The 56,040-nt window shown below is 63.6% G+C and carries 55 protein-coding genes (2 of these 55 cut by a window edge); 27 read left to right on the plus strand and 28 right to left on the minus strand.

Features of this window, described 5'->3' with window-relative positions:
• On the plus strand, positions 1–86 hold the end of the coding sequence (gene ychF, locus M2267_RS18155; protein WP_429115991.1) for a redox-regulated ATPase YchF. It extends 1,018 nt beyond the left edge of the window; 86 of the gene's 1,104 nt are visible here — the last part of the coding sequence; its start codon lies off the left edge, out of view; the stop codon is at positions 84–86.
• A 59-nt stretch (positions 87–145) separates the two neighbouring features.
• Here ychF and M2267_RS18160 read toward each other — a convergent pair whose 3' ends face one another.
• Positions 146–1,252 carry a hypothetical protein gene (locus M2267_RS18160; RefSeq protein ID WP_429115993.1) on the minus strand — a complete coding sequence of 369 codons (1,107 nt, stop codon included), beginning with the start codon at positions 1,250–1,252 and terminating at the stop codon, positions 146–148.
• Positions 1,253–1,441: 189 nt separating this feature from the next.
• Between M2267_RS18160 and M2267_RS18165 the strand changes: the two genes are divergently transcribed.
• The 3 genes from M2267_RS18165 to M2267_RS18175 all read left to right on the plus strand — a co-directional run bounded on the left by M2267_RS18165 (position 1,442) and on the right by M2267_RS18175 (position 2,716).
• Positions 1,442–1,894, plus strand: a complete 453-nt coding sequence (locus M2267_RS18165; protein ID WP_429115995.1) for a MaoC family dehydratase — start codon at positions 1,442–1,444, stop codon at positions 1,892–1,894.
• Positions 1,894–2,364, plus strand: a complete 471-nt coding sequence (locus M2267_RS18170; RefSeq protein ID WP_429116308.1) for a MaoC family dehydratase — start codon at positions 1,894–1,896, stop codon at positions 2,362–2,364. Before M2267_RS18165 ends, M2267_RS18170 begins: the two co-directional genes overlap by 1 nt.
• A 139-nt stretch (positions 2,365–2,503) precedes the next feature.
• Positions 2,504–2,716, plus strand: coding sequence for a hypothetical protein (locus tag M2267_RS18175; protein ID WP_043618136.1), 213 nt, complete (start codon positions 2,504–2,506; stop codon positions 2,714–2,716).
• Positions 2,717–2,761: 45 nt separating this feature from the next.
• Here the strand turns inward: M2267_RS18175 and M2267_RS18180 are convergent, their stop codons facing one another.
• Positions 2,762–3,307, minus strand: coding sequence for an adenine phosphoribosyltransferase (locus tag M2267_RS18180; RefSeq protein ID WP_429115997.1), 546 nt, complete (start codon positions 3,305–3,307; stop codon positions 2,762–2,764).
• Between the two features lie 194 nt (positions 3,308–3,501).
• Here M2267_RS18180 and M2267_RS18185 point away from each other — a divergent pair, with 194 nt between their 5' ends.
• Positions 3,502–3,687: a DUF1059 domain-containing protein gene (locus tag M2267_RS18185; protein ID WP_034788815.1), complete on the plus strand. Its 186-nt coding sequence runs from the start codon at positions 3,502–3,504 to the stop codon at positions 3,685–3,687.
• Positions 3,688–3,775: 88 nt separating this feature from the next.
• On the opposite strand, the gene M2267_RS18190 is transcribed toward M2267_RS18185, so the two are convergent.
• From M2267_RS18190 to M2267_RS18200, 3 genes are read right to left on the minus strand one after another with little or no spacing between them, the layout of a single operon-like run.
• On the minus strand, positions 3,776–5,035 hold the full coding sequence (locus tag M2267_RS18190) for a CCA tRNA nucleotidyltransferase (RefSeq protein ID WP_429115999.1): 1,260 nt from the start codon (positions 5,033–5,035) through the stop codon (positions 3,776–3,778).
• Positions 5,032–5,664 (minus strand): CoA pyrophosphatase, encoded by a 633-nt coding sequence (locus tag M2267_RS18195; protein ID WP_043618142.1) that lies wholly within the window; start codon positions 5,662–5,664, stop codon positions 5,032–5,034. Before M2267_RS18195 ends, M2267_RS18190 begins: the two co-directional genes overlap by 4 nt.
• On the minus strand, positions 5,661–6,284 hold the full coding sequence (locus tag M2267_RS18200; RefSeq protein WP_429116000.1) for a DUF1285 domain-containing protein: 624 nt from the start codon (positions 6,282–6,284) through the stop codon (positions 5,661–5,663). Before M2267_RS18200 ends, M2267_RS18195 begins: the two co-directional genes overlap by 4 nt.
• A gap of 273 nt (positions 6,285–6,557) precedes the next feature.
• Between M2267_RS18200 and M2267_RS18205 the strand changes: the two genes are divergently transcribed.
• From M2267_RS18205 to M2267_RS18230, 6 genes are read left to right on the plus strand one after another with little or no spacing between them, the layout of a single operon-like run.
• Positions 6,558–7,571, plus strand: a complete 1,014-nt coding sequence (locus M2267_RS18205) for an AAA family ATPase (protein ID WP_429116002.1) — start codon at positions 6,558–6,560, stop codon at positions 7,569–7,571.
• 3 nt (positions 7,572–7,574) lie between these two features.
• A complete protein-coding gene (locus M2267_RS18210; protein WP_429116004.1) occupies positions 7,575–8,495 on the plus strand; it encodes a DUF58 domain-containing protein in 921 nt (306 codons plus the stop codon).
• Positions 8,492–11,320: a DUF4159 domain-containing protein gene (locus M2267_RS18215; RefSeq protein ID WP_429116006.1), complete on the plus strand. Its 2,829-nt coding sequence runs from the start codon at positions 8,492–8,494 to the stop codon at positions 11,318–11,320. Before M2267_RS18210 ends, M2267_RS18215 begins: the two co-directional genes overlap by 4 nt.
• 10 nt (positions 11,321–11,330) lie before the next feature.
• On the plus strand, positions 11,331–13,400 hold the full coding sequence (locus M2267_RS18220; RefSeq protein WP_429116008.1) for a hypothetical protein: 2,070 nt from the start codon (positions 11,331–11,333) through the stop codon (positions 13,398–13,400).
• Positions 13,397–13,876 carry a GNAT family N-acetyltransferase gene (locus tag M2267_RS18225; protein WP_043621028.1) on the plus strand — a complete coding sequence of 160 codons (480 nt, stop codon included), beginning with the start codon at positions 13,397–13,399 and terminating at the stop codon, positions 13,874–13,876. The genes M2267_RS18220 and M2267_RS18225 overlap by 4 nt, the downstream gene beginning before the upstream one ends.
• Before the next feature lie 6 nt (positions 13,877–13,882).
• Positions 13,883–14,305 carry a GNAT family N-acetyltransferase gene (locus M2267_RS18230; RefSeq protein ID WP_429116010.1) on the plus strand — a complete coding sequence of 141 codons (423 nt, stop codon included), beginning with the start codon at positions 13,883–13,885 and terminating at the stop codon, positions 14,303–14,305.
• Positions 14,306–14,313: 8 nt separating this feature from the next.
• Here M2267_RS18230 and M2267_RS18235 read toward each other — a convergent pair whose 3' ends face one another.
• On the minus strand, positions 14,314–14,859 hold the full coding sequence (locus tag M2267_RS18235) for a GNAT family N-acetyltransferase (protein ID WP_043621035.1): 546 nt from the start codon (positions 14,857–14,859) through the stop codon (positions 14,314–14,316).
• Between the two features lie 260 nt (positions 14,860–15,119).
• Here M2267_RS18235 and M2267_RS18240 point away from each other — a divergent pair, with 260 nt between their 5' ends.
• On the plus strand, positions 15,120–16,097 hold the full coding sequence (locus tag M2267_RS18240; protein WP_429116012.1) for a glutathione S-transferase family protein: 978 nt from the start codon (positions 15,120–15,122) through the stop codon (positions 16,095–16,097).
• A gap of 27 nt (positions 16,098–16,124) precedes the next feature.
• On the opposite strand, the gene M2267_RS18245 is transcribed toward M2267_RS18240, so the two are convergent.
• Positions 16,125–16,592, minus strand: a complete 468-nt coding sequence (locus tag M2267_RS18245; RefSeq protein ID WP_429116014.1) for an NUDIX domain-containing protein — start codon at positions 16,590–16,592, stop codon at positions 16,125–16,127.
• A gap of 110 nt (positions 16,593–16,702) precedes the next feature.
• Here M2267_RS18245 and M2267_RS18250 point away from each other — a divergent pair, with 110 nt between their 5' ends.
• Positions 16,703–17,605, plus strand: coding sequence for a metallophosphoesterase family protein (locus tag M2267_RS18250; RefSeq protein ID WP_043621043.1), 903 nt, complete (start codon positions 16,703–16,705; stop codon positions 17,603–17,605).
• A 183-nt stretch (positions 17,606–17,788) separates the two neighbouring features.
• Entirely contained in the window at positions 17,789–18,337 is a 549-nt protein-coding gene (locus M2267_RS18255; RefSeq protein ID WP_205238142.1) for a tetratricopeptide repeat protein, read from the plus strand.
• A 72-nt stretch (positions 18,338–18,409) separates the two neighbouring features.
• Here the strand turns inward: M2267_RS18255 and M2267_RS18260 are convergent, their stop codons facing one another.
• Positions 18,410–19,444, minus strand: a complete 1,035-nt coding sequence (locus M2267_RS18260; RefSeq protein WP_082006118.1) for a DUF3313 domain-containing protein — start codon at positions 19,442–19,444, stop codon at positions 18,410–18,412.
• Positions 19,445–19,729: 285 nt separating this feature from the next.
• On the opposite strand from M2267_RS18260, the gene M2267_RS18265 reads away from it, so the two are divergent.
• On the plus strand, positions 19,730–20,248 hold the full coding sequence (locus M2267_RS18265) for an RNA polymerase sigma factor (RefSeq protein ID WP_034788854.1): 519 nt from the start codon (positions 19,730–19,732) through the stop codon (positions 20,246–20,248).
• Positions 20,249–20,251: 3 nt separating this feature from the next.
• A complete protein-coding gene (locus M2267_RS18270; RefSeq protein WP_043621050.1) occupies positions 20,252–21,079 on the plus strand; it encodes an anti-sigma factor family protein in 828 nt (275 codons plus the stop codon).
• Between the two features lie 101 nt (positions 21,080–21,180).
• Here the strand turns inward: M2267_RS18270 and leuA are convergent, their stop codons facing one another.
• Positions 21,181–22,890: a 2-isopropylmalate synthase gene (gene leuA / locus M2267_RS18275; RefSeq protein WP_043621053.1), complete on the minus strand. Its 1,710-nt coding sequence runs from the start codon at positions 22,888–22,890 to the stop codon at positions 21,181–21,183.
• A gap of 409 nt (positions 22,891–23,299) precedes the next feature.
• Positions 23,300–23,884, minus strand: coding sequence for an ATP-dependent Clp protease proteolytic subunit (locus M2267_RS18280; protein ID WP_034788862.1), 585 nt, complete (start codon positions 23,882–23,884; stop codon positions 23,300–23,302).
• A gap of 239 nt (positions 23,885–24,123) precedes the next feature.
• Here M2267_RS18280 and M2267_RS18285 point away from each other — a divergent pair, with 239 nt between their 5' ends.
• Positions 24,124–24,702, plus strand: a complete 579-nt coding sequence (locus tag M2267_RS18285) for a HupE/UreJ family protein (protein WP_043621056.1) — start codon at positions 24,124–24,126, stop codon at positions 24,700–24,702.
• A gap of 12 nt (positions 24,703–24,714) precedes the next feature.
• Positions 24,715–25,236, plus strand: a complete 522-nt coding sequence (locus M2267_RS18290) for a chloramphenicol phosphotransferase CPT family protein (RefSeq protein WP_052201944.1) — start codon at positions 24,715–24,717, stop codon at positions 25,234–25,236.
• A 15-nt stretch (positions 25,237–25,251) separates the two neighbouring features.
• On the opposite strand, the gene queF is transcribed toward M2267_RS18290, so the two are convergent.
• From queF to M2267_RS18305, 3 genes are all read right to left on the minus strand, one after another.
• A complete protein-coding gene (gene queF, locus M2267_RS18295) occupies positions 25,252–25,716 on the minus strand; it encodes a preQ(1) synthase (RefSeq protein ID WP_034788869.1) in 465 nt (154 codons plus the stop codon).
• A gap of 146 nt (positions 25,717–25,862) precedes the next feature.
• The gene (locus M2267_RS18300) at positions 25,863–26,789 is read right to left on the minus strand and encodes a cation diffusion facilitator family transporter (RefSeq protein WP_429116018.1); all 927 of its coding nucleotides are present in this window, start codon (positions 26,787–26,789) and stop codon (positions 25,863–25,865) included.
• Between the two features lie 117 nt (positions 26,790–26,906).
• On the minus strand, positions 26,907–28,481 hold the full coding sequence (locus tag M2267_RS18305) for an MFS transporter (protein WP_429116020.1): 1,575 nt from the start codon (positions 28,479–28,481) through the stop codon (positions 26,907–26,909).
• 177 nt (positions 28,482–28,658) lie between these two features.
• Here M2267_RS18305 and M2267_RS18310 point away from each other — a divergent pair, with 177 nt between their 5' ends.
• Positions 28,659–29,585: a LysR substrate-binding domain-containing protein gene (locus M2267_RS18310; RefSeq protein WP_429116022.1), complete on the plus strand. Its 927-nt coding sequence runs from the start codon at positions 28,659–28,661 to the stop codon at positions 29,583–29,585.
• A 1-nt stretch (position 29,586) separates the two neighbouring features.
• On the opposite strand, the gene M2267_RS18315 is transcribed toward M2267_RS18310, so the two are convergent.
• From M2267_RS18315 to M2267_RS18330, 4 genes are all read right to left on the minus strand, one after another.
• On the minus strand, positions 29,587–30,387 hold the full coding sequence (locus M2267_RS18315) for a phosphotransferase (RefSeq protein ID WP_429116024.1): 801 nt from the start codon (positions 30,385–30,387) through the stop codon (positions 29,587–29,589).
• A 67-nt stretch (positions 30,388–30,454) separates the two neighbouring features.
• Positions 30,455–32,644 (minus strand): anthranilate synthase, encoded by a 2,190-nt coding sequence (locus tag M2267_RS18320; RefSeq protein ID WP_429116026.1) that lies wholly within the window; start codon positions 32,642–32,644, stop codon positions 30,455–30,457.
• A 111-nt stretch (positions 32,645–32,755) separates the two neighbouring features.
• Positions 32,756–32,800, minus strand: a complete 45-nt coding sequence (gene trpLE / locus M2267_RS18325) for a trpE operon leader peptide TrpLE (protein ID WP_178385070.1) — start codon at positions 32,798–32,800, stop codon at positions 32,756–32,758.
• A 123-nt stretch (positions 32,801–32,923) separates the two neighbouring features.
• Positions 32,924–35,029 carry a TonB-dependent receptor domain-containing protein gene (locus M2267_RS18330; RefSeq protein WP_429116028.1) on the minus strand — a complete coding sequence of 702 codons (2,106 nt, stop codon included), beginning with the start codon at positions 35,027–35,029 and terminating at the stop codon, positions 32,924–32,926.
• Between the two features lie 295 nt (positions 35,030–35,324).
• Here M2267_RS18330 and M2267_RS18335 point away from each other — a divergent pair, with 295 nt between their 5' ends.
• A complete protein-coding gene (locus M2267_RS18335) occupies positions 35,325–36,233 on the plus strand; it encodes an extensin family protein (protein WP_429116311.1) in 909 nt (302 codons plus the stop codon).
• Positions 36,234–36,252: 19 nt separating this feature from the next.
• Here the strand turns inward: M2267_RS18335 and M2267_RS18340 are convergent, their stop codons facing one another.
• Positions 36,253–36,705 (minus strand): thioesterase domain-containing protein, encoded by a 453-nt coding sequence (locus M2267_RS18340; RefSeq protein WP_429116030.1) that lies wholly within the window; start codon positions 36,703–36,705, stop codon positions 36,253–36,255.
• 209 nt (positions 36,706–36,914) lie between these two features.
• On the opposite strand from M2267_RS18340, the gene M2267_RS18345 reads away from it, so the two are divergent.
• Positions 36,915–37,424 (plus strand): DUF1993 domain-containing protein, encoded by a 510-nt coding sequence (locus tag M2267_RS18345; RefSeq protein ID WP_429116032.1) that lies wholly within the window; start codon positions 36,915–36,917, stop codon positions 37,422–37,424.
• 150 nt (positions 37,425–37,574) lie between these two features.
• On the opposite strand, the gene M2267_RS18350 is transcribed toward M2267_RS18345, so the two are convergent.
• From M2267_RS18350 to M2267_RS18385, 8 genes are all read right to left on the minus strand, one after another.
• Entirely contained in the window at positions 37,575–39,254 is a 1,680-nt protein-coding gene (locus M2267_RS18350) for a formate--tetrahydrofolate ligase (protein ID WP_429116033.1), read from the minus strand.
• 266 nt (positions 39,255–39,520) lie between these two features.
• On the minus strand, positions 39,521–40,744 hold the full coding sequence (locus tag M2267_RS18355; RefSeq protein WP_429116035.1) for a DUF2333 family protein: 1,224 nt from the start codon (positions 40,742–40,744) through the stop codon (positions 39,521–39,523).
• A 3-nt stretch (positions 40,745–40,747) separates the two neighbouring features.
• On the minus strand, positions 40,748–42,037 hold the full coding sequence (locus tag M2267_RS18360; RefSeq protein WP_429116037.1) for a DUF6638 family protein: 1,290 nt from the start codon (positions 42,035–42,037) through the stop codon (positions 40,748–40,750).
• Positions 42,038–42,056: 19 nt separating this feature from the next.
• Positions 42,057–43,973, minus strand: a complete 1,917-nt coding sequence (locus tag M2267_RS18365) for an AAA family ATPase (RefSeq protein WP_429116038.1) — start codon at positions 43,971–43,973, stop codon at positions 42,057–42,059.
• Between the two features lie 2 nt (positions 43,974–43,975).
• The gene (locus tag M2267_RS18370; RefSeq protein WP_429116040.1) at positions 43,976–45,124 is read right to left on the minus strand and encodes a hypothetical protein; all 1,149 of its coding nucleotides are present in this window, start codon (positions 45,122–45,124) and stop codon (positions 43,976–43,978) included.
• A gap of 58 nt (positions 45,125–45,182) precedes the next feature.
• Positions 45,183–46,271 carry a hypothetical protein gene (locus tag M2267_RS18375; protein ID WP_060606673.1) on the minus strand — a complete coding sequence of 363 codons (1,089 nt, stop codon included), beginning with the start codon at positions 46,269–46,271 and terminating at the stop codon, positions 45,183–45,185.
• 221 nt (positions 46,272–46,492) lie between these two features.
• On the minus strand, positions 46,493–46,894 hold the full coding sequence (locus M2267_RS18380) for a c-type cytochrome (RefSeq protein WP_192446940.1): 402 nt from the start codon (positions 46,892–46,894) through the stop codon (positions 46,493–46,495).
• Positions 46,895–46,971: 77 nt separating this feature from the next.
• Positions 46,972–47,559: a thymidine kinase gene (locus M2267_RS18385; protein WP_192446941.1), complete on the minus strand. Its 588-nt coding sequence runs from the start codon at positions 47,557–47,559 to the stop codon at positions 46,972–46,974.
• 249 nt (positions 47,560–47,808) lie between these two features.
• On the opposite strand from M2267_RS18385, the gene M2267_RS18390 reads away from it, so the two are divergent.
• The 6 genes from M2267_RS18390 (at position 47,809) to M2267_RS18415 (ending at position 53,262) form a co-directional block, all read left to right on the plus strand.
• Positions 47,809–48,765, plus strand: a complete 957-nt coding sequence (locus M2267_RS18390) for a choline ABC transporter substrate-binding protein (RefSeq protein ID WP_429116043.1) — start codon at positions 47,809–47,811, stop codon at positions 48,763–48,765.
• 83 nt (positions 48,766–48,848) lie between these two features.
• Positions 48,849–49,694, plus strand: coding sequence for a choline ABC transporter permease subunit (choW, locus tag M2267_RS18395; RefSeq protein ID WP_043621105.1), 846 nt, complete (start codon positions 48,849–48,851; stop codon positions 49,692–49,694).
• Positions 49,691–50,740: a choline ABC transporter ATP-binding protein gene (gene choV, locus M2267_RS18400; RefSeq protein ID WP_043621108.1), complete on the plus strand. Its 1,050-nt coding sequence runs from the start codon at positions 49,691–49,693 to the stop codon at positions 50,738–50,740. Before choW ends, choV begins: the two co-directional genes overlap by 4 nt.
• 91 nt (positions 50,741–50,831) lie before the next feature.
• Positions 50,832–51,575 (plus strand): HugZ family protein, encoded by a 744-nt coding sequence (locus M2267_RS18405; RefSeq protein WP_429116046.1) that lies wholly within the window; start codon positions 50,832–50,834, stop codon positions 51,573–51,575.
• Between the two features lie 119 nt (positions 51,576–51,694).
• Complete coding sequence (locus M2267_RS18410; protein ID WP_043621113.1) at positions 51,695–52,039, plus strand: ArsR/SmtB family transcription factor; 345 nt, start codon at positions 51,695–51,697, stop codon at positions 52,037–52,039.
• 191 nt (positions 52,040–52,230) lie between these two features.
• Positions 52,231–53,262: a Gfo/Idh/MocA family protein gene (locus M2267_RS18415; RefSeq protein ID WP_429116048.1), complete on the plus strand. Its 1,032-nt coding sequence runs from the start codon at positions 52,231–52,233 to the stop codon at positions 53,260–53,262.
• A gap of 44 nt (positions 53,263–53,306) precedes the next feature.
• On the opposite strand, the gene M2267_RS18420 is transcribed toward M2267_RS18415, so the two are convergent.
• Both M2267_RS18420 and M2267_RS18425 read right to left on the minus strand, forming a co-directional pair.
• Entirely contained in the window at positions 53,307–54,395 is a 1,089-nt protein-coding gene (locus M2267_RS18420) for a Gfo/Idh/MocA family protein (RefSeq protein WP_429116314.1), read from the minus strand.
• Positions 54,396–54,455: 60 nt separating this feature from the next.
• On the minus strand, positions 54,456–56,040 hold the 3' portion of the coding sequence (locus tag M2267_RS18425; RefSeq protein WP_429116050.1) for a glycoside hydrolase family 9 protein. The gene runs 668 nt beyond the window's last position; the window shows 1,585 of its 2,253 coding nt (coding positions 669–2,253); its start codon lies beyond the right edge, outside the window; it ends in the stop codon at positions 54,456–54,458.

The following is a 56,040-nucleotide window of genomic DNA, read 5'->3' on the forward strand; positions in this document are numbered from 1 at the left end:
CCAAGGAAGCCGGCAAGGCCCGCGACGAAGGCAAGGAATACGTCGTCCAGGACGGCGACGTCATCCACTTCCGCTTCAACACGTAAGACCTGCCGGTCCGATCCCGCACTCAAGGCGCGGGATCGGAGCGCATCAGAACTTGATACTACGGCGCGGCATGCAACCGCGCCGTTATCGTTTCCGGCAAGAGGTCGATGACCATGCGGCGCAGCCGCTGCCAGAAAATGCCGATGAACAAGACGGTCACCCCGACGACAGCAAGGGCGATGAAGACGTAGCTGTCGAGCGACGCATTGGTCTTGCTCAACACAGTCCAGATCGCACCGCCAAGCGACAACAGTCCCGATGTGACGAAAGCGCGCCGGTCGATGACGAGCCCGACCAGCATGAACACGGCGACGATCACGATTGCGGAAGCGGCCTGATTGAAGCTTGCCTGCCCGTCCCACCATGTTGCGCCGCCATTCGCCAGGAACACCAGGCCCATCAACGAATAGAGCAGCGCCGGCGCGGCTGCCAGGTGCAGCCAGAAGGCGATGTCCGAACGGGTGGTGAGCCGCTGAGGATCCGAAAAGTCGTAGCGCATGGCGATCGCGAACACGGCCATCGCCCCCACGAACAAGGTCAGCGGAAAGAGCAGGACGTGGTCGGGGTTGGCAACGTCGATACCGAAGACGTTCTGGAAGGCGATGAGCACCGCCACCACGCAGAGCATCGCGATCGACAGCACCAGGCCGGCCAGCGCCAGAGGAACGCGGTAGCGCCAGTAGAACAGCGCCAGCGGGATCGGGAAGGCAGCAACATAGGCCAGGCCGAAGGTCAGGGGGTGCCAGGCATCCCCGTGATCGTCCACGAACCACATCGAGGTCATTGCGACCCAATGAACGAGCGCGAGCGTCAGCACCACCGAAGGCAGCGCCAGACGCTGGCGCCGCACAAGAATTTCCGCAAGCACGAGAATGACGGGCAGCGTTGCGAGCGGGCCGGTCAGGCCCCACAAGCCGATGAGGACCACCACGACGCCGATCGTGATCAGGATATCGTGGAAGCCTCTGATGAAGCGGGGCTGTTCGCTGTCTTCCGCCGCCCGCGCATCGAGCGCGGCGTCGGCCCTGTCGGCCGCGGCATCCGATGCCACTGGTCCGAAACGGAAGCCACGATCGGCGAGATACACTTCGAGATCGCGCACCTGATGCGCGGAGATGATGCCTTTTTCGGCTGCGCCCGCGAGCGCTCTGTTCAGTTCGGTCACGCGCTTTCCTCAATCAAGACACGAGCGGATGGGACGGATTGTCAGCTGGTTGCATGGACAAGAGCCAAGCGCAACCGGGAAACGTCGCGGGAGGACCTGCGATGTTGCCTATGTCCGCGCAAATCGATTCCGCTTGCGGAAATTATGCAGTAGGTAATGCGGCAACAAATCAGACGGGACAAGGCAAGCATGCTCTACTTCGAGGATTTTTCCGAAGGCCGGCGGTTCGACTACAAGCCGGTCGAGATGAAGCCGCCGGAGATGATCGCGTTTGCCAGCGAATTCGACCAGCAGCCGATGCATCTTGATGAAGAGGCGGGAAAACGCAGCATCTTGGGCGGTCTCGCCGCCTCCGGCTGGCACACCAGCGCCATCGGCATGCGCATGATGCTCGACGCCTTCATGAGCAATTCCACGTCCCAGGGCTCGCCCGGCATCGATTTCATGGACTGGAGGAAGCCGGTCATTGCCGGCGACGTGCTCTCGGGCTTCAGCCTGGTGATCCAGGCGCGCCGTTCGAAGTCGAAACCGGATCTCGGCATCGTCAAGTTCCGCAACGAAATCAACAACCAGGCCGGCGAGCCCGTGGCGGTTTCCGAATGCTCGGTTCTCTTTCGCTGCCGCGACAAGGGCAACGCCTGATGATGACGATGGAAGAATTCTACGCGGCCAAGAACCGGACCGTGATCGGCAGTCTGACCTTTACGGCCGAGGACATCATCCGCTTTGCCACCGATTTCGATCCCCAGCCCTTCCATCTCGATGCGGAAGCGGCGCGGCATTCGCTGTTTGGCGGCCTCTGTGCCTCGGGTTGGCATACCTGCGCCGGGTGGATGCAGTGCTTCGTCAAGTTCTGGCGAAACGAGCAGCGACGGCTGGCGGCCGAGGGCCTGAAGGCGCCGAACCTCGGCCCCTCACCCGGATTTCGTGACCTCAAATGGCTGAAGCCGGTCTATGCCGACGACACGGTCACTTACTTCGTCACCTTCCTCGAAAGCCGTTCGCTTGCCTCAAAACCCGGCTGGCGGATCAACACGATCCTGTGCGAAGGCGAAAACCAGCACGGCGAGGCGGTGATCCGTTTCGAGAGCAAGGTCATCGAGTTCGTCTGACCGGATCAAACCGGCCAGGCGCCATCATTTCTTAAAATCGCCTTCCGCCGGATGTAAACTCCCGGGTTACAGGTTGCGCGCCCTCAGCCGCGCCGAAGCGGCTTCGGGGCAAGCGACCATTGCTAGCGGAGGAGCGGCTATGGAAAGAACCCACGCCCGCGAACTGGCGGACGAATATCTGCGTCTTGGCGGTCACCGACGCGTCGTCATCGATGATAACGAGACATCGGTCCGAAGCTGGGAAGACGAGCCGCCGGAAGCCGAAAAATTCTGGCTCACCGAAGTGGAGACATTGTCGCCGGCAGCCCAGCGCGAAGTGCAATTGATGCTGCGGACGATCAACCGCATGTAGGCCAAGGAAGGGCGCGGTTCTCCGCACCCATCCCGCAAGGACCGATCAGTGGCCGTCGAACTCGATCAGCGTGCGGACATTGACGCCGAGCGCTTCGAGTTTCTTGCGCCCGCCGAGTTCAGGCAGGTCGATAACGAAACAGGCAGCGACGATCTCGGCGCCCATCTGCTTCAGAAGCTTGGTGGCCGCTTCCGCCGTGCCGCCGGTCGCGATCAGGTCGTCGACCAGGATCACCTTTTCGCCCGGCCGGATCGCATCCTTGTGCATTTCCATCTCGTCGACGCCGTATTCCAGGCTGTAGGCGATGCGCACGGTGTCGTGCGGCAGCTTGCCCTTCTTGCGGATCGGCACGAAGCCTGAGGAAAGCTGATGCGCGATCGCGCCACCGAGGATGAAACCACGCGCCTCGATACCGGCGATCTTGTCGATCTTGGTGCCGGCATAGGGATGCACCAGTTCGTCGATCGCGCGACGGAAGGCGCGCGGATTGCCGAGCAAGGTGGTGATATCGCGAAACATCACGCCCGGCTTCGGATAGTCAGGAATGTTCCGGATGGCGGCAATCAGTTCCGATTGAACGGTGGAGGTCATGGGCAAAAGGGCCTTTGCGTCTCTTGTTACCGCAAACCCATAACACCAACGGCCCGCTTGTCTATAACGGTTTCTTGTCGCGCGTTCGGCGGGAACAATTGGCCGTGCCGGGGGTTGATGCTACTCTGACCGTGCGGTCGCCCGACCGGCGCGCCGCGCTCTCGCATCAAACTTACACAGGGAAGGAAGCAACCATGCGCCTGTTTGAATGCGGTTCCCTCGTCCCGGGCTGCGAATGGCACACCCGCGCCGACAACGATGCCGAAATCGTGCGCCGCGTCGTCGATCACATGCGCGAAACGCACGGCGAAACCGTCATCCGCGAAAACATGATCGACAACATCAAGGCCCGGATCACCGACGAGTCCAAGGCGGCTTAAGCCGTCCTCAAGGCGGCGTGAGCCGTCCGGCCAAGGCGGCATAGCCGTCCGGCCAAGGCGGCATAGCCGTCCGGCCAAGGCGGCCTGATCAGGACGGCTGCACCATGGCTTCGAGCCGGGCGACGAGGTTTGCCCGGTCGAGATTGAAGTTACGCTCGATCCAGAGGTTCTCGAGTTCGCCGAGGATCTCGCCCACCCGCGGGCCGGCCGGCACACCGGCCTTCAGCACATCACCGCCGTTCAACGGAAAGCTGGGCCGCTTGAAGGCCTCGGCCCGCGCCAGAAGACGGCGCAGCGAAGCAGTCTCGGACAAGAACGCCGGATCGCCTTCCGACTTGCGCCGCGCCGTTGAGAGCGCCAGCCGCAGCCGCACGACAATGCCTTCCACCCCATGACGATAGAGCAGCCGATCGAAGGCCGTGTCGACGGTCGTCGCCGGGACCGCGGGCGCCTTGGCCCAGCGGTTGAAATAGGCAGCCTCCGCTTTCGACACACGCAAACGCTCCGCCATGGCCTCCAGACGCTCCTCGTCCGGCGGCACGATCGCGGAAAGGCGCAGAAGCGGAGCCGGCTTCCAACCGAAGGCCCGCTCGGCGGCAACGAGTTCCGGGATCGCGTCGATGCCCCATTTCTCGGTTTCCGGCAGGATTTCGGTGAGCACGCCGGCCTGGCGCATCCAAAGCAGCGCGCGGCCGGGATCATCGGCCGAAAGCAGCTTCTTCGTTTCCGCCCAGACCCGCTCGGCCGAAAGCGTTGCAAGCTTCGAGCGCGCACGGGCACAGGCACGCAAGCCGTCGGCATCCGGCCGACCGCGGCCGTAATGCGCGAAGAAGCGGAAGAAGCGCAGGATGCGCAGATAATCTTCGGCGACCCGTTCGCTGGCATCGCCGATGAAGCGCAGCGTGCGCGTTTCGATATCGGCGAGACCGCCGACATCGTCGAAGACCTCGCCGCGGTCGTTGGCGTAGAGCGCGTTGATGGTGAAGTCCCGCCGCTCGGCATCCGCCTTCCAGTCGGTGCCGAAGGCGACTTCGGCGCGACGGCCGTCGGTCGCAACGTCACGGCGCAGCGTCGTCACCTCATAGGGCATGCCGTCGATGACGAGCGTCACCGTGCCATGATCGATGCCGGTCGGCACCACCTTGATGCCGGCCGCCTTCGCCCGCTCGGCGACCTCATCGGGGCGCCAGGTGGTTGCCATGTCGATATCGCCGGCCGGCAAGCCCATCAGGCTGTTGCGCACCGCACCGCCGACGACCCGGACTTCGCCGCCATCGACATTGAGCACATCGAAAACGCGACGCAGAGAGGGCGTCGAGAACCAGCCTTCGCCAGCAACCGAGGTCATGCATAAAGCCTTTCATAGAGCATGCGCAGAATTCCGGCGGTGATACCCCAGATGTTGCGGCCGCCATAGGGCATCCGGTAGAAATGCCGTTCCTCGCCCTGCCAGTGGCCGCTGCCGCGGTCGTGATTGCCGGGGTCCATCAGGAACGACAGCGGCACCTCGAAGACGCTTTCGACCTCTTCCGGGTTGGGCACGAGCTCGAAGCCGGGCTTGACCACCGCCAGCACCGGGGTGATGCGGAAACCGGACATGGCCATGTAGTGCGGCAGCCGGCCGATGGTTTCGACGAAGCGCGGATCGAGGCCGATCTCTTCCTGCGCCTCGCGTAGCGCTGCGACTTCGATCGACCGGTCTTCGGGGTCCACGGCACCGCCCGGAAAGGCGACCTGGCCGGAATGCTTTCGCAGGCTGGTGGTGCGTTGGGTGAGGATAACCGTCGCATCGTCGCCGTCGTCGACAACAGGCACCAGGACTGCAGCGTCCTTGAGCTTCAGCGTCTCCAGATAGGGCACCATGCCCGGGTTGAGCAGAAAGTCGCCGTGCTCGCGCCAGGAGGTCTCGATCGGCCCGCCCATCTGGGTCAGCGCCCGACGACGAAACTCGTCGGCTGAGAAGGGATGCGCATTCATCGGGAGAGCGCTTCCAGCTCGGCCGCCGGCATGATCGGGAAGACCGCGCCGCCCGAGCGCACGCAGAACGTCTCGGTGCCGTCGATCGCGACCGTTTCGCCCAGCTCGACGATGTCGTACATGACCGGCCGCGACACCAGGGCTTCCAGCCGCCCGCGCACATGCAGGTAAGGCTTCAGCTCGCGGTTCTCGCCATGGATGACGAAGCGCAGCGGATGCTCCGCCCCGGCTTCGACCACGTCGCCGACATTGGTGCGGAAGGTCAGGACCTGGCCCTTTTCCCCCTCGGTCACACTCATCTCGACAGCGACGAAGGGCGCGTCGACGGTGCGGATTCCGACCTTTTCCACAGGCGTGACGAGATAGGTGCGCCCGTCCTCGTCCTTGCGCAAAACGGTGGAAAACAGCCTGACCAAGGGCTGCCGGCCGATCGGCGTGCCCAGATAGAACCAGGTGCCGTCGGCGCGGATCTCCATGTCGATGTCGCCGCAAAACGGCGGATTCCAGCGGTCAACCGGTGGCAGGCCGCGCGCTTTTTCGCCGGTCTGTCCGGCGGCACGCGCAATCAGGGCCGCCAGTCCGGCCGCATCGCCGGTTTGCTGAATTTCGGCTTCTGCCATTGTTCCGTCCCGTTTGACCTCGATTTTGCATCGAGACCTTTGATATCTCACGAGATAGTGCGTCGGCGCCGACTTGTCAGCCGTCCGGCAGGGTCTAAATTGGATTTTGGCGACTGAAATCCCGGCTACCGCATGATTCCTTAAATCGGGATCGATCTAAGGAGAGGTGTCTTGCGGCGGCTCAATATTACAGCGAGCCTGGCGCGCTCTATAAGGACGCGCGGCGCTGTAGGGGCGATTCGGTTTAACAACGGGCGACCGGGGAGTATGACCATGAGTGTGATGAAGGGCGCGGCTGACGCGATCGACGAGAAGGCGATTGTCGCTGCGGCCGAAAGTGCGCTGGGCGAAATCGCCCGGGTGCGTGCGGAAGTCGGCAAAGTCATTTTCGGCCAGGAAAGCGTCGTCGAACAGACCCTGCTCGCGGTCCTTTCCGGCGGCCATGCCCTGCTCGTCGGCGTTCCCGGCCTTGCCAAGACCAAGCTCGTCGCCACGCTCGGCACCGTGCTCGGGCTCGATTCCAGCCGCGTGCAGTTCACGCCCGACCTGATGCCCTCGGACATCCTCGGCTCCGAAGTGATGGACCAGGATGCGGCCGGCCATCGCTCGTTCCGCTTCATTCCCGGACCGATCTTCACGCAGTTGCTGATGGCCGACGAAATCAACCGCGCCTCGCCGCGCACACAGTCGGCGCTGCTGCAGGCCATGCAGGAGTACCACATCACCGTTGCAGGCGCCCGCAAGGACCTGCCGCAGCCCTTCCATGTGCTTGCAACGCAGAACCCGCTTGAGCAGGAAGGCACCTATCCCCTGCCCGAAGCGCAGCTCGACCGCTTCCTGATGCAGGTCGACGTCGGCTATCCGGACCTTACTGCCGAGCGCCAGATCCTGCTCGAAACGACAGGTGTCGGCGAAGCGACGGCCCACCCGGTCATCGATGCCGCCCGGCTGCTGCAGATCCAGAGCCTCATCCGCCAGATGCCAGTCGGCGAGAAGGTGGTCGACGCGATCCTGTCGCTGGTGCGCTCCGCCCGTCCGGGCAACGGCAATGCCGCGACCGACAAGAACGTCGCCTGGGGCCCAGGCCCGCGCGCCGGTCAGGCGCTGATGCTCTGCGCCCGCGCCCGCGCGCTCTATGACGGCCGCCTGGCGCCGTCGATCGACGACATCCTGGCGCTGGCCGAGCCCGTCTTGCAGCACCGCATGGCGCTGACCTTCGCCGCCCGCGCCGAAGGCATGACCGTGCGCGACGTCGTCGCCGATCTGGTGAAGCAGGCCAGAGGCTGACGCATGGCCACCGTCGGGCACATAGTCTCGCGTACTCCCGCCAGTGAAGTGCTTTCACGCGCGCAGCAGCGCGCCATGCTCGTACCCGATTGCCTTGTCGAGGCGCGACGGATCGCCAACACCGTGATCTCCGGCTGGCACGGTCGGCGCAAGCGCGGCATCGGCGAGAATTTCTGGCAGTTCCGGCCCTATTCCGATGGCGAGAGCATGTCGCGCATCGACTGGCGGCGTTCTGCCCGCGACGACCATACCTATGTGCGCGACCGCGAATGGGAAGCCGCCCACACCATCTGGCTGTGGGCCGATCTCTCGCCGTCGATGATGTACAAGTCGAATCTCGGCACCGTGTCCAAAGAAAGCCGTGCGCTGGTGCTGATGCTGGCACTCGCCGAAATCCTTGCGCGCTCGGGCGAGCGCATCGGCTGCCCAGGCATCATGGAGCCTGTTTCCGCGCGCAACGCCGCCGAACGGCTGGCGACTGCCATCATGCTCAGCCCGCTGGCCGAGGGCCTGCCCGAAACCGGAATGATCCGCAGCGCCAGCGACCTCGTGCTGATCGGCGATTTTCTCGATCCTGCCGAAAAGATCATGGACCGCCTCGGCCCGCTGGCCAGGCGCGGCCTGCGCGGCCACGTGGTCGAGATCGCCGACCCGGCCGAAGAAGTGTTCCCCTATTCCGGCCGGACCGAATTCACCGACCCGGAGACCGGCGAGAAGCTGACCGCCGGCCGCGCCGAAGTGCTGCGTGAGGACTATCAACGCGCCTATATCGGCCGACGCGACACGCTCGGCGTGACGCTTCGCCATCTCGGCTGGACCTTCACCCCGCACAAGACAGACCGACCCGCCTCCGAGGCACTCGTCGCCGTGCACACCTATCTCTCCGGCATGCCGGGACGCGCGACCCACGGAGGCCAGCTATGAGCGGCCTCGCCTTCCTCTTCACCAATCCGGCCATCCTTGCCGCCCTGGTTGCGCTGCCGGTCATCTGGTGGCTGCTGCGCATGACGCCGCCAAGGCCGTCGGCCGAAGTCTTCCCGCCGCTGCGCATCCTCGCCTCGGTGATGAAGCGCGAGGAGACCCCGGCGCAAAGCCCGTGGTGGCTGACGCTGTTGCGCATGCTGATGGCCGCAGCCCTGATCCTTGCGATTGCCGATCCGGTGATCAACCCGCGGCAGAACACGCTTTCGGCAGCCGGTCCGCTCGCGCTCGTCGTCGACAACAGCTGGGCGGCAGTCTCCGACTGGAACCAGCGGGTCGAAGCCGCCAGTGCTCTGATCGACGATGCCGAAGCCAAGGAGCTTCCGGTTTCGATCGTCTTTACCACCGACCGCCAGCATGACGCGACGCCGGCCTCCGCCGCCACGGCGCGCGACCGTCTGGCGGCCGCCCAGCCGCAGCCATTGCCGGCCGACCGCGGCCGGGCGCTTGCCGCCATGAAGACCGCATTTGCCGGTACTCCGCCCGGAACCCTCGCCTTCCTCAGCGACGGCATCGAAGCGTCGAATGGCGGAACGATGGAGCAGATCGCGGAACTCGGCGCTGCGAATGTCCGCCGGGTCGAAGGCAATGCGGAAAGCGCCATCGCGCTGACCGCCGCAACAAACGAAAACGACGGAATGCGGGTTACCGCCTCGCGCCTGCCGCTCGGCGAACCACGCGCCTATTACGTGCTCGCCCGTGACATCAGGGGCACCGCGATCGCCGAGGGCGAGCTTCGCTTCGCGACCGGCGCCACCACGGCGGATACCTTGTTGAAAGCGCCCTTCGAGCTGCGCAACGACTTTACGCGCCTGACGATCGAAGGCCAGGCGACGGCCGGCGCCATTCACCTCCTGGATGACGGCAACCGCCGCCGCCGGGTCGCTCTTCTCAGCGGCGAGGTCCATCAGTCGCAGCCGCTGCTTTCGCCGCTCTATTACATCAAGCGCGCGCTCGAGCCACATGCCGACCTGATCGAGCCCCGCGAGGAGGCGGTCGGCAAGGCCATCGCCGAACTCCTGGCGCAAAATCCGTCGATCCTCGTCATGGCCGACGTCGGCCGCCTGCCGGATGAAAGCTACCCGCTGGTCACGCGCTGGCTGGAAAATGGCGGCATGCTGGTGCGCTTCGCCGGCCCAAGGCTCGCCGGCGCTCCCGCCGACGACCCGCTCGTTCCGGTCGTGCTTCGCCAAGGCGAGCGCACGCTCGATGGCGCGCTTTCCTGGTCGGAGCCGCAGCCGCTTGCCGACTACCCGCCTACAAGCCCCTTTGCCGGACTGGAGCGCCCGCGTGACGTGCTGGTGAAGCGTCAGGTGCTGGCGCAACCGACACCCGATCTGACGGAGCGGACCTGGGCCAACCTCGCCGACGGCACACCGCTGGTTACGACCGCAGAGCGCGGCCGCGGCCGCATCGTGCTCTTCCATGTGAGCGCCGATCCGAACTGGTCGAACCTGCCGATCTCAGGCTCGTTCGTCGACATGCTGCGCCGGTCGATCCAGCTGTCGCGCGCTGGCGGCGTTGCCGGCGACCAGCCAAGCAAGGCCCAGACATTGCCGCCCTACCGCCTGGTAAGCGCCCGCGGCGAACTGACCGGCGATACCGGCAGCGCCCGCCCGCTCGAAATCGCACCCGGCGTCGCGCCCACCGTTTCCGCCGACACACCCCCCGGGCTCTACGGCTCGGAGGAAGGCTTCGTCGCCAACAATCTGCTGCCTGACGGCGGCAAGCTCACCCCGATTACCGGCAATCTCGTCGGGGCACGGGCCGAAGGACTGGAGGGCGCCCGGCCTTTCTCGATCCGGCCCTATCTCTTCGGCCTGGCGCTGGCGCTTTTCGTCCTCGACACTTTGATCGTGCTCTACATGGCCGGCGGCCTCGCCGGGCTGCGCCGGCGCGCAGGCCGCGGCGCCGCGGCCGCGGCACTGGTCGCAACTCTCGGCCTTGCAACGCTCGGCCTTGCGGTCGCGCTCGCCCCGGCGATCGCCCATGCGCAGGACAGCCAGCCGAGCGACGAGCAGACGCTGCAGCGGCTGGACACGACCCATCTCGCCTATGTCATCACCGGCGAGCAGGAGGTCGACCGCCTCTCCGAACAGGGCCTCATCGGCCTCAGCAACTATCTGACCTACCGCACGGCGCTTGAACCGGGCGCACCCGTCGGCGTCGATCTCGAACAGGACGAGTTGGCCTTCTATCCGATCATCTACTGGCCGGTTTCGGCCACCGCCCCGATGCCGAGCAGCCGGGTGATGAGCCGGATCGACGCCTATATGCGCAACGGCGGCACCGTGCTCTTCGACACGCGCGACCAGTTTTCCTCGCTGACACCGTCGGATGCCGGCGACAGCCCCAACGTGCAGCGCCTGCAGGCGATGCTGAGCGGGCTCGACATTCCGCCGCTGGAGCCAGTGCCCTCCGATCACGTGCTGACGAAGGCCTTCTACCTGCTTTCGAACTTCCCCGGGCGCTATGCGGAAAGCCAGCTCTGGGTCGAGGCCGCCCCCAATGGTGACGAAGACCGCAGCAATCGCCCCGTGCGCGGCGGCGACGGCGTCACGCCGATCATGATCACCGGCAACGATTTTGCCGGTGCCTGGGCCGTGGATGTCAACGGCGCGCCGCTCCTGCCGACGGTGCCGCCGGACGAAATGCAGCGTGAATATGCCTACCGCGCCGGCGTCAACATCATGATGTATATGCTGACGGGCAACTACAAGGCCGATCAGGTTCACGTGCCGGACCTTCTGCAAAGGCTTGGACAGTGAGGGCCGATCGATGACCTATGGCTTTGCCCCGCTGATCCCGTGGATCTACTTCGTCCCGCTGCTAGCAGTCGCGGCGCTGTTCATCGCCTATGGCCTCTGGCAGAAGGTGCGCGGCGCCTGGCTGCGCCTGGCGGCACTCGCGGCACTGGGGCTTGCGATCGCCAATCCCTCCATTTTCGTGGAGCTGCGCGATCCGCTCTCGACCATCGTCGCCGTCGTCGTCGACCGCAGCCAGAGCCAGCAGAACGGCGACCGCACCGCGCAGACCGATCGCGCCGTCGAGGGCCTGAAAGAGCGGCTGGCGGCCATACCGCTGATCGAGCCGCGGATCATCGAGGCAAACACCGATCCGGCAGATGTCTCGCCGTCGACCAACCTCTTTGGCGCGCTCGCCTCCTCGCTGTCTGACGTTCCGCCGGCGCGCATCGGCGGCGCGATTTTCGTCACCGACGGCCAGATCCATGACGTTCCCGACGTCGGTCGCACGCTCGGCTTCGACGCGCCCGTGCACGGGCTGATCACCGGCAAGCCCGATGAATTCGACCGGCGTGTGGAACTGATCAACCCGCCGCGCTTCGGCATCGTCGGCGAGGAGCAGAAGCTCTCGTTCCGGGTGGTCGACGATGGCGCTGCCCCCGGCGGCAGCGCCGAAGTCACGATCCGCCTCAACGGCAACGAGATCGCCCGCGAGCGAGCCGAACCCGGCACCGACGTTCCCTTCGCCTTCAACGTTCCGCGCGGCGGGAACAACGTGCTCGAATTTGCCGTCGATGCTGTTCCGGGCGAAGTGACGACGGCCAACAACCGCGCGGTCCACGTGCTCGACGGCATCCGCGAGAACCTGCGCGTGCTCTTGGTCTCCGGCGAGCCGCATGCCGGCGAGCGCGCCTGGCGCAACCTCTTGAAATCCGACGCGGCCGTCGATCTCGTGCATTTCACCATTCTGCGGCCGCAGGAAAAGCAGGACGGCACGCCGATCAACGAGTTGTCGCTGATCGCCTTCCCGACGCGCGAACTCTTCGTCGACAAGATCAACGAGTTCGACCTGATCATTCTCGACCGCTACCAGCACCGCGGCCTGCTGCCGATCCTCTACTACGACAACATCGCGCAATATGTGGAGAACGGTGGCGCGCTGCTGATTGCGGCCGGCCCCGAACATGCCGGCGACGATTCGATTGCGGCAACACCGCTTGAGGCCGTGCTGCCGGCAGCACCCACGGGCGTGATGAACGAAAAGGCCTTCTTCCCCCGCCTGTCCGAGGAAGGAAAGAAGCATCCGGTGACCCGCGGTCTCGAAGGCTCCGACAGCGAGCCGCCGCACTGGGGCCGCTGGTTCCGCACGGTCGACGTCAACCGGCCGCAGGGCCATACGGTCATGGAAGCGGCCGACGGCAAACCGCTGCTGGTGCTCAACCGCGTCGGCAAGGGCCGCGTCGCGATGCTGCTCTCCGACCAGGGCTGGCTCTGGGCGCGCGGCTTCGAAGGCGGCGGCCCGCACGTGTCGCTCTATCGCCGCACCGCCCATTGGCTGATGCAGGAGCCCTCGCTCGAAGAAGAGGCGCTGACGGCACGCGCACGCGGCCGCACGCTGGAAATCACCCGCCAGACGATCGATGGCGATCCGGGTCCGGTGACACTGACCTCGCCGTCCGGCGAGAAGCAGGACGTCAAGCTGACCGAACGCCAGCCGGGCCTCTACTCGGCCGAAGTCGCCACCACCGAAACAGGGCTGTTCGAAATGTCGAACGGCGAGCTCACGGCTCTTGCCCATGTCGGCGACCCCAACGCCCCGGAATTCAAGGCGGCGATCTCGACCGAGGACAAGCTGCGTCCCTGGGCGGACAAGACCAAGGGCCTCGTGCGGCGCCTTGCCAGTGCCGATGGACCGCTCGACCTGCCCATGGTTCTGCCGGTCAGGGGCTCGGTGCGCGCAGCAGACGACCAGCGGCTCTCGATCCGCATGACAGACGAAACCGTGCTGAAGGGCGTCAATTCCGTGCCGTTGTTTACCGGCTTCCTTGGTCTTGCGGCGCTGCTGCTGCTTATTTCCGCCACCTGGTATCGCGAGGGACGATGAGCGAGCGCACCATGATCGTCAGCGACCTCCGCGAAGCGCCCCATTTCTTCGATGCCGTGGCAGACCGCATCTGGCGCGCCTGGTGGGAGCCGCATGGCTTTCCGCTGGAGCACATCACAGGCCTGCTTCAGGAGAGCCTTGCCGCCGATACCGAGCAGCTGTGTCTGGTGGCTCATGCCGGCGACGATTTCGTCGGCACCGCCTCGGTCATCGCTTCCGATCTTGAGGAGCGGCCGGATCTCACCCCCTGGGTCGCTGCCGTCTGGGTCGATCCACAGTTCCGCGGCGCAGGCGTCGGCGGCGACATCGTGCTGAAGGCAGCGCAGGCGGCGCTCGATACGGGCGCCGAAGCCGTGCATCTCTGCGCCCTCTCGGGCAAGCGCGCCTTCTACGAGCGCCTCGGTTGGCAACTCGACGAAACGGATGTCGGCGAGGACCGTCTGGATGTCTTCAGCATGCGCCGTGTCGAAAGGTAAGGACCGATGTTCGTCGTCACCGACGCCGCACCGCCCGAGGCGATCGAAGCCATCGGCAACGGCCTGACCGCCTTCAACGCCGCCGACATCGGCCCGTCGGAGCGCCGCCCCCTCCCCGTGCTTGTCGGTGGTCCCGAAGCAAAGGGACGACGCGGTGGCTTGAACGGTTACACCGGCTGGGGTTGGCTGTTCGTGCAGTGGCTGTGGCTGCCGGAAGATCTTCGCGGCCAGGGGCTTGCCGGCAAGTTGCTGCAGGCGGCCGAGGACGAAGCGCGCAGTCGCGGCTGCCACAGCGCCTGGATCGACACCTTCAACCCGCAGGCCCTGCGCGCCTACGAACGTCAGGGCTATGAGGCCTTCGGTGAACTGCCGGATTTCCCTGTTGGCCGAACCCGGGTGTTTCTGAAGAAGTCGCTCGTGACGCGATAAGATCCGCGTCAGCCGGCCAGCGGCAACGCGATCGGCTGCACCTGAACCAGCTTGTCATCCCGCCAGGCAATGACGCCGGAAAGTCCGGCATGCACGCCCTCGGCCATCGGCACGACAAGCACCCGCGCCGGATCGACCGGCCCCGGGAACTCGAGTGCCGCGTAGCGCACCTTCTCGAAACCGAGCGGCTGATAATAGGGCGGATCGCCGACGAGGATCACCGCGTGCGAGCCCTTCCGCCGTGCCGCCTCGACCGCGATGCGCACCAGTTCCCGGCCGATGCCCTGGTTCTTGTGCGACGGCCGGACGGCGAGCGGCCCGAGCAGATGGCCCTTGATCGAGCCTGCCATGACGGGCGTCATCCGGACCGATGCGATCGTCTCGCCGTTGTCGGCGCAGATGAAGGAAAGCGACCGGTCATGCGCCCCCTGCTCGCGAATGCGCGCAGCAGCGCGTGCGAACCGGCCCGGGCCGAAAGCTTCTTCATTGATGATTTCGATGGCTGCGTCGTGGGACGCGTCTTCGGTCAGATAGACGAGATCGTGCTTTTTCATGAGATCGAGAAACCAGGCATGCGAACAGACATAGGGATGGCTTCGCCCGATGAGGGCGTTGGCAGCATCAGCGTCGTCGCAGGTTTCCCGAGAACATCATCTGTGTGGATTCTTCCAGACACGAAAAAAGTTGTGAAATCGCCGATAGCAGAATTTTGCCCTCTGTCAAAGCCTAAAACGCACTGTTCCGATTTCGCTACCTATCGAATGGCGCTGGAAACGTTATCTATTGAGGCAACGATCACGAAGGAGTTTGTCCGATGGGCAGGTTGGTGGATGGCGTCTGGCAGGACGTCTGGTACGACACGGTGGCAACGAACGGTCACTTCAAGCGCAGCGCTTCGCAGTTCCGCAACTGGGTGACGGCGGACGGATCGGCCGGCCCGAGCGGCGACGCCGGCTTCAAGGCCGAGGCCGATCGCTACCATCTCTATGTTTCGCTCGCCTGTCCCTGGGCGCACCGCACGCTGATCTTCCGCAAGCTGAAGAAGCTCGAGGACCTGATCTCGGTTTCGGTGGTCGATCCGCTGATGCTCGCTCAAGGCTGGGAGTTCAAGGACGGCGGCATCGGCACCGGCGACCATCTCTTCGGTTCGAAGGCGCTGTGGCAGGTCTATACCCGCGCTGACGCTAACTATTCCGGCCGCGTGACCGTTCCCATCCTCTGGGACAAGAAGCAGAACACGATCGTCTCGAATGAATCCTCCGAGATCATCCGGATGTTCAATTCCGCCTTCGACGGCCTGACCGGCTCCACGCTCGATTTCTACCCGGAAGAGCTGCGCGGCGAGATCGATGCGATGAACACCGACGTCTACAACGACGTCAACAACGGCGTCTACAAGGCCGGCTTTGCCACCACGCAAGCCGCCTACGAGGAAAGTGTGAGCGCACTCTTTGCCCGCCTGGACAAGCTTGAAGAGCGCCTCGGCTCGCACCGTTACCTCACCGGCAGCCGCCTCACCGAGGCCGACTGGCGGCTGTTCACGACGCTGGTGCGCTTCGACCCCGTCTATGTCGGCCACTTCAAGTGCAACGTCCGCCGCATCGCCGACTATCCGAACCTGCAAGGGTATCTGCGGGAACTCTATCAGGTGCCGGGCGTGGCCGAGACGGTCGACATGCGCCACATCAAGGAGCACTACTACCGCAGCCACACGACCATCAACCCGACCGGCGTCGTGCCGGTGGGCCCGGTGCTCGACCTCACCGCCCCGCACGGCCGTGAGGCGCCGTAGGCCCGCACTGAAACGGACAATCGATCGCTACCAGTAGCGGTCGATTGCGATGCCGCCGGCAAGTTCCGCAAGCCGGCGGCGTGTTGCTGGCGTGGTGTCGTCCGGCAGCGCGTCCAGGGCGAAGAAGCCGCTTTCGGCAATTTCGAGATCGGGCGTTTTCGGCGCGGTCTGGCTGACGCCATCGCAGCGGTAGAAGACGACATGGTCGCGGCGGCTGGTACGCCTGTTGTAATAGACCTGGACGAGCACCGGCGGCGCCGAAACCTCAAGGTTCCCCTCCTCGCGCAACTCCCGCAACAATCCGTCGATCGAGGCTTCGTCGCGGTCAAGCCCCCCGCCCGGCAGGTGCCAGCCCGGCAGGTAGGAGTGGCGGACGAGGAAAACGCGGCCCTCGCCATCGAAACAGGCCGCCCGCACACCCATCGTCATGCCGCGCGCCACAGCGTAGTAGCCATGTGCAAGCCACATCAGGAGCCGGAGATACCAGCGCCGCATCTCCGGTGGCCGATCCTGTTCCAGGCGTTTTTTCCTTCCTCGTCCCGGCCACGCGCGATTCATCGGGCGACCTGATTCCCCTCGGCCGGAATATGCGCTAGACGGGGGCGATGTTCAAACTTGCCCATATCTCCGATGTTCATCTCGGGCCGCTGCCCGAGCTATCCCTCAGGGAACTCGCCTCCAAGCGCATCACCGGTTTCGTCAACTGGCACCGCAACCGCAGCCGCCATCTCTTTACCGGTACGCTCGACACCCTGCTGGCCGACATCGAGAAGAAGGATCCGGACCATTTGGCGATGACCGGCGATCTCGTCAATCTCGCCTCCTCGCTCGAGATCAAGGCGGTCACCGAGTGGCTGGAGGATGCGGGCAAGCCGGAAAACATCTCCGTCGTTCCGGGCAACCACGACGCCTATGTGCCGGGCGCCTACGAGAAGACCACCCGCGCCTGGTACCCCTACATGCGCGGCGACGATGCACCGGCGCATTGGCATGACCGGCACCATTGCTTTCCTTACATGCGCGTGCGCGGTCCGGTGGCGCTGATCGGCTGCTCGACCGCGGTTGCCACCCCGCCCTTTGCCGCCAGCGGTTATTTCGGCCAGCGCCAGGCGCGCGCCACCGTCAACCTGCTGAGGCAAGCCGGCGAGGCCGGGCTCTTCCGCATCGTCATGATCCACCATCCGCCGATCCGTGGCGCGACCTCGATGCACAAGCGCATGATCGGCATTCGCCGCTTTGCCGCGACGATCTCGTCGGGCGGGGCGGAGCTTGTGATCCATGGCCACACCCACCTCAACACCGTCTATTGGCTGAAGGGCCAGCATGCCCCCGTCCCGGTCGTCGGCATCGCGTCCGCCTCGCAAGGACCGGGCGGGCACAAGCCACCGGCTGCCTACAACCTGTTCACGGTCGCCGGTGAAGCGGGAAACTGGCACCTGACGCGCGAGCGCTACGCGCTGAACGACGATGCCACCACGGTGTCGCTCGCCGAAACCACGCGCTTCTAGCCAAACGCCGGCTCCCTCCGCAGAAAATTCATCGCCCGGCGAATAAACTCCGGCCCTGCTGCGTCATACCCCGGTCCGCCGCCGCATGGCAGCGCGCCCGCCTCTGCGCGAATGCAGGACACGCAGTCGTTTGAAACAGCGCGAGGCTTTCGCGGTCATGCGCCAGCAATGGGAGATGGCATGATGAACCACAAGAACCTCGTTTTCGCCCTGTTCGCCGCCGGGGCAACCAGCTTCATGGCGCATGCGGTGATGGCCGCCGGCGAGGATACGAGCGAACCGCCGAAGAAAACCAAGACCACCAGCGAATGCACCGACGGCAAGGTCTGGGACGCCAAGAAGAAAGCCTGCGTCGATGCCAAGAAGAGCGAGCTTGGCGACGACATCCTGTTCCAGGCGGCCCGTGAACTCGCCTATGCCGGCCAGTATGAGAATTCGATCAAGGTGCTCGGCGCCGTCAAGGACCAGCAGAGCGCCCGGGTGCTCAACTATCTCGGCTATGCCAACCGCAAGGCCGGGCGCATGGAACTCGGCATGCAGTACTACAAGCGCGCGCTCCAGGCCGACGAGAACTACATCCTCGCCCGCTCCTACATGGGCCAGGCGCTGATCGAACAGGGCCGCGTCGAGGAAGCGCGGGTGCAACTGGTCGAGATCCGCGACCGCGGCGGCGAAAACACCTGGGCATACCGCGCCCTGCTTCAGTCGCTCGGCGGCGTCCGTCAGTACTGACCGGGCGACAAACTGGACGGGCGGCGCCAGGCGCCGCCTCGATCCGACGTGCCACGGACATGAGCCGGGACGTCAGGTTTTCTTCGACCCGCTTGCCGTCGCCCCGCCCTTCTTGGGCTCGGTTCCCTTGGCTGTACTTCCCTGCGCCGCACTTCCCGGCGTCGTGCCTGCCGGGGCACCGCTTCCCGTCGTGCCGTCGGCAATCGACTTTGCCTCGTTCTTCTTTTCCGACCATTCCGGCGGCAGGCCGAGCGCGCCGCCGGCGATACCGCCAAGGCCGGATCCCTTGCCGAACACGGCGCAATCCGGATCGGTCGGTTTACCGGTGACCGCATAGGCGACGCTGTTCTTGACGTTCTTCATCGACGGCAGCTCGAAATCGGACTTCATCGGGTCGCCCGATTTTTCGAGCAGCGCGCTGAAGTCGCTCGAGAAATCGCCTGCAAGCTCGAAGGCGTCTGCCGCCGTCGAGGCGCGGGAGCCGTTGGTGAGGATGTTGGCGCCACGCGCCCATGCAAGGCCGGCGATCTGCTTGCCCTGCGGGTCGAAGGCCTCCGCCTCGACCGCGAGGCTTCCAAGGCCGATCGGAATGCGCGGAACCGGGATCGGAGAAACGGCCGAGGTGACGGTCGACACGCCGGCGACGACGGCATTGGTCGATTTGACCTTGCTGATCACGGAGCGTACCGCCATGTCGGCGGGCTTGGAGATTGGCACGACGTCGAATTGCGCGCTCAGGGCTTCGCAGAGCGAGCGGTCGATCGCGGTTGCCACCAGCTTCTTTTGCGGATCCCCGAGCTTGTCGAGATCCGCAGTGGCGGCAAAGGTCGTCGGGATCACATGCACGGTCTTGACGTTCTTGGTGGCGGCGGAATCCACCCGATACTTCGTCTTGGTCACCATCCCGTCGCTGGCAACGAAATCCTTGTAGGAGGATAGCGACCCCGTTTCCATGACCTGGGCGCTCTGGCAGGCGGCAAGCCCCGCAAACAGCGGCACCAGCGCAGCCGTGCGAATGACGACCGCACCTCCCCGAATGCGGCGTCGGCCACAATGTCTCCCGACAAACCTGACAATACTCATGCCATTGCGATGCTTTGCGTTCATTGGCGTGTCCCCGACATCGACCTGCAGTTGTGCATGAGGTCCGGTCAGATTCGGGCCGAACTTTGACGCGATCTCCGGCCACCGTTGCAGTTAACGGTAACGAAGCGCGTGATTAACGGCTGCGGGTGAGCGAAAGCTTTTTGGGAAAAGGCGCGATGAAGCAGCAGAATTTGCTTTCCGTTCCGGGACTTCCCTTGCAGACTAAGGAGCAAATGTTTCATATCATCCGCTCGTGCCCAGCACGGCGAATAAATGCATGATCCGGCACGTTTCATTGGAAGAGAAATGCGTCCAGCGGCAGAAACGAAGGACTTCAGACGCGACTTGGTCAGCCTGCTGCCCAAATTGCGCCGTTTCGCGATGACGCTGACGCGCAATGCCAATGACGCCGACGACCTCGTCCAGGAAGCCTGCGAGCGCGCGATCACCCGCAGCCACCTCTGGAACGGAGAGGGCCGGCTGGAAAGCTGGGTCTACGCGATGACGCGCAACCTCTGGGTCGACGAAATCCGCAAGCGCAAGGTCCGCACCGGCAGCGGCACCGTCGATGCGCTCGGACATGACGAGCTCAGCATCGAGCCGTCGGCCGAAAAAGCCGTCTACGCCAATCAGTTGCAGAAGATGATCCTGTCGATGCCCGAGGGGCTGGCGAGCGTGTTCCTGCTGGTCAATGTCGAAGGCCACAGCTATCGCGAGACCGCCGATATCCTGGGCATTCCGATCGGCACCGTCATGAGTAGACTGTCGACCGCGCGCCTCAGGCTCGCGGCGATGATCTCAGAGAATACCGAAAGGAGGGCCTGACCGTTGCAACAGACAAGGGGTCAAGCGCTCGAAGTGCGCCTTTCCGCCTATATCGACGGCGAGATCGGCGAAGCTGAACGAACCGAACTCGACGCGATTCTTGCCCGCGACGAGGACGCCAAGGCATTGTTCGAGAGGCTGAAGGCCGGCAGCAGCTTTGGCGATACCGCCTTCGAGGATTTCCTGCACGATCCCGTGCCGCTCGCTCTCGTCCGGCAAATCAAGCAGGGTCCCGGGAGCAATCCGAAGACCGAGCGGATTGCCGCAACGACGACCACTGTCCGGCACGCGCGGGTCTGGCCACGCATGGTTGCCGCATCTGTAGCCCTGTTGCTGCTCGGCGCCGGCGCCGGCTTCATCGTCGGAACGGCAAACACCGGCAGCGAGCCGACCAAGCTCGCCGCAGCCCGTGGCTGGCTCGACGACATCGCCGACTATCACCGCATCTATTCGCGGCAGAAGGAGCATCTGGTCGAGGTCCCGGCGACGGAAGCGCCGAAGATCGAGACCTGGCTTGCCTCTAGCGTCGGCGTTCCCTTCAAGATCCCGCAGCTTTCCGGCAAGGGCCTGACCTTCGAGGGTGCCCGGCTGCTCGTCGCCAACGGCAAGCCCGTGGCACAGCTCGTCTACCGCAGCGCCGAAGGCGAGATCTTCGCGATCTGTTTCCTCAAGAGCACCACCGGCCCGCAGGCGGACCAGTTCGACGAAAGCATCCGTGACGATCTCGGCATGGTCTCCTGGCAGCGAGGCGGCGCCTCGTTCGTGCTCGTCGGCCCGTCTTCCCATGTCGGCATGCAGGACATCGCCGAAGCCGCCGCCGCGACGATCTGAGATCGGCGGCAGTCCCCTTCCCCTATAACGACCCTGTCCGTGAAACGAAAAGGCCGCGCCGGGTTTCCCCGACGCGGCCGAATTTCGTCACGGTGAGCGTATCAGCCGCGCTGCATCTCGAGCACACGGTTGGCCGCCGAAACAATGGCTTCAAGGGAAGCGGCCACGATGTTGGTGTTGATGCCGGCGCCGAACAGCTTGCCGCCGGGATGCTCCATCTCGACATAGGCGATCGCGGCTGCGTTCGAGCCGTGCTGCAGCGAGTGCTCGGAATAGTCGGCGACCGAGAGGTCGATGCCGAGATAGATCGACAGCGCGTTGATGAAGCCGTCGATCGGGCCGGTGCCCTTGCCTTCGATGCGCTTGACCTCGCCATTGTCGGTGATCTCAGCAGCCACCACGCGCACGCCCTTGTGCTCGCCCACCGGATAGGTGTGGTGGTCGACGAACTTGATGCGCGCGCCCGGCTGCTCGACATAACGCTCGATGAAGCGCTCGTAGATCTTCTTCGAGGGAAGCTCCTTGCCCTCTTCGTCGGTGATGCGCTGGATATCCTCGCGGAACTCCACCTGGAGGTTGCGCGGCAGGTTGATGCCGTAGTCTTCCTGGAGGATGTAGGCGATGCCGCCCTTGCCCGACTGCGAATTGATGCGGATGATCGCCTCATAGGAGCGGCCGACATCGCGCGGGTCGATCGGCAGATACGGCACTTCCCAGAGCGGCTTGTTGGCGGTCTTGATCGCCTTCATGCCCTTGTTGATCGCGTCCTGGTGCGAGCCGGAGAAGGCCGTGTAGACCAGTTCGCCGACGTAGGGATGACGCTCGGGGATCACCATCTGGTTGGAGTATTCGTAGACTTCCTTGATCCGCTCGATGTCCGAGCAGTCGAGCTGCGGATCGACACCCTGCGTGAACATGTTCAGCGCCAGCGTCACGACGTCGACGTTGCCGGTGCGCTCGCCATTGCCGAACAGCGTGCCTTCGACGCGGTCAGCACCTGCCATCAGGCCCAACTCGGTGGCGGCAATGCCGGTGCCGCGGTCGTTGTGCGGGTGCAGCGAAATGATCAGGCTCTCGCGGTTGTCGAGGTTGCGGCACATCCATTCGATCTGGTCGGCATAGATGTTGGGCGTCGCCATCTCGACGGTCGAGGGCAGGTTCAGGATCAGCTTGTTGTCCGGCGTCGGCTTGACGATCTCGGTGACCGCGTTGCAGATCTCCAGCGCCACTTCGAGTTCGGTACCGGTAAAGCTCTCCGGCGAATATTCGAAACGGTAGCCGCCGCCGGCCTTGGCCGCCATGTCGGTGATCATCTTGGCGGCGTCGGTCGCGATCTGCTTGATGCCACGCACATCCTTGGCAAACACCACGCGGCGCTGCAACTCACTGGTGGAATTGTAGAAATGCACGATCGGCTGGTGCGCGCCTTCCAGGGCCTCGAAGGTGCGGGTGATCAGCTCCGGCCGGCACTGAACCAGCACCTGCAGCGACACGTCCTTGGCGACATTGCCTTCCTCGATGCACCAGCGGGCAAAATCGAAGTCGGTCTGCGAAGCCGAGGGGAAGCCGATCTCGATTTCCTTGAAGCCCATGTCGAGCAGCAGCTGGAACATGCGGGCCTTGCGGTCGTGGCCCATCGGATCGACCAGCGACTGGTTGCCGTCGCGCAGGTCGACCGAGCACCAGATCGGCGCCTTGGTGATCGTCTTCGACGGCCAGGTGCGGTCGGTGAGCGCAATCTGCGGATAGGCCTGGTACTTCACCGCCGCTTCCGGCATGCCAATCTTAACGGGATGGGATTTCTGGATCATTGCAGCTTCTCTTCATCACTGGACGTCCTGGCCGCCTTGCCATAGCCGATCGGGGATCGGATTGCGATGGCTAATGCCGCGCCGAACGCGCCTTTATTCTAAAACACTTGATGGGGTCGAGGAGCATCCGCCGGCGTGGCTTTTCGGCCGCCGGGCGCTCCTCAGCGAACCCGGCAACCGCGAGTAAGGCCGAGAAGAAGAAGCGAGGCGAAGGCGCGCGACGGCGCACGATTGGTGTCGTGTCCGGCGGGGATCGAGGCGATCCGATATGCGTCAGCCTTGGTCATGACCAAAGCCTATACACGGCTTGCCGGAGCGGAGCAAGCCGCGCGATGACGAGGATCACCGCAAAAGAAAAGGGCACCGGCGAACTGCCGATGCCCTCCAAAACCTTGGCTTGCGTGCGAACTCAGATGTCCGCAGCAGACGAGATGATCCGCGAAACGAGACCGTAGGACTTCGCTTCCTCGGCAGAAAGCCAGTAGTCGCGGTCCGTGTCCTTGGCGATCTTCTCCACCGGCTGGCCGGTTGCGTCAGCGAAGATCTTGTTCAGGCGATCGTTCATCTTGATGATTTCGCGTGCCTGGATCTCGATGTCCGAAGCCATGCCGCGGGTGCCGCCCGACGGTTGGTGAAGCAGGAAGCGGGTGTTCGGCAGGCAAATGCGGCGCTCCTTCGGCGCGCCGACAAAGATCAGTGCGCCGGCGGAGGCGACCCAGCCGGTACCGATGGTCCAGACCTTCGGCTTCACGAACTTGATCATGTCGTGGATGCTGTCACCCGACTCGACATGGCCGCCCGGGGAATTGACGAAGATGCGGATGTCTTCGTCGCTGGCGGCGGCAAGAGCCACGAGCTGCGAGCAGACCTTCTGCGCCAGTTCCTGATTGATAGAGCCGTAGATGAAAATCGAACGCGACTTGAAAAGGTTCGCCTCCGTTTCCTTGCCGAGCGGCAATTCGGTCTTCTTGTCGTCCTCGTCGTCGTTCATCATCCGTTTTTCTCCGGCGTCTCATGAAGTCTTCAGTCAAAGTCAGATAATGCGACTCGACCCCGAAGACAATGCAACAAACCGAAGCGGCGACAAAGCGGCAAGGTCGACTACGCTTATGGTAAAAACACCTACCGCCAAATGCCGTATAGACAGGCCCGCAACGCCCAATAAGATCGTCAGCGTCAAACACTCAAGAGTGGGGCCGACCTCCCAGGTCCCGCCGATCCATGGGGACACGCATGAACAGACGCATCCTGATCGCCGCTGCGGCGCTGATCGCCTCCGCCGCACCCGCCTTCGCCCATCTCAACCCGGCAGAGCACGGCTCGTTTGCCGCCGGCTTCTCGCATCCGCTGTTCGGGATCGACCATATCCTCGTCATGATCGCCGTCGGCCTCTGGGCGGCGCAGATCGGCGGCCGGGCGCTGTGGGTCGTGCCGACGGCCTTTGTCTCGATGATGGCGGTGGGCTTCGCGCTCGCGGTAGCCGGTGTCGGCCTGCCCTTCGTCGAGCCGGCGATCCTCGCCTCGGTGGTCGCACTCGGCCTGCTCGTTGCCATGGCGGTGCGGCTCGACACGGCTGCGTCCGCTGCGATCGTCGGCGTCTTCGCGCTCTTCCACGGCCATGCCCATGGCGCCGAGCTTGGCAGCGCCGGGGCGCTCGCCTTCTCAGTCGGTTTCATCCTCGCCACCGCAGCACTTCACGTAGCCGGCATCGGCCTCGGCGTCACCCTTCAGCGCCTCTCCGGCGGCGGGCTGCTGGCGCGGATCCTCGGCGGTGTGACGGCTCTGGTCGGCGCAGCCCTCATCTTCAGCTGAGATCAAACACGCGTGCAGCACGGACGAATTATCTTTTTGAACGGCACATCGAGTGCCGGAAAGTCAACGCTGGCAAAGGCGCTCCGGGAAACCCTCCCGGAGCCCTTCTGCTATTACGCGTCTGATCAGCTTGCAGACGCCGGATTTCGCGTCCTCAAACGCGGCATGCATCATGGCATGCGCGGCGAGCGCAATCGGTTCTTCGACGGGTTTCATCGGTCGATCGCGGCCTTTGCCGAGGCCGGAAACGATCTGATCGTCGAGCACATCGTCGAGGAGAAGAGCTGGGCCGAGGATCTGAGGACGCGAACTGCGCATCTCGATGTCTTCTGGGTCGGCGTGCATGCACCTATCGAAGACCTCGAACGACGCGAGCGCGAGCGCGGCGATCGCACCATCGGCGAAGCCCGCTTTCACCTGAAGACGCATGACTATTGCGCCTACGACCTCGAAGTGGACACGCGCGACCCAACCGGCGAGGTCGTCGCGCGCATCGTCGACGCATGGCTCAAGCGCCAGTCATTCACGGCGTAGCGCCGAACTTGGTCCTTAGCCGCGACCGCGATAGGTCGGCACGCCCTGGTCGGGCAGCCACAGGCCCTCGGGCGGCTTGCCGGTCTGCCAGAAGACGTCGATCGGGATGCCGCCGCGCGGATACCAATAGGCACCGATGCGAAGCCAGCGTGGCTGAAGCAACGACACCAGCCGTTGGGCGATCTCGATGGTGCAGTCCTCGTGGAAGGCGCCGTGGTTGCGGAAGGAATGCAGGAACAGCTTCAGCGACTTCGATTCCACCAACCATTCGTCGGGCACATAGTCGATGACGATATGGGCGAAATCCGGCTGGCCGGTCATCGGGCAGAGCGAGGTGAATTCCGGCGCGGTGAAGCGGACCAGATAATCCTTGCCCTTGTTGCCGCTCGGCACCCGCTCCAGAACAGCGTCTTCCGGGCTCTGCGGCAGGTCGACCTTTGCGCCCAGTTGCGAAAGGCCGGATACGTCAGTCTTGCTCATTTGCCTGTTGCTCCATGAGAACATCCGCGCGTGGATGCGGTCGACGCTGGCCTCTGCCCTCGCCGGCCCGCTCCGTTTGCGGCCGTTAAATCAGAACTGCCTCAAGAAGGAAACCTCGTCACGGTTGAAGCGCCGTCGACCTTGAATCAATGGCGCCCGACCGTCGTCTTCACGCGCACACCATGCGCCTTCTCGCCTTCGGGCTCCACATGGATCGCGATCTTGGCGCCGGGATGCACCAACCGGATGGCATCCTCGATCCGGTCGCAGATATCATGCGCCTCGCCGACCGGCATCAACTCCGGCACGACCATGTGGAAGTCCACGAAAATCGCCGGTCCGGCCTGGCGGGTCTTGAGATCGTGCACACCCAGCGAGCCGGCGGCGTTGGCGGCGATCGCCTGCTTGATCGCCTCCTCCTCCTCGGCCGGCACAGCCCGGTCCATCAGACCGTCGATCGAGCGCGAGATCACCATCCAGCCCTGATAGAGGATGTTGCAGGCGACGATGACGGCAAGCAAGGGATCGAGGATCGCATAACCGGTGGCAATCGCGAGAACGAGACCGATGAGAACGCCGATCGAGGTGACGACATCCGACAGGATGTGATGGCCGTCGGCGCTCAGCGCCGGCGAGCGGTGCTTGCGACCGGCGGTGATCAGCACATAGGCCCAGATGGCGTTGATAACGCCGGCCACGAAGTTGATCGCAAGGCCCAGGGCCGGGGCTTCCATCAACACCGGCGCCATCATTGCCGGCACCGCCTCCCAGACAATGAGCAGTGCCGCAACGACGATCAGAACGCCTTCGATGACGGCCGAGAAATACTCCGCCTTGTGGTGACCGAAGGGGTGGCCGGCATCGGCCGGCTTGGAGGCGTAGCCGATCATCAGATAGGCGATGACCGCCGCGATCACGTTGACGGTCGACTCCAGCCCGTCGGAGAGAAGCGCGATCGAGCCTGTCAGCCACCAGGCAAGCAGCTTCAGGCCGAGCACAGCGAGCGAGAGCGGTATGCCCCAGAAAGCAAGGCGGAGCACGGTGCGGTTTTCGGTTCCAGATGTCATTGTCATTCCTCGTGCAGATGCAAACGAGTTGCAAACGCAAGCCCATTCAAACGCAAAACCGCCCGCGCGAATTTTCGCGCAGGCGGTCGATGGACAAGCATATGCTGGATTAAGCGGCGCTTGTCAAAGATTGGATCGGCCGGTTCCGGTTTCTCCGCAGGCAATCGCGTCGAAAGGCAGCGCGCCGGCTTCGATCTCCGCGTCGCCGAGAGCCCTGTCGCCCCGGCCGATGAAGAAGAATACGACGGCCGCGGTTGCGACGGTGATGCCGGTCAAAACCAGAAGCAGGACGCTGAACGCATCGCCATAGGCCTGCATCAGCGCGGCATGCGATGTCTCCGGTGCAAGCCGCGTCGCCGCCGCAAGGTTGCCGGTGACGATGCGCTGCGCCATCGGCGCGGCATTGGCGCCGGCCTCCGGCGCGAGGTTCCAGGCCGTGAGCGCGGAAAGGATGGCGGTCACGATCGCAAGCGCAATGCCCTCCCCGGCCACGCGCGTGGTGCTGAAGATCCCTGTCGCCATGCCGGCGCGCTCCTTCGGCACGACGCTGACGGCAAGTCCGTCCATCAGGCCCCAGGGCAGGCTGATGCCAAGGCCGATCAGCAGCAGCGGTGCAAGCAGCGCGGCCGGCCCGGCCCCCGCCGGAAACAGGCTGAGCCAGAAGAGCCCGGCCGCCGAGAGCAGCAAGCCCACGCCGCAAATGACCGCCGGCGTGAACCAGCGTGTCAAAAGCCCGGCTACGATCGGCAGGATCAAAAGCGGCGCGGACATGGCGATCATCATCCGTCCGCCTTCAACGGCGTTCATGCCTTCAATACCGATGAAGCGCACCGGAAGCAGGATGAGCAGCACCACGAAGCCATAGGCAGGGGCTGCCGCCAGCAACTGCACGCCGATGAAACGCGGATAGCGAAACAGCGTCAGGTCCAGCATCGGCCGCGCGACAGAACGCTCGATCCGCCAGAAGGCCAGAAAGAAGAGCGCCGATGCCGCAAGCATCGCGATCACCAGCGGATGGCTCCAGCCGCTTTCCGGACCCTGCAGGATGCCTGACGTGAGCGTTGTGAGCGCCGCGGTGAAGCTTGCCGCTCCCTTCCAGTCGAGCCCGGAGGCATCCGGATCGCGCGTCTCCCGCAGGAAGACCGCGCCGAGCGCCAGAGACAGGCCGGCGAGCGCCACGACAAGACCGAAGATCGCCGGCCAGCCGAAAGCCTCGACCATCAGGCCCGACGCGATCGGCCCGAAGGCCAGGCCGACCCCGAAGCTGGCGCCGACCAGGCTGAAGGCCCGGAGCCGCTCGCTCTCGTCGAACTCCTGCGCAAGCGAAGCCATACCGCCGGAAAAAGCGGCGGCTGCCCCGATGCCCTGAAGGGCACGCAGGATATCGAACCAAAGGATATCCCGAGCAAAGGCGAGCCCGACCGAAAACAGTAGGAAGGCCGCAAGACCGCTGAGGAAAACACGCTTGCGGCCGAAGCTGTCGGCAAGTGCGCCTGCCGCCATCAGCGAGCTGCCGAAGGTCAGCATGAAGGCGTTGGTGACCCAGTTGAGGGCAACCGGATCGGCGCCGAGGCTGCGACTGATCGACGGCAGCGCCACCGCCGGTCCGGTAAAGGTGAGCGGCATTGCCGCGGCGGCGCAACAGACCGCAAGGAGCACGAGACGGCGCCCGCGTGATTCTCGAATTTCGGTTCTCATTCCCCGTTCCATCCGTTCGAGCAAAGGGGATACCCGCGCAGGCCCGCCGGACCTCCGTCTTGATGTCGGCAGTTGCCGGGTATCGATTGACGAATGCAGGATAGTTTCGACATAATCTGATGAAAATCACACCATTATGCCATTTATACCGGAATAAAGCGCTCGAATGGAGAAGCAATGGATCGCCTGAGCGGCTTGACCGCCTTCGTCCGCACCGCCGATCTCGGCAGCTTCGTCGCCGCCGGGCGCGTGCTTGGCCTGTCCGCTTCAGCGGTCGGCAAGGCCGTCACCAATCTCGAACGAGAGCTCGGCGTCCGCCTGCTGCAGCGCTCGACCAGAAGCATAAGGTTGACCGAGGAAGGCCGGCTCTTTCATGAGCGCTGCCGCCGCATCCTCGACGATCTCGACGACGCCGAGGCATCGTTGGCCGAAGCAGTGGCCGTGCCGCGCGGACGGCTGCGCGTCAGCGTGCCGATCGTCAGCTACCATCTATTGCTGCCCGTGCTGCCGGACTTCGTGCGGCGCTACCCCGAGGTCGAACTCGATCTCGACTTCAACGACCGCATCGTCGATCTGATCGACGAGGAAGTGGATGTCGCCATCCGCAGCGGCGTGCTGCCGGATTCGCGGCTGATGACCCGGGCGCTCAGGCCTTTCCAGCTTCTGCTTTGCGCGTCGCCTGCCTATCTCGACCGACACGGCACGCCCGAATGCCCGCGCGATCTTGATGGCCACGACGCGATCCACTTCCGTTTTCCCAACAGCCGCAAGCTGCAGGAATGGCCGATCGCCATGCCGCCGGGCGGACCCGAACCGCAGATCAGGACCATCCTCAACTGCAACAACATGGAGGCGTTGAGCGGTGCCGTCCTCAGCGGTCTCGGCATCGGCTGCCTGCCCGATTTCCTCGCGCGCCAGCCGCTCAGCGACGGCCGGCTGCGCACCGTGCTCGACGCCCATCTCGACGCTCCCGGGCAGTTCCACCTGCTCTGGCCGTCAAACCGGCATCTCTCGCCGAAGGTCCGCGTCTTCGTCGATTTCCTAAGCGAACGCCTGTTTGCCGATCGCTGCGAACGCATGCCGGCCACACAGACGGCGCCGTAGGTCAGGAAAGGGCAGCGTCGAGCATCGCGCGGTTGCGCAAAATCCACGCGACGCTGCGGGCCTGCCAGGCGATGCCCCAAACGCGCGGCACGTGTTCGCTTTCCGGGCGGATATCGAGTTCGAAGGCCTCGTTGGCCGCGCTCTCGGCGGCAAAGACGATGATCCGATCCGCAAGGCGGTGGCGCTCGCCCGCATCAAGGCCGTAGCCGTCGGCAAAGAGACGCACCTGCCGCATCCTTGAGGGAGCATCGGCCAGGCCGTTCATCTCGGCAACGCCGTCGTCATAAAGCTGGGCATTGTTCCATGCGACCATCGCAAGCTCGGTCAGGCGATTGACGGGCCCGGCCGCTTCCCAGTCGATGAACGCGGCCGGAAGACCGTCGCGCGAAACGATGTTCCACGGGGCCGCATCGCAATGGCCGATGATATCGGCCGTGCCGACCGTGCGCCCGAACCAGGGGCGCCAGTTCGCCTGCGCCGGAACCTGAAAGGATGCGGCGGCGTCATGCATCTTCCGCGTCAGCCGCCCGAGCGCGAAGATCGCCGCGTCCGACCAGGGTGCGGGATTGAGGATGTCGCCCTCGACATAGGTCAGCATTTCGCGGCCATGGTCGTCGAAGCCGGAGCCGACGACGCGCGGCGCACCGTCAAAGCCGACGGCCGCGAAATGCCGCAGCAGCGCGTGCACGGAAGGCGCCCACGGCCCGGTTTCCCGAAGCACGATGGAGCCCCTGCGGCTGACGGCCGTGCGGCCGCCTCCGCTCAAGGGCGTATCGTCTGCCATGCCGTCCTTTCCCGTCATGGGACCTCCAGCAAACGGCCGCGCGACCGGAAGCAGCGCCGACGCACCGCTTCCGTGGTCTGGGATATCAGGCGGCCTTGACCTTGGCGCGCTTGGCGAGATGCGCCACGACGTTTTCGATCATCCGCATGCCGGCGTCGCCGCCGAGCGTCATGATCGATTCCGGGTGGAACTGCACCGCCGCCACCGGCTCCTTGGTGTGCTCGATGCCCATGATCGTGCCGTCTTCGCTTTCGGCAGTGATCATGAAATCGGCAGGCAGGCTGGAGGGATCGGCGAAGATCGAATGGTAGCGGCCGACCGTCACTTCCTTGCCGAGGCCGGAAAAGACGATGCCAGGTTCAAGCACGCGGATGCGCGACGGCTTGCCGTGCATCGGGATCGCCAGTTGGCGCAGATCGCCGCCATAGGCTTCGGCCAGCGCCTGCAGACCGAGGCAGACACCGAAGATCGGCAGGTCACGCGCCCGCGCCTTCTTGATCGTCGCCTTGCAATCGAAATCCCTAGGGTTGCCAGGCCCGGGCGAAAGCACGACCAGATCCGGCTTCACCCGATCGAAGATCTCTTCGGCCACCGGCGTGCGCACCGTCGTGACCGTCGCCCCCGTCTGGCGGAAGTAGTTGGCGAGCGTGTGGACGAAGCTGTCCTCGTGATCGACGAGCAGAATGTTGACGCCGGCGCCGACCGCGGCAACGTCGCGACCGGCCTTGCCGGCATTGGCGGATCTCGCATCGCGAATGGCAGCGATCATGGCGGAGGCCTTCAGTTCGGTTTCGGCTTCTTCTTCTTCCGGGTTTGAATCATAGAGCAGCGTCGCCCCTGCCCTGACCTCGGCGATACCGTCCTTGATGCGGATGGTGCGCAGCGTCAGGCCGGTGTTCATGTCGCCGTTGAAGCCGACCATGCCGATGGCGCCACCATACCATGCGCGCGGGCTCTTCTCATGGCTTTCGATGAAGCGCATGGCCCAGAGTTTTGGCGCACCGGTAACGGTGACGGCCCAGGCGTGGCTGAGGAAGCCGTCGAAGGCGTCCATGTCGTCGCGCAGGCGCCCCTCGATGTGATCAACCGTGTGGATCAGGCGCGAATACATCTCGATCTGCCGGCGGCCGATGACCTTGACGGAACCCGGCACGCAGACGCGGCTCTTGTCGTTGCGATCGACGTCCGAGCACATGGTGAGTTCGGATTCGTCCTTCTTCGAATTGAGCAGCTTCAGGATCTGCTCGCTGTCGGCAATCGGATCGTCGCCGCGCTTGATCGTGCCGGAGATCGGGCAGGTCTCGATGCGGCGGCCCGAAACGCGCACGAACATTTCCGGCGACGCGCCGACGAGATATTCCTGGTTCCCGAGATTGATGAAGAAGGAATAGGGCGACGGATTGATCGCCTTAAGCCGGTTGGAAATCTCCGACGGCTTGCTTTCGCAGCGCTCGTAGAATTTCTGGCCTGGCACCACCTCGAACAGGTCGCCGCGGCGGAAGCTCTCCTTCGCCTTGACGACGAGCTCGGCATATTCGCCGGGGTGATGATCGCCATGCGGCGGGATGGTGTCGACGGTCTTGAAGGGCTCGCTGGCGATCTCTTCCGCCCTGCCCTCGGTGGTCTTGCCGTCCTTGGCGAAATCGTAGCGGTCGATCCAGGCCTTCGCCGCATAATGGTCGACGACGAGGATCTCGTCCGGCAGGAACAGCACCATGTCGCGCTGGTCGTCGGGACGCTTGAGCTTCAGGTCGATCGCATCGAACTGGAAGGCAAGGTCGTAGCCGAAAGCGCCGTAGAGCCCGAGGCTCGCATCCTCGGCCGAATGGAAGAGGTTGGTGACGGCGCGCAGCACGCTGAAGACCGTCGGCATCTTGGAGCGCTCTTCTTCGGTGAAGACGCGATCCGGTGCGTTGATCGTCAGATCCAGGCGGCGGCTGGTCGAAGCACCGAGCGTGATGTCGGCGACGGTCTTCAGGTGCTCGGCGATGATCGCAAGCAGCACTTCGCCGCGGCCGTTATAGGCCTCGATCCAGAGCGAACGACCGAAGGAGGAAATGCCGAGTGGCGGATCGACGACGGCCGTGTCCCACCGGGTGTAGCGGCCGGGATATTCGTAGTTGGAGGAAAACACCGCGCCGCGGCGCTCGTCGAGCTTGTCCACATAGCTCGCGATCGCCTGGCCATAGGACGCCTCCCGCCGGCGGCGCGTCACCGTGATGCCGCCCTTGGTGGTATAGCTCTCCGAGCCGTCCTCGAGAATTACCGTTGCCATTCGCCTCGCTCCGTAAAAGCCCGGTCCTTGAGCGGCCTGGATACAAAAAAGCCGCCTCGAAATCTCCGGGCGGCTTCATCTCTCAATCACGCATGACTGGTCAAGGCCGCTTCAGCGAGCCCACCACCAGATCGAAATGTTGCGTGCGTTTTCCATGGGCGAAAGTGTTAGCTTGGGTTGCTGCCATGCGCAAGCGGGAAAGCGGCGCGCATCGTCACGGTTGCGTCAAAAAAAGAGGCGGCTCCGAAGAGCCGCCCGACTGGAATTGATCTGACCCTATCAGAACTTCGCCTTAGCCGTCACCAGGAACGTGCGGCCGCGGCCGGTATCGATCGTGCTGCCGGCGATCGTGCTCGACGACGGCGTGTAGGTCTTGTCGAACAGGTTCGTGACCTGCGCCGTGACTTCGAAGCCGTTTTCGAACTTGTAGTTGGCGAAAAGGTCCACCAGACCGTAGCCAGGCACGTTCGGCGGCGTGCGATTGATTTCGCCGACATAGGCGTTCGAAACGGCATAGAGACGCGTACCGACCGAAAGGCGCTGGTCCTCGAGGAAACGGGCGCCGAGCGTTGCGCTGATGATGTTTTCAGGCAGGTAGCTCTGGACGCCGAAGCCGTTGACCTGGCTCGGCAGCTTGCTGTCGGTGTAGGTATAGGCAAGGTCACCGAAGACGTAGCCGGCATCGTAGGCCGCCTGTAGTTCGAAGCCCTGGACGGTCGACGTGCCCGGGGTGTTGGCGAAGAAGATCTGGCGACCACCGTTGAGCAGGACGGCGGTGATGTAGTTGTCGATGCGGTTATGGAAGTAGTTGGCCTTCACCCGCAGGCTGTCGCTGGCGTCGAGCAGGCCGTCGAAGGCGAAGTTCGCACCGATTTCCCAGCCCTTGGACGTTTCCGGCTCGAGGAACGGATTGGGGAAGAACGACTGGCCCGAAGGACCCGGATGGGTGCCGCCGGCAAAGGTCTCGTTGACCGTCGGCGAACGCGAGGTTTCCGCGTAGGTCACGTAGGGCTGGAACCAGTCCGTCGGATTGAGCGCGACCGTGACGCTCGGGTTGAGGCGGCCATCGGACTTGTCGACCGTGTAGGGCCCGGCCGGAAGGCCGATCGGGTTGCCGGCAACGACGGCGCCGGAGCCATCGAGGCTGAAGTGATCCCACCTGAGGCCAGCCGTCAGATCCAACATGCCATAGGTGAAAGTCGTGTTGCTGAAGACGCCGGTGGTGGCATTGGTGCCGCTACCGTTGACGCCTGCGCCCGGCCGGGCCGTGCTGTTGATGACATCGTAATCGTCGCGGAAGTACTCGACGCCGTAGTTCGCCTTCACGGCAACGTCGCCAAGATCGAACAGCGAGGTGTTCGAGATGTCAAAGCCCTTGCCGGTGTCAGTGATGCGACGACCGGCCGCCGTGCCGCCGCCGCGAATGTCGGTGTCGTACTTCATCTTCAGCCGGTTCCAATAGGCATTGGCACGGAAGTCGATGAGTTCGTTGTCCGGCGTGTAGGCGTAGCTGGCCGAAACCGTCTGGTTCTTCACGTTCTGGAAATAGGAGTTCGCGAAGAAGTCGTTGTCGTAGGTGACGCCGGTAAGCTTGAACGTGTGGTCCTTGTCCGGCGTCACTTCAAACTTCAAGAGGCCCGAGAGAAGATCCTCCTCGGTGAAGGGAACCTCGACGCCGTTGCCGTTGTCGTAGTTGCCGGGATCGGCCTTGCTGATACCGCCAAGCACCGAGAAGACATCGTTGAAACGATAGGCGCCGATCAGCGACTCCGACCATCCGGCGCCGTTCGTGCCATAGGTTGCCGATGCGATACCGCCATAGTTCTTGCCGTCCTGGATCAGGTCCTCGACGTCATAGGTCTTGAAATTGACGGAACCGGCGAGCGCGCCACCGCCGACCCCGGTGACGGCGCCGCGCGTCACGTCAATTTCGGACAGGAACGCCGGATCGAAATAGGCAAAGCCCTGGGCTTCGTGACCGGTGAACCGGAAGTTCTGACGAACGCCGTCGATCATCATGTTGACGCGGCCGGACCCTTCAAAGCCACGAATGTTGACAGCAACACCCGGGTTCTGTGGATTGTTCGCCGTCGACGTTCCCGGAACGCCGCGCAGAAGGTCGTCGGTTTCCTGGCCCGACTGCAGATCGATCTGGTCCGAGGTGACGACGCTAACCGGGCCGGCCTTGGCATAAGGATCGCTCGTGCGCGAGCCCTTCGCCACGATCGGAGAGAGGTAGGTTTCGCCGGCCTTGGTCTCCTCGGCCTTTTTCTCTTCCGGCTTGGCCTGGGTTGTCGCGCTCTGCGCGAATGCGAGGGTTGCCGCGGAAAGTGCAAATGTTGTCGTGCAAGCCAAGAGAGCCAGGCGACGATGCCGGGTGAGCATGGACCAATCCTTTGATTTTCGGAGGCCGGGCTTGCTGTTGAGCGGCGAACTCAAGGGGCTGGCTGGGCGGTAGATTCTAGAGCGGCGCGACATGTCGTCGCCTCATTTATGCCGCATAAAAAACATGAGTGTTCTTGTCAACATACAAAGGCAGTTCCCACAATTTATGGGGTCGTGCCAATTCGAGGCGTTGCCAAACTGCAACGCTTTTGCCGAAGGCCGGATGAAACCAGATCCTGTTCCGTGCGTTCCCTTCCTTCCAGGCCCCGCTGCGGAGGCACGAGAAAGGAACCGGATGCGTCGCTCTTTTCCCTTGATCCTGCTGTCACTCCTGATCCTCACCGGCGCCAGCCTGCCGAAATCCGGACCGATCCCGCTAAAAAAGCCGCCAAGCGAGGCGGGAGAAAAAGAGGCTGCTCCAACACCCGAAGAGAAACCGGCGACGCCCACGGTCGGTGGCAAGGCCGATAAGCCAGAGGTGCCGGCTGGCGACGAACAGCCCGTGCCACAGCCAAAGCCCAAGGACGGGAGTGGTGGAGCGGCCGGGGATCAAAAGCCAGGCACGGACGGAAGGGGCCAGGCCGCCGACGAGAAGAAAGAAGAAAAACCCGCGCCGATCGTCTATCCGCCGGTAGAGGCGGAGAATGCCGCCGACTATGCAAAATGTGTCGCCGATCTGAAAGCAATCGGCGCGACCTTCGACGAAGCCAAGCGCATCGACGACGGCAAGGGCTGCGGCATCGACAAGCCGCTGGAGGTCACCAGCATTCTGCCCGACGTCACGCTCGCACCCAAGGGGCTGATGCGCTGCGAAACCGCGCTGGCGCTGGCGCGCTGGACAAAGGAGACCGCCCAGCCGGCCGCAGAAGTCGCCTTCGACAAAACCATCAAAATCAAGGCCCTGAACCAGGCATCGACCTATATCTGCCGCCTGCGCAACAATGCGACGACGGGCAAGATCTCCGAGCATGCCCACGGCAACGCCGTCGACATCGCCTCCTTCACTTTAAGCAACGGCAAAACGATCGCCATCCAGCCGCGCGACGAGGACGGCACCATGGACGGCGCCTTCCAGCGCGCGGTCACTGCGTCCGCCTGCCTCTACTTCAAGACCGTGCTCGACCCCGGCAGCGACGCCGCCCACGAGACGCATCTGCATCTCGACGTGATCGAACGCCGCAACGACTACCGCTACTGCCGCTAGGAGAACGGCTTGTCGGCCTTCAATCGTTTTCGTAGCCAAGGGCGACGAACTCGCCCTCGAAGCGACCGGCCACGCTGTCGCCGTCGAGGAGGTCGGCAACGACCACAGCCCGCGCCTTGCCCCGACGTTCGAGCAATCGCAGAAAGCCCGGCCATTGCCCGGGATCCGCCAGCGATGAGCGTGCGGAGAAGGCACCGGCCACCGGCTTCAGATAATCCATCCGGTTGCTCTGGATCACCAGCCGCGCAGCAACGTCGCCATTGCGCAACCGTACATGCAGCAGCGACCAGGCCGACAGGATCGCGAGCGCCGAGGCGCTGCCGCCGAACACCGTTTCGCGGTGGTTGATGTTGGGCGCAAGCGGGGCAGAGAGCAGCACGCGATCGTCCGCTACCGCATCCACCCGCACCTGCATCGCCGCCGAAAGCGGGATGTGGTTATGAAGATAGGCCTGAAGTTCCTCTGGTGTCATCGTGGCATCCCTGATGCGTTCCTGCCCGGATCAATGCACGAGACCACGTGTCCTGGCGAGAGACAGGCGCCTGCGTCCTAACGTCTCCCGCAAGCATCCTATAGCCCAAAAGATACCCGGCCGCGCGCCTTGCAGGAGCCCGCCCCTGCTCCCAAATACGGCGCGAGGAAAATCCACCCGTTTTGCGCCCCTTCTCAAGGAAATCTGTCATGGCATTGACGATGTACCAGCTCTCCATTCCCGCACTCGTTCGCGGCCTTGGTGTCCTCACCAGGCTGCTCGACAAGGCAGAGGCTTTCGCTCAGGAAAAAGGCATCTCCACGGACGATCTCGTCAACGCCCGGCTGGCGCCCGATATGCTGACGCTTGCCGGTCAGGTGCAGCGTGTCAGCGACACGAGCAAGGGTCTCGTCGGCCGACTGACGTCGATCGAAGTGCCTCGGTTCCCGGACGAGGAAAAGACGTTTGACGAGCTGCGCCAGCGCATCGCCAAGACTGCCGCCTTCCTTGAAACGGTGCGCCCTGTCGATCTCGAAGACAGCGACAGCCGCGAGGTCGTGCTCAACTTCCCGACGCTGAAGGTGACGCTCACGGGTGAGGAATACCTGCAGAAATTCGTGCTGCCGAACTTCTACTTCCACCTGACGACCGCCTACGACATCCTGCGCCACAACGGCGTCCCGGTCGGCAAGGCAGACTTCCTCAGCCTCACCGCCTAGTTTCCGCCGCGATAGAACCCGGACACCGCAACGCCACGCATCCACCCGGATGCGCGGCGTTGTTTTTCAGGCAGGCAGGAAGCGTTTTAAGTTATTGATTTGTTGCATGTCGTAATCGCAAAACCGCTGCGCACTTTTACGCGACATGCTCTAGAACAGCCCCTCGATGTAGCCCTGCTCGTTGAGGAAGATCTTTTCCGACGAGGGCACCTTCGGCAGGCCAGGCATCGTCATGATCTCGCCGGTGATCACCACGATGAAGCCGGCGCCGGCGGCCAGCCGCACCTCGCGGATCGGCACCGCATGGCCTGTCGGCGCGCCGCGCAGGTTCGGGTCGGTCGAGAAGGAATATTGCGTCTTGGCCATGCAGATCGGCAGATGGCCGTAGCCCTGATCCTCCCAGCTGCGCAGCTGGTCGCGCACCGACTTGTCGGCGATCACTTCGCTCGCATGATAGATGTCCTTGGCGATCGTCTCGATCTTGTGGAAGAGCGACATCTCGTCCGGGTACAGCGGCGAGAACTGCGAATGCCCGCCCTCGGCAAGTGCCGCTACCTTCACCGCCAGCTCCTCGATGCCGGCCGAGCCCCCGGCCCAATGGCGGCAGAGCACGGCTTCGGCACCGAGCGTCGCCACATAGTCCTTGATCGCCTGCACTTCGGCCTCGGTATCGGAGGTGAAGTGGTTGATCGCGACGATGACGGGAACGCCGAATTTCTTGACGTTCTGCACGTGCCGGCCGAGATTGGCGCAGCCTTTGCGCAGCGCCTCCAGGTTTTCCCGGCCGAGGTCGTCCTTCTTGACGCCGCCGTTCATCTTGATCGCGCGAACGGTCGCGACCAGCACCGCCGCATCGGGCTTCAGCCCGGCCTTCCGGCACTTGATGTCGAAGAATTTTTCCGCCCCGAGATCGGCGCCGAACCCCGCTTCGGTCACGACGAAATCGGCTAGCTTCAGCGCCGTCGTCGTCGCGACCACCGAGTTGCAGCCATGAGCGATGTTGGCGAAGGGACCGCCATGCACGAAGGCAGGATTGTTTTCGAGCGTCTGCACCAGGTTCGGCTGCATCGCATCCTTGAGCAGCACGGTCATTGCGCCATCGGCCTTGATGTCGCGCGCAAACACCGGGCTCTTGTCGCGGCGGTATGCGATGATGATGTTGCCGAGCCGCTGTTCCAGATCCTTCAAATCCCGCGACAGGCACAGGATCGCCATGACCTCGGAGGCAACGGTGATGTCGAAGCCGGTTTCGCGCGGATAGCCGTTGGCAACGCCGCCGAGCGAGCCGACGATGCTGCGCAGCGCTCGGTCGTTCATGTCCATCACCCGCCGCCAGGCGATGCGGCGGATGTCGATGTTCTGCTCGTTGCCCCAGTAGATGTGGTTGTCGATCAGCGCCGCCAGCAGATTGTGCGCCGAGGTGATCGCGTGGAAGTCGCCGGTGAAGTGGAGGTTCATGTCCTCCATCGGCACCACCTGCGCATAGCCGCCGCCGGCAGCGCCGCCTTTGACGCCGAAGCAGGGTCCGAGCGAGGCCTCGCGGATGCAGACGATCGCCTTCTTGCCGATGCGGTTGAGCCCGTCGCCAAGGCCGACGGTCGTCGTCGTCTTGCCCTCGCCGGCCGGTGTCGGGTTGATCGCCGTCACCAGGATCAGATGGCCGTTCTTCTTTTCGCGCTGCCTTGCGATGAAATCCGCGCCGATCTTCGCCTTGTCATGGCCATAGGGCAGCAGATCCTCTGCCGGTATGCCGAGCGCCGCGCCGATCTCCAGGATCGGCTTCTTCTTTGCGGCGCGCGCAATCTCGATATCGGACTTGACCTCCGTCATGACATGTCCCCTCCCCAGGGTCTTGTTTTCGTCCACGCCTTCCAAAGCGCGGTTCGCAATGCCTACAGCGCCGCGCGTCTCATCAGACGCTCAAAGGTCGCTGTAGCACTTTGATTTGCTGCATGTTTTTGTCCTTTGATCGAACTCGATCAAAGGAAACATGCAGTAAGCGGGAGGAGAAGACGTGTCTGCGGCTTCCGCCACATCCCGCTAACTCAAGATCGGCGGCGGCCGCCCTTTGGCGGCCGGCCACCTCGTTGTCTGCCTTAACGGGCGAGAATGTCGCGCATTTCGACGATGTTGGAGCGCACCCGCAACGTATAGAAGCCCATGGTCGCCAGATGCGTCGGCATGATCCAGCCCGCTTCCTCGCCATTGGAAATGATCCATGGCTGGATGCGGAGCGCCGCGCGCAGCTGCTTGATCGTTTCCGTCCAGATCGGCAACAGGCCGCGCTGGGCAACCACATTGTCGAAGTCGGCGCCGGCTGCCGAGAGAATCCCGTAATAGCCATAGAGCTGGCCATAGGCAAACCAGAAGCGGTCGTCCGCACGCGTGTCGAACCAGCCGCCATTGTGGTTTTCGGAGCGCTCGCGCAGGATCGCCGAGGTGTTGCCGAGGTCGTTGGCGACACGGTCGAGGAATTCGACGAGGTTGTCCGAGCGACCGTCAAAGATCGCCTCGCACTTGCTGAGCGTCGTGTTGAACGATCTCAGATCCTTCATCGCCGCCCGGTAGAAGCTCGGCGTCGGCGTCTTCGGGCCGAACGGATTGATGCCGAAATACCAGGTCTCTTCATCGAACTGCATGTTGCCGCGCGCGCTCTGCAGGGCGTTGTTGATGCCCGAGGTGCCACGCATGCGACCGAGCGAATCGACGAGTTCCACCGAGGTGCGGCGGATCGCCTGGTTGACCCCGCGCTGGAACGACGCCTTGTTGTCGAGCCAGGGCGTATCGTCCCAGTCGAGCCCGAAGAAGCCAAGCTTGTAGAGCAGCATCGACGAGATCCAGGCGTTCTCGTTGACGTTGAAGTCGATCAAATCAGCCGTGACATCGACGATGGCCGAGGTCTGGCAGACGGTGCCTGCCGGTAGCTGCACGGCCGCGAGCGCCTCCGGCGTCGATTCCATCGGCTGCGTGGCCACGCCCGCAAGATTGCTGGCGCCGCCGGTCGTCGACTGGCCTGTCGAGGTGGTACCGGGGCCGCTCATCGGCGAGCCGGCGGGCACCTTGCGTTCGGCCAGCTTGTAGCGATCGACATAGTCTTCGTTGAAGTTCGTCCACGCCTGGGTCTGCCAGATGAAGTAGCCGTAAAACAGGATCAGGCCGAGCAGGACGATGCCGATCGGTCCCTTGATGATCCAGCTGCGCTGACGATACCAGTTGCCGACCGCGACAAATGGCCAGAGCAGCCAGGCGACGGCGAGCCCGATGCCGCGGCCGATCGCGGTAAAGACACGCTGGAAAAACGCAACGATCGGGTCGAACATGTCCTATTCCTCTCTGAGGCCGTAAAGCTTGTGGCGGAAGGCCGCCTTGTCTTTCAGATATGTGCCGGTCAGCGTCGCCACAACATAGGCCTTGAAGCTTTCGCTATAACGCTCGTAGGCGTCATAGAAGCCTTGCTTGTCGAACACGAAGCGCGAGACGAAATCGCGGGGCACGAGTTGGGATATCAGCCGGTTGACCAGCCACTGGTCCGGATGGGCCGGTGCGGCGCGCACCAGCATGAAGCGGTTTGCCGGCGCCACGTCCTGCATCTTGATCGTGCCGGTCGCAGCGACCGTGCGGATCATCTCCTGCAGGAACGGATAGGCGCCGTCTTTCGCGACCGCGGCGGCATACCGATGCATCCAGGTCTGCAGCCAGATCCGGTCGGCATTGGCAAGATCGGCCGTCGGGTCGCTCTCGTTGATCAGCCCACGCACCACCATGTCGGCGCGGTGCTGATAAAGCCCTGACTCCTCGACCCAGGACGCCTGCGGCAGTTGCAGCCGCTTGGTCGAGGCGAGGAAGTCGTAGATCCGGGCGTGATCGTTGATGGCGATGTAGCTCACCTGCCACGGCCGCGAGCGGCGGAAGCCCGGCACGGAGGGGTCGCAGATGACCGTCGTCGTCTTGTGGTCGAGGAAGATGTAGACGCCGCCGAAGTGGTTGGCCCAGAACGCCTCATGGCGGAAAACGAGCTGATCCGGCACCAGCGCGTTCTGTCGGATGTCGCCGGTCTGCTTGGCAAGCTCGACCATGCGCGTCAGCATCTCGTCGTCGGCCCAGGCCGTCGGCACCTTCTTCAAGCGGTCGACGAGCCCGCGCAGTTCGGCCGCCTTGCCGAGCATGTCCTCGGCCGACAGCACCCGGAAGCGCACCTCGTTGATCGACAAGAGATCGTCGATGTCGTTTACGACCGAGACCGAATCCTCGATCTCGCCATAGAGCGCATCCTTGATGGTGATGGCGTTGATCGCACGGCTGTTGGCGTTGAAGAACTCGTGCATCAGCGCGGCGGTATTGGAGAAGCTCGTATGCACGCACGGCAGCTCCGCCTGTTCCGGCGTCATGATGATGAAACGACGGTTGACCCGGTTCGGATCGAGATAGTCACGATCCCCCAGCTCCTCGGCGATCTCGGGCGAAAACCCGGTCATGTCGATGCTGAACTGCGGCAGCGCCGTTGGACGCAGGCCGAAGCCTTCGAGCGCCTTGTTGTAGCGCGCGATCAGATGTGGCTCGGAAATATCGAGCAACCGTCCATAGATCAGTTCAGCTTCAAGCAGGCGGTTCATCTGTCAGTTTTTCCTAGCATCACCCCTGCCACCGGCCGTCGCGTTTCATCGCCTCGATCTCGCGGATCGCCTTTTCGCGCTGGCGCTCGCGACGGATGATGTCGGTGACGGCGGCATCGTCCGACTTGTCGGTGTAGCGGAACTCGCTGTCGGCGTAGCGGTTGATCTCCTGCAGCACCATGTCGATGGTGATCGGGCCGCGCAGCGCCTCGATCATCGCTTTTTTTTCATCATAGCCCTTGTGCATGAAGGAGCCGGCGTCCTTGAACCAGTCATCTGGCAGCTCCACATCCATGGCTCTGAGCTTGATCGCGTCGGTGATGTTCTTGATCGCCCGGCCGGTGAAGCGCGGCTCGGCCTCCTTGATCATGTGCAGATAGGCGCCGACATCGGCAAGCGAGCCGATCGCGCCCTTTTCCTTCTCGTAGCGCTCCCAGACGGCGACGAGACCATCCTCCTTCGGTCGCGCATGCTCGGCATAGGACTGCGCAACCGCGCGCTTGATCTCCTGGCCCTCGAACAGCTGGTGCTCGCCGAGCGGGATCTTGTGGTTCTTGCCGACGAGCAGCGCGAAGATGTCGATGTAGTCGTCCTCGGTCTGCGGCCCGTCAACCAGCCAGCGCGCGCCGGCGCGCTGGCGCAGCGCATCGTCGACATTTTCGGGGTGGTTGGAGAACATGCCGAAGGTGCAGTTGCCGCGCACCACCGTCGAGGCGCCGGCAAAGCTCTCCATCAGCACCGCCGTCACCTCGTGCTGACCGGCCGAAGCCCGGTCGTCCGACCGCTTGGCGGCAACCTGGTCGACATCGTCGATCGTGCCGAAGCCGATCGCCCGCGGATTGATGACGTTGTTGACGAATTCCTTGCAGTTCTGGCCGGACTTGCCCTGGTAGGAGGAGATCTGGTCGACGCCGAAGTTCTCGTAGTGGAAGGCGTAGCCGGCGATCTCGCAATAGTCGTTGAGCATGCCGGCAAGCATCTGGATCAGGATCGTCTTGCCGGTGCCCGGCATGCCGTCGCCGATGAAGGTGAAGAGAAAGCCGCCAAGCTCGACGAACGGGTTCATCTGCCGGTCGAAGTCGTAGGCCATCAGCATCTTGGCAAGCTTCAGCGCCTGATATTTGGCGATGTGGTTGCCGATGATCTCCTCGGGCTTCTTGAAGGTCATCACCAGCGGCTTGCGCTTCTGGCCGGGCGCGACGTCGAAACCGTTCAGCGTAAAATCGTCCTGGTCGAGCCGGATATGCACGTTGTCGAAGCTCTGCAGGCCGGTGAAGCGCGCCTTGCGGGCGATCAGCCCTTCGATCGCCACCCGCGAGAAGGCACGTGCCCGGGCCATCAGCGCCAGATCGTCCGGTGCTCCGGCAAGACCGCGGTCCAGCGCCGAGATCAGGCTCTTCAGCGCATCCTGCGGCGTATCAAAGAGAAAGTCTGGCTCGACCGCGTCGTCGACCGGCTCGCCCTCTCCTGCCAGCGTCGAGCCGAGATAGGCCGCAAGGGTGAACGCCGAGACATAGGCCGACGCCGAAAGCAGCGCCTTGAACTGGTTGGCCTCGTCTCCGGCAAGCGGCGACGTCGCATTTTTCGCCTGCAACTGCTCGAGGTTCGTCTGGCGCGCAAAGACGTCGGCGACGGCCAGCGCCACCTGGATGCCGCGGCGCGTGCGATAGAGCAGCGCATGCTGGGCCGGCGACAGCATGGGGTCGCCCTGGCGCACAGCCTGAACCGTCTTGGTCAACTCGACTTCGCGCGTGCGCCGCTGGCCGCCGGTCGAAACCGTGGACACGAAGCGGCGCCCGGTGCCAGCAAGCGTCGTGCCGGCGGCTGGATCATCGCGTTCCAGAATGATGAGTTTGGTCACCAGCCCCTGCGCCACCGCCTGGTGCTTGGCGATCTCGTCCTCGCGCAGCGTCGTCAGCCCGGTATTGAGTGTCATCGTCAAACCTCGCTCACGACCTGGTTGCCGGAAATGACGTGGACCTTGTAGTCGCCGAACACCTGTTCCGCCTCGCCGGCGGCATAAAGCGCCTGATAGGCGTCGTGCGGCACCAGCGCGTGCTTCTCGTAGGATGAGACCCCCATACGCGTCGCTTCCAGATTGGCGGTATCGATGTGGAATTCCTCCTGCGCCGAGGTCGACGACCAGAAGCCGCGCTTGGCCGGTCGCTCCGATTTCGAGAAGACCTCCTGCACCGTCCAGGTCAGAAGCCAGGCATTCTCGGTCTTGCGTACCTTGGAAAGGATATCGTTGATGCGCGCATTGTTCTCGGTGATCCCGGCCGAATAGAACGGCCCGAGCACGATGCGGCGCAACTGCTTCGGGTGTAGTTCCTCGAAATCCTTGTCGAGATTGGTGGCGATCGTCACCGGCGTCAGTGAGTAGCTGCTGTTCTTCGAGGCAAAATCGTCGAAACGGCTGGCGAGATCCGGATTGAGCAGGCCGCCGACCGGCAGCGGGATCTCCACCTGCGGGTTGAGCTTGCCATCGGCAGTCACCAGCATGTCGACGATCTTTTCCGAGGAGTCCTCGATCGTCGCCATATAGACCATCGGCAGGGTGTTCGCCCCGTCGAAGGCGCCCCAGCTCACCACGTAATAGGGCCGCATCGTCTTGGAATTGACGGCGACACGGATGGTCTCCGGCAGGATGAACGGCGAAAAAATCTCGCCCTTGCCGATCTGCTCCAGATAGAGCCGTTCGGCCATGCGCGTCTGCAACGCTTCGGGGAAGGCCTTCTGCCTCAGGATGAAATCGACCATCTCGTCGCGCAGCGCATCGGCCGAAGGAATATCGGCAAGGCGCTTCGTCGCCGTCTGGCGATCGTTCTCCAGTTCGAGCACGTTCTGAAAGACGGGAAAGCCGCTTTCGGCGCGCGAAATCCGGAACTGGTCAACGAAGCCGATCCGGTTCTCCCAGCAGTCGATCGAGGCCTTCAGCCGGCCAAGATAGGGAACGATCACTTCACCGACGACAGTGTTGCGATAGAGCGGCGAGTTGCGATCGCCGAGAAAGAGCTCAAGCCCGGCGAGCGCCGCATGGATCGACGCAAAATACTGTGCGACAGCGGATGAAGCCGCGACCTTCATGCAAATCCCCGTGGCGCGCGCCGAAAGGCAAACTCGGTTCGGATCATGCGCCGTCCGTTCACTGCTTCACGTAGTTGGCAGTGTTGTGCTTGTCCATGACAGCCTGGAAGCGGCGGGCGAAAGCGTCGTCGGCGAGCTTCTTGCGGCGCTGGATATCCTGCGTCGAAAGCATGTTCTTTTCATGCATTTCCAGGAGATCGCCGATGTGGCGCTGGGCCGCGGCACCGATGCCGGCCATCGTTTCCTCGGCCGCCGTGTCGACCTGGCTGCCGAGCGTGTTGATCTTGTGGGCGACGTCCTGCTGGGCTGCCGTTTTCAGCGAGTCTTCCAGCGCCTTGTAGAGCACGATGCGCTGCTCGGTGTCGATCGTCAGCTTGTTGATCAGCGTGTTCTGCGCCGCGATCTGGTTGTTGAGCGAATCGACGAAAGTCTGGAACATCGAGGTGTAGCGTTCGAGCGTCTGGCTCTCGGCAAGCAGTTCCTGCTCCTTGGCCTGCTTCTCGTTATATTCGGTCGCCAGCGCCGAGCGCTCGCCCTCAAGCTCGGTGCGCACCTTCTGCTCGGTCGAGGCGGCGATGCGGTTTTCGATGTCGAGCAGCAGCGGGTTCAGCTCCTCGATGCGCTTCTGCACCGCTTCAAGGTTCGCCATCGTGCCCTTGCGGCGCTCGATCACCTGGATCAGGCTCTGCTCAGAAGTCTTGTAACGCTGGTCGAGGATCGACTTCTGTTCCTTGAGGATGCCGACGATCATGTCGGACTTCGACAACAGTTCCTGCAGGTTGCCGGCAAGCGACATGTTGCGCACGCGGTCGGTGCGCATGCGCTGCATCTTCTGCTTGGAGAAGATGCCGATGAACTTCTCGTAGCCCGTATAGTTCTTCATGCTCTCGAATTCGGAGCCGAAGACATTGGTCGCATCCTCAAGGCCGATGATCAGGTCGGCGATGTTGGCTTCCATCACCTTTTGCTGGTTGATCACGTCCTGGATCCGGGCGTTCTCGATGTCGAAATTGACGTCGCCGAGCTTGGTTTCGGCCTTGGCGAATTGCTCGAGCACGACGCCGGATTGTTCGAGCTTGCCGCGCATCTGTTCGACAACGCCCTTCGTCTTTTCGATCTCCGCGTCAAAATTCTGAAGAGTCGCCATGTCCTGCCCCTCGGTCCACCGTGGCGATATCCGCCAGCCCGGCTGAATTATTCAGCCTTCGATTGCAGTTATATAAAGGGTGTTTACCGAAAGAGAACAAGCCTTTCCCGGCAGCTTTTTGATCAGCCACCACAGCGAAGTGCTTGAGATATCGACGGCATTGCCGCGCGCAAGCCGAGGAAAAGCGGGAAACGGTTTTCCGTCCGGAACCTCCGTCGTCCCTATTTGGCAGCCGGCGGCGCTTTCAGGTAGGCAATCACGTCGGCAATGTCCTGCGGCTTTTTCAAACCCACAAAAGCCATCTTGGTGGCACCGACCATTGCCTTGGGGCTCAGCAGATACTCGCTGAGCGTCGCCTCGTCCCAGACATGACCCTCGGCGCCGAAGGCCTTCATCGCGTCGGAGTAATTGTAATCGGCAACGGATGCGGCCGGGCGTCCGACGACGCCCATCAGGCTCGGGCCGACCCGGTTTGTCGGTTCGCTTGCGGTGTGACAGGCGGCGCATTTGCGAAAGACGGCAGCGCCGGCCGTGGCATCGCCACCGGCATGGGCGACCGTTGCGCCGAGAGAGAACGTGCCAAGACAGAGTGTGATGGAAAGGCTGGTGACGAGACGCAACATCGAAGACCCCTGGCGTGCGATAGAGGCGAACAATGGCATCGCGCATGTGGCGGTTTCAAGCCGCCACGACGCCGCACTCACTCGCAGCGCATCAGGTCGTCCCAATGCCGCCGGCAATAGGAGACGTATTTCTCGTTGCCGCCGACCTCGACCTGGGCGCCCTCGCGCACGACCTTGCCCTGCCCGTCCAGGCGCACGACCATGGTCGCCTTGCGGCCGCAATGGCAGATGGTGCGCACCTCGCGCAGTTCGTCGGCAATCGCCAGCAGCGCCATCGAGCCCGGAAAGAGCTTGCCCTGGAAATCCGTACGCAGGCCATAGGCCATGACCGGAATGCCGATGCGGTCGGCGACGCGGGCAAGCTGCCAGACCTGCCCTTCGTTGAGGAACTGCGCCTCGTCGACGAAGACACAGGCGATCTCGCCTTCACCATCCCGGTGCAGCCGGTCGATCAGCCCGAAGAGATCATCGTCGCCGTGAAAGGGAATGGCGTCCGCGCCGAGACCGATGCGCGAGGAAATGCGGCCGACCCCTCCCCGGTCGTCATGGGCGGCGATCAGCATCACCACGCGCATGCCGCGCTCCTGGTAGTTGTAGGAGGCCTGCAGCAGCATCGTGCTCTTGCCCGCATTCATCGTCGCATAGCTGAAATAGAGTTTGGCCATTGTCACCGCGTCCGGTTTTTCCGTTTTCCGGGTAATGACGAGGCTTGGCCGGGAAGGCCAGAGCCCGTTTGCAGCACCCACAGTTTTTCGGCGGACTAGACCATTTCGTGGACATTGCGACATCGAGCGTCGCATCGTGCACCCCGCCAGCATATTGACGCAATACACTTCCTTCGACATCAAAGCGCTTGAATTCGCTATCCAATGGTGTTTGGCTAAAACAATAATCGAGGCAGGGGAACGACAACGATGAAAAAACGACTCTCTCTCAAACTGATGCTGGCAGGCGCCGTTTCGGTCGTCGCCATCACCGCTCAGCAGGCTGCAGCTGCCGAGCCGGAAAGCTGTGGCACCGTCCGTTTCTCCGACGTCGGATGGACGGATATCACCGCGACCACAGCCACTGTTTCCACCGTTCTCAAGGGCCTCGGCTACCAGACGGACATCAAGGTTCTCTCGGTTCCGGTCACCTACACCTCGCTCAAGAACAAGGACATCGACGTCTTCCTCGGCAACTGGATGCCGACCCAGGAAAACGATGTACGTCCCTTCCTCGACGACAAGTCGGTCGAATCCTTCGGGCCGAACCTGGTCGGTGCCAAATATACGCTCGCGACCAACGCCAAGGGCGCCGAGCTCGGCATCAAGGACTTCAAGGACATCGCCGCCAAGAAGACCGAACTCGACAGCAAGATCTATGGCATCGAGCCAGGCAATGACGGCAACCGCCTGATCATCGACATGGTCGACAAGGACACCTTCGGCCTCAAGGGCTTCGAGGTTGTCGAATCCTCCGAACAGGGCATGCTGGCGCAGGTCGCCCGCGCCGAAAAGGACGGAGCGCCGGTCGTCTTCCTCGGCTGGGAACCGCATCCGATGAACGCCAACTTCAAGCTCACCTACCTCTCGGGTGGCGACGACATCTTCGGCGCCAACTTCGGCGGCGCGGAAGTCTTCACCAACGTGCGCGCCGGTTACACCACCGAATGCCCGAACGTCGGCAAGCTTTTGACGAACCTCAAGTTCTCGCTCCAGATGGAAAACGAGATCATGGGCAAGATCCTGAACGACGGCCAGGAGCCAGACAAGGCAGCTGCGGAATGGCTGAAGGCCAACCCGACCGCCGTCGATCCGTGGCTTGCCGGCGTGACCGCCAAGGATGGCGGCGACGGCCTTGCCGCAGTCAAGGCCGCACTCGGCCTCTGATCGGCATCAAGGCGGGGGAAATCCCCGCCTTTTTTCACCGCGTCATGCGCCCCTTTTTGACCTGACGAGACGGATTTACCTTCGTGGAATATCTGACCGAGAACCGCATCCCCATCGGGGGCTGGGCCAAGGCATTCGTCGACTGGCTGACGACGAATTTCGATTTCTTCTTCGACCAGCTCGCCCGCTTCCTTCAGGCCGTCGCCGATACGCTGCTTTGGGTCCTTTACGCCCCCCACCCGCTGATCGTCGTGGCCGTCATCACCGGGCTCGCCTGGTGGTTCCGCCGCTCGATCGGCATAACGCTGTTCACCGGCCTTGGCCTGCTCCTGATCATCAACCAGGGCTACTGGAAGGAAACGACGGAAACGCTGGCGCTTGTGCTCGCCGCCACCGCCGTGAGCATGGCCGTCGGGGTGCCGCTCGGCATCGCCGCCGCCCGTCGCCCCTGGGTCTATGCCGTCATGCGACCGATCCTCGACCTGATGCAGACGATCCCGACCTTCGTCTACCTCATCCCGGCGCTGATCCTGTTTGGTCTCGGCATGGTTCCGGGCCTGATCGCCACGGTCATCTTCGCCATCCCCGCACCCATCCGCCTCACCCGCCTCGGCATCATATCGACGCCGCCGTCGCTGGTGGAAGCCGCACAGGCCTTTGGCGCGACGCCCGGCCAGGTGCTGCGCAAAGTGGAGCTGCCCTTTGCCATGCCGCAGATCATGGCTGGCCTGACCCAGACCATCATGCTGTCGCTATCGATGGTGGTCATCGCCGCGCTGGTCGGCGCCAGCGGCCTCGGCGTTCCGGTCGTGAGAGCCTTGAACACGGTCAACATCGCCAAGGGCTTTGAAGCCGGCCTTTGCATCGTCATCCTGGCGATCATTCTCGACCGCCTTTTCCGCTCGTCCGACGAAGGAGAAGGCGCATGACCAACGCCGTCGTATTCAAGAACGTCGACATCATCTTCGGCAACAACCCGCAGACGGCGCTGCAGATGGTCGACCAGGGCAAGACCCGCGACGAGATCGGCGCTGCGACCGGCCTCGTGCTCGGCGTCGCCGGCGCCTCGCTCGAAATCACCGAGGGCGAGATCCTGGTGCTGATGGGCCTTTCGGGGTCGGGCAAGTCGACGCTGCTTCGCGCCGTCAACGGCCTCGCACCCGTCGTTCGCGGCGACGTCGAGGTCAAGACTGCGAACGGGCCGCTCAACCCTTATCGAACCAATGCGAAGTCGCTGCGCGACTTCCGCATGCACACGGTCTCGATGGTGTTCCAGCAGTTCGCACTCCTGCCGTGGCGCACCGTCGCCGACAATGTCGGCTTCGGGCTTGAGCTTGCCGGCATGCCGGATGCCGAGCGCAAGGCGCGCGTCGGCGAGCAGCTCGAACTCGTCAACCTCTCGAAATGGGCAGGCCGAAAGGTCAATGAGCTCTCAGGCGGCATGCAGCAGCGGGTCGGCCTTGCCCGCGCCTTTGCGACCGGCGCACCGATCCTTCTGATGGACGAGCCGTTCTCGGCCCTCGATCCGTTGATCCGCACCCGCCTGCAGGACGAGTTGCTGGAGTTCCAGCGGCGGCTGAAGAAGACGATCATCTTCGTCAGCCACGATCTCGACGAAGCCTTCCGCATCGGCAACCGCATCGCCATCATGGAGGGCGGGCGCATCATCCAGTGCGGGACGCCGCAGGATATCGTCAAGAACCCGGCGAACCAGTATGTCGCCGATTTCGTCCAGCACATGAACCCGATCACCATGCTGACGGCGAAAGATGTGATGCAGACCGGCGTCCAGCGCGGAGTGACGGTTGCCGGCGTGACAGCGACAGCCAAGCCGACGACACCGCTCGTCGACATTCTCGACGCCATGTCCCGCCAGCCGGGCAGCATCGGGGTCGTCGACAACGGTTCGGTGGTCGGCACCATCGACGCCCAGGATATCGTGCAAGGGCTGACGCGCCACCGCAACAAAAGTTGACGGCGCCCCTCAACAAGCCAATAAAGCCCGGAGCGTCGTTCCGGGCTTTTTCGTCCCGGCGACGACCGCATGGCAGGAAAAGGGAAAGACCATGAGCGACAAGCCGAACGTTTTGCGCGACACCGACGACGAAGCCCGCACGCTGGCCCGCACACTTCTGCGCGGCGCGCGCAGCGCATCGCTTGCGGCGATCGAGCCGGAGAGCGGAGGTTTCCCCTTCGTCAGCCGCGTGCTCGTCGGCATGGATGTCGACGGGGTGCCGGTCATCCTGATCTCGAAACTGTCGACCCACACCCAGGCGCTGCTGGCCGACGCCAGGGCCTCGCTTCTGACGGGCGAGCCCGGCAAGGGCGATCCGCTCGCCCATCCTCGCCTGACCGTACAATGCACGGCCGAACAGGTGGTGCGCGACAGCGAGGCGCATGTCCGAATCCGCGAGCGATTCGTTCGCCGCCACCCCAAGTCGAAGCTTTACGTCGATTTTCCCGATTTCGGCTTCTTCCGGCTGACGCCGCTGCGTGCCAGCCTCAATGGCGGCTTCGGCCGCGCCTATGTTCTGACCGCCGGGGACCTGCTCATCGACACGCCCGCCGTCGCTTCGCTCGCCGCGATGGAGGCGAACGCGATCGATCATATGAATACGGATCATACTGACGCAGTTCAGCGCTATGCGGTGACGCTTTGCAAAGCGCCGGAAGGCAACTGGAAAGTGGTGGGTATCGACGCCGCAGGGCTCGATCTTGCAGATGGCGATCAGCTAAAACGCCTTGAGTTCCCGACACCTATCGAAGAAAGTTCCAATTTACGGGCAATTTTGCGTGAACTTAACGGTTAATCGCGGGAGAAGTACCCCCATTTCTTGCAGTGGGTGGTTGCCCTTTTATGCATCACGACTAATTATCGTGCTTCGTCAACCATAACTACGTGTGATGTAATTTTCGCATGGAGCACGCAATGCAGCCACTTTCGCCTGAAAAACACGATGAAGCCGAGGTAGCAGCCGGTTTCCTCTCGGCCATGGCAAACCCTAAGCGCCTACTCATCCTCGATTCCCTCGTCAAGGAAGAGATGGCGGTCGGCGCATTGGCCAACAAGGTTGGGCTGAGCCAATCGGCTCTCTCCCAGCATCTTTCTAAGCTCCGTGCTCAGAATCTCGTCAGCACCCGTCGCGATGCGCAGACGATTTACTATTCTAGCTCATCCGACGCGGTCATGCGGATTCTAGGCACGCTCAATCAAATCTACGGTGACGACCAGATCGCCACTGCAGAAAAGACTCCGGTCCGCAAATCGGCCTGATACCCGGTCCGCATCTGCGGACCCGTTCGAACAGCCCCACACGAGAAATCGCGCGGGGCTTATTCTTTGGCGGATAGTCTTCCCGATTTTGCACGTGAAAGGTGCCGGCACTCGCCGGCATTTACCGAGCCTTGAGACTTCCGGGGCACGATGCGCCGCGACAGAAAAAGCCGGAAAGCGGACATCGGGATATGCGTGACAAGGTCCGCTGGGGCATCGCCGGAACCGGCACGATCGCAAACAGTTTTGCCGCAGACTTCCGCTTCGCACACCATGCGAGCCTTGTCGCCGTCTCATCCCGCAGCGCGCAGAAGGCCGAGAGCTTCGCTGCGCGTTTCGGCGGCCTGCGCAGCTATCACGGTATCGAGGCACTGGCCACCGCTCCCGATATCGACGCGATCTATATCGCCTCACCCAATGCCGAGCACCTTCAGCAGGCCACCCTGGCGCTCGCCGCCGGCAAGGCCGTGCTGGTCGAAAAGCCGCTGACGACGTCGTCGGCCGACGCGCGCGCGCTCGCAACCGCCGCCGGCGGCACCTTTGCCATGGAGGCGCTCTGGACCTGTTTTCTTCCGGCGATATCCAGGGTTCGCGACTTGCTCGCTGTCGGAACGCTCGGCACGATCCGCCATGTCAGGGCGGAACTCGCCTATGAGAAACCGTTCGACGCCGGCAGCCGGTTCTTCGATCCGGCGCTCGGCGGTGGGTCGCTGCTCGACCTCGGGATTTATCCGATTGCCCTTTGCCTCAATCTGTTCGGCGACCCCGCGTCCGTCGACGGCTCGTGGAAGCGCGCGCCGACCGGCGTCGACACTTCGGCCAAGGTCAAGCTGGCCTATGAGGGCTTTGACGCCGCGCTCGGCTGCGGCTTCGATCGAAACGGCCACAATCGCTTCGTCATCGAGGGCGAGCGCGGCACGCTGGTGATCGACGCGCCGTTTCTGAAGGCAAGCCGCCTCTTCGTTTCCACCGGCGGACCGGCGCGCAAGCTGCTGGCTTTCAACGGAAAAGCGGCCTACCGGCTAGCCCGGCATCTCCCCCTGCCCGGCCTCACCCGCCACGACCATCACTTCCCCGGAAGCGGCCTGCAGTTCGAGATCGAGGCGGCAAGCACAGCCATTCTCGAGGGTCGCGACGAACATCCGTCAATGCCGCTATCGGCCAGCATAAAGGCCCTGGAAATCATCGAGACGATCCGCGCAAAGACGCCGGACGCCGGATAAGCCTGCGCCGAAACGGAACCGGTGCGGTGCCGACACTGCGCCGCTTAGAGATCGAGCGGACGGTAGTCCCGCCAGCCGCCGTTGAGCGCCAACACCACTTCCGTCAAATGTCGTGCCGTCGCGCCGGAGAAGAACGGTGTCTCGCCGCGCTCGATCGCCTGCGCCTGCACCGCTATGCCGCGCACGAAATCGATCTGCGACGGAAAGGCCGGAAGCGCCCTTGTGGCCGGCCCCGTCGGATAGCGGATCTTCGTTCCAGGATAGAGCCGAAGCGGAAGCTTGCGGCCAAGTTTCCATTCCAGCCAGTCGAGCCCGCGGTGAAGAAGCGGGCGTTTCGTCCCGAAGGTCTCCAGATGGATCGGCGAACGATTGTCCCAGAGATCGCGAACGGAGATCATGCCCTTGTCGCCGATGATCGTCAGCGAGCGGTCGCGCGGCGCCGCCAGGCCACAGGTGACCCGCGCCGTCACACCGGAGCGGAACGTGAGGCAACCCACGGAAAAATCGGGCCCGAGCGCCAGCGTCTCGGTTCCCGGCCCCTTGTCCGGAAAGGTGAGCGCCGAGACGGCGCTGACTTCGGCGACCGGGCCGAACAGCGAGACCAGCCAGCTTGCCGCATAGCCGGCATGCTCGAGCGTGCATCCGACCTCGAATTCATGGACGCCGGGCCAGCGGGCGCCCGAGCGGCTGCGCCAGGCGCGCCAGTTGGCCTTGAACACCGGGCCATCTTCCATCTCGGCATAGACAAGCCGCGGCGTGCCGATGGTGCCGTCCGCGAGCAGATGAGCGCAAAGCGCCTGCGCGTCGCTGAGGCCGTTGGCCGGCGCACCGGCAAGCAGCAGCCCCTTGGCCTTCGCCAGGTCGACGAGTTCGCTCGCCTCCTCCACCGTCATCGCCAGCGGCTTCTCGCAATAGACGTGCTTTCCGGCCGAAAGCGCTCTGCAATTTACGGTATAGTGGCTCTCCGGAGTGGTCAGATTGACGACGATCGACACCGCCGGATCGGAAAGCACGGCGTCGAGCGAGTCATAGGGCGAAACCTTCCAGTAGCGCGCAAACGCGTCGAGACGCTCGGCGTCGCGGTCCCAGACGCCGACGAGCCGCAGCTCCGGATGGTTGGCGAGCGTCGTCATGTAATAGTCGGCGACGAAGCCGGTTCCGACAAAGGCAATCCCGGTCACGCTTTCAGTCTCCTATCGCGCGTCGGCCAGGAACGACGCGACATAAACGAGCGGCGCATTCCAGTTGATGGCGATTTCGTTGGACCCATAGGCTTCGATATCGTCGACATAGCAGGTCTGCGGCGCGCAGCCGCGCAGCCGCTCCCTGGCGATGTCGTCGACAAAGGTCGAGTTCGGGCCGCCGGCAAGCGAGCCGACGGGCGGATTTGGCAACTGCGGATCGCGCTGGCGGGCGTACCAGCGGCTGTGCTGGTTCTGCGGCGAGCGGCTGCCATAGCCGGTTATGTAGGAAAGCCCCATCGCGTTGCGCCCGAGGATGTAGTCCATGCCCTCGCGCGCGCCATCGAGAAAGACCCTGTCGCCGGAGAGATCATAGGCGGCCGACAGCACGACGATGTTCTGCAGCATCAGCTGGTTCGATCCCCAGTCGTAGCGCCTGTTTTCCGGTCGGTAGACAATGCCGAAGCTCTCGGCCTGCTGCGCGGACAAGAGGCGCTGCGCCGCCGACACCACCGATCTGCCGATCGCTTCGCGGTCCGCCGCCGGCAAGGCTTTGCCATAAAGGGCGAGTTGCAGCCGCGCGAAGCCGGCAACGTCGCGCCAGTTGAAGGCACCGCCGGGCGAAAACACATCCGCCTCCCAGAGCGGCGAGGCCCGCAGGGTCTTGAGATATTCGCCGTTGCCCGTCGTCAGATAAAGTTCGGTCGCCGCCCAGAAGAGCTCGTCGGAAATGCTGTCGTCGTCGTAGTCGCCACCGCCGCCGAACCCGTCGGACCTTGGCGCAAGGAGTGCGGGATTGGCATTGGCCGCCACCCACGCCTTGCGCGCCGCCGAAAGCAGTCGCGCGGAAAATGTCGGGTTGTGCTCGGCAAAGAGCCGCGCGCCCTGGGCCGCCACCGCCGCGACATCGAGCGTCGCCGCCGTCGAGGGACGGTAGAGCGCGCGCGGCTGCGGGTCGTCGCCCGGCAGCATCGGTGCGGCGGTCCAGGCCGTATCATGGATCTTGTGGTGCACCATGCCGGCAAGCGGCTCCCCATCCGGGACCATCATCCGCAGCAGGAATTCCAGCTCCCAACGCGCCTCATCCAGAATGTCCGGGAGGCCATTGCCGTTTTCCGGAATGCGCGCCAGCCCGTCGCGGGTCACCGCCGATTTCGGCGCAAAGGTCAGGCCGCGTTCGTAGGTGGCAAGCAGTTGGGCGGCAGCCAGCGCGCCGGTCACCGCATATTTGCCGTGGTCGCCGGCGTCATACCAGCCGCCGGTAACGTCCAGTTGGTAGGAACAGGACCAGCCGCCATAGAGCGCGTCGGCCTGCGCGCCGCCAAGACACGGAACCGCCTTGTCGCCCTGGTTCGGCGCGACGCCGACGTGACCGGCCGGCCGGGCATAGGCCTTGCCGGCGACCGCGCCCTTGATCTCGATCCCGCTTCTTTGCGGGTAGAACCAGGACAGCGCATCGACCCGGAGCCGCGTATAGAGATCCTCGCCGATCGAGAAGCGATCGCTCGCCCAGTCGCCGGACACGAGACGATAGCCGTCCCCCGGCGTCTTGAACGCCGAGAAGTCCGCAACCTGCGTCTCGACCCCGGCGGTCGGA

Source organism: Ensifer sp. KUDG1 (assembly GCF_050434285.1).
Lineage (GTDB): Bacteria > Pseudomonadota > Alphaproteobacteria > Rhizobiales > Rhizobiaceae > Ensifer.

Coding starts and splice junctions, on each gene's coding strand:
- M2267_RS18235 (WP_043621035.1), bottom strand. CDS start 14,859: ATGAAAAAGCACGATCTCGTCTATCTGACCGAAGACGCGTCCCACGAC.
- M2267_RS18200 (WP_429116000.1), bottom strand. CDS start 6,284: ATGGCAGAAGCCGAAATTCAGCAAACCGGCGATGCGGCCGGACTGGCG.
- M2267_RS18345 (WP_429116032.1), top strand. CDS start 36,915: ATGGCATTGACGATGTACCAGCTCTCCATTCCCGCACTCGTTCGCGGC.
- M2267_RS18370 (WP_429116040.1), bottom strand. CDS start 45,124: ATGAAGGTCGCGGCTTCATCCGCTGTCGCACAGTATTTTGCGTCGATC.
- M2267_RS18225 (WP_043621028.1), top strand. CDS start 13,397: ATGAGCGAGCGCACCATGATCGTCAGCGACCTCCGCGAAGCGCCCCAT.
- M2267_RS18285 (WP_043621056.1), top strand. CDS start 24,124: ATGAACAGACGCATCCTGATCGCCGCTGCGGCGCTGATCGCCTCCGCC.
- M2267_RS18250 (WP_043621043.1), top strand. CDS start 16,703: ATGTTCAAACTTGCCCATATCTCCGATGTTCATCTCGGGCCGCTGCCC.
- M2267_RS18315 (WP_429116024.1), bottom strand. CDS start 30,387: ATGACGGGAAAGGACGGCATGGCAGACGATACGCCCTTGAGCGGAGGC.
- M2267_RS18380 (WP_192446940.1), bottom strand. CDS start 46,894: ATGTTGCGTCTCGTCACCAGCCTTTCCATCACACTCTGTCTTGGCACG.
- M2267_RS18220 (WP_429116008.1), top strand. CDS start 11,331: ATGACCTATGGCTTTGCCCCGCTGATCCCGTGGATCTACTTCGTCCCG.
- M2267_RS18175 (WP_043618136.1), top strand. CDS start 2,504: ATGGAAAGAACCCACGCCCGCGAACTGGCGGACGAATATCTGCGTCTT.
- M2267_RS18365 (WP_429116038.1), bottom strand. CDS start 43,973: ATGACACTCAATACCGGGCTGACGACGCTGCGCGAGGACGAGATCGCC.
- M2267_RS18265 (WP_034788854.1), top strand. CDS start 19,730: ATGCGTCCAGCGGCAGAAACGAAGGACTTCAGACGCGACTTGGTCAGC.
- M2267_RS18350 (WP_429116033.1), bottom strand. CDS start 39,254: ATGACGGAGGTCAAGTCCGATATCGAGATTGCGCGCGCCGCAAAGAAG.
- queF (WP_034788869.1), bottom strand. CDS start 25,716: ATGAGCAAGACTGACGTATCCGGCCTTTCGCAACTGGGCGCAAAGGTC.
- M2267_RS18215 (WP_429116006.1), top strand. CDS start 8,492: ATGAGCGGCCTCGCCTTCCTCTTCACCAATCCGGCCATCCTTGCCGCC.
- M2267_RS18185 (WP_034788815.1), top strand. CDS start 3,502: ATGCGCCTGTTTGAATGCGGTTCCCTCGTCCCGGGCTGCGAATGGCAC.
- choV (WP_043621108.1), top strand. CDS start 49,691: ATGACCAACGCCGTCGTATTCAAGAACGTCGACATCATCTTCGGCAAC.
- M2267_RS18170 (WP_429116308.1), top strand. CDS start 1,894: ATGATGACGATGGAAGAATTCTACGCGGCCAAGAACCGGACCGTGATC.
- M2267_RS18305 (WP_429116020.1), bottom strand. CDS start 28,481: ATGAGAACCGAAATTCGAGAATCACGCGGGCGCCGTCTCGTGCTCCTT.
- M2267_RS18230 (WP_429116010.1), top strand. CDS start 13,883: ATGTTCGTCGTCACCGACGCCGCACCGCCCGAGGCGATCGAAGCCATC.
- M2267_RS18335 (WP_429116311.1), top strand. CDS start 35,325: ATGCGTCGCTCTTTTCCCTTGATCCTGCTGTCACTCCTGATCCTCACC.
- M2267_RS18410 (WP_043621113.1), top strand. CDS start 51,695: ATGCAGCCACTTTCGCCTGAAAAACACGATGAAGCCGAGGTAGCAGCC.
- M2267_RS18330 (WP_429116028.1), bottom strand. CDS start 35,029: ATGCTCACCCGGCATCGTCGCCTGGCTCTCTTGGCTTGCACGACAACA.
- M2267_RS18405 (WP_429116046.1), top strand. CDS start 50,832: ATGAGCGACAAGCCGAACGTTTTGCGCGACACCGACGACGAAGCCCGC.
- M2267_RS18390 (WP_429116043.1), top strand. CDS start 47,809: ATGAAAAAACGACTCTCTCTCAAACTGATGCTGGCAGGCGCCGTTTCG.
- M2267_RS18415 (WP_429116048.1), top strand. CDS start 52,231: ATGCGTGACAAGGTCCGCTGGGGCATCGCCGGAACCGGCACGATCGCA.
- leuA (WP_043621053.1), bottom strand. CDS start 22,890: ATGATCCAGAAATCCCATCCCGTTAAGATTGGCATGCCGGAAGCGGCG.
- M2267_RS18375 (WP_060606673.1), bottom strand. CDS start 46,271: ATGGCGACTCTTCAGAATTTTGACGCGGAGATCGAAAAGACGAAGGGC.
- M2267_RS18340 (WP_429116030.1), bottom strand. CDS start 36,705: ATGACACCAGAGGAACTTCAGGCCTATCTTCATAACCACATCCCGCTT.
- M2267_RS18355 (WP_429116035.1), bottom strand. CDS start 40,744: ATGTTCGACCCGATCGTTGCGTTTTTCCAGCGTGTCTTTACCGCGATC.
- M2267_RS18360 (WP_429116037.1), bottom strand. CDS start 42,037: ATGAACCGCCTGCTTGAAGCTGAACTGATCTATGGACGGTTGCTCGAT.
- M2267_RS18420 (WP_429116314.1), bottom strand. CDS start 54,395: ATGACGACGCTCGCCAACCATCCGGAGCTGCGGCTCGTCGGCGTCTGG.
- M2267_RS18260 (WP_082006118.1), bottom strand. CDS start 19,444: ATGAACGCAAAGCATCGCAATGGCATGAGTATTGTCAGGTTTGTCGGG.
- M2267_RS18195 (WP_043618142.1), bottom strand. CDS start 5,664: ATGAATGCGCATCCCTTCTCAGCCGACGAGTTTCGTCGTCGGGCGCTG.
- M2267_RS18310 (WP_429116022.1), top strand. CDS start 28,659: ATGGATCGCCTGAGCGGCTTGACCGCCTTCGTCCGCACCGCCGATCTC.
- M2267_RS18205 (WP_429116002.1), top strand. CDS start 6,558: ATGAGTGTGATGAAGGGCGCGGCTGACGCGATCGACGAGAAGGCGATT.
- M2267_RS18280 (WP_034788862.1), bottom strand. CDS start 23,884: ATGATGAACGACGACGAGGACGACAAGAAGACCGAATTGCCGCTCGGC.
- M2267_RS18320 (WP_429116026.1), bottom strand. CDS start 32,644: ATGGCAACGGTAATTCTCGAGGACGGCTCGGAGAGCTATACCACCAAG.
- M2267_RS18165 (WP_429115995.1), top strand. CDS start 1,442: ATGCTCTACTTCGAGGATTTTTCCGAAGGCCGGCGGTTCGACTACAAG.
- M2267_RS18385 (WP_192446941.1), bottom strand. CDS start 47,559: ATGGCCAAACTCTATTTCAGCTATGCGACGATGAATGCGGGCAAGAGC.
- M2267_RS18190 (WP_429115999.1), bottom strand. CDS start 5,035: ATGACCTCGGTTGCTGGCGAAGGCTGGTTCTCGACGCCCTCTCTGCGT.
- M2267_RS18255 (WP_205238142.1), top strand. CDS start 17,789: ATGAACCACAAGAACCTCGTTTTCGCCCTGTTCGCCGCCGGGGCAACC.
- M2267_RS18240 (WP_429116012.1), top strand. CDS start 15,120: ATGGGCAGGTTGGTGGATGGCGTCTGGCAGGACGTCTGGTACGACACG.
- M2267_RS18180 (WP_429115997.1), bottom strand. CDS start 3,307: ATGACCTCCACCGTTCAATCGGAACTGATTGCCGCCATCCGGAACATT.
- M2267_RS18300 (WP_429116018.1), bottom strand. CDS start 26,789: ATGACAATGACATCTGGAACCGAAAACCGCACCGTGCTCCGCCTTGCT.
- M2267_RS18245 (WP_429116014.1), bottom strand. CDS start 16,592: ATGCGGCGCTGGTATCTCCGGCTCCTGATGTGGCTTGCACATGGCTAC.
- M2267_RS18210 (WP_429116004.1), top strand. CDS start 7,575: ATGGCCACCGTCGGGCACATAGTCTCGCGTACTCCCGCCAGTGAAGTG.